This is a genomic window from Chryseobacterium shigense (genome assembly GCF_900156575.1).
In the GTDB taxonomy this organism is placed as follows: Bacteria; Bacteroidota; Bacteroidia; order Flavobacteriales; family Weeksellaceae; genus Chryseobacterium; species Chryseobacterium shigense.
Genome location: NZ_FTNY01000002.1, coordinates 749,731 through 807,401, shown reverse-complemented (window position 1 = coordinate 807,401; position 57,671 = coordinate 749,731). Strand labels below are relative to the sequence as shown.

Genomic DNA, 57,671 nt, shown 5'->3' with positions numbered 1-57,671 from the left:
AGAAAGGTGCGCCCCGGAAGAAGCTCCAAAAAATCCAATGTTATCAGGGTCAAAATGATAGGTTGCCGCATTTTTTCTTACCCATCTTACGGCATCTTTGGTATCTTCCAAAGGAACCGGAAAATGAATACTGTCATTCAGAAGCGTATTGTCTATGCTGATGACCGCATACTTTTTATCGAGAAGTTTAGCAATGAATGTTTCAATGTAGCTGCCATCTCTCACTGTTTTATCGCCTTTTACCCATGCGCCTCCATGAACATAGACTACGACGGGTATTTTTTCACCAGAAGTATTTTTCGGCGTATAAATATCCAGTAAAAGAGGGGTTCCCTTTTCATTGGTTTTATACGGTACATTTTCTGTTACGGTTGATATTTTTGGGAGAAGATTGCTTTTTCCTGTTTTGGGTTCGAGCTGATTTTGATCTTGCGAATAACTTAAATTAAATAGACTTAAAAATAAAACAAAAAACAGGTTTGTGAAAAACCTGTAGATTGATATATTGTTTGTAGATGATTTCATAGGATACTTTTTGTAGTGGAGTGTTATTTTACTAACTCTTCAAAAAGTTTACCAAAAGTTTGTTCCAGGTCTTTTGATTTTCCCGGATGAGGTCTTGATGTCTGAACGACAGAGCTTCTTACAGCGGTTAACCAGCGAAAACGTTCGGGGATATCCATCAAAGCGATAGGGCCTCCTTGTTTGTCGCCGTTTGCGATTTTTTGGAAGCTTTCCAGATTCTGGATAATGTCGTCGTAATCAATTTTGCTTTGCATCAGCTTGAATTTATCCGGACACAGGTAGAATTCCACACGGATAAACTTCTCTTTTTTGGAGAACATGACAAGTCCGATGTTGAAAAATTCTTCTCTTTCAACTTTCGGCACCAGGCGTATGACAGCGTATTCGTATATTTTATCCTCTTGCATTTTTCGCTTCGTTTACAAAGATTTGAGAATTTTCTAACCTGGTTTTCATAAACTGGAAGTAGATCTCACGGATCTCTTCTGGTGTTTCATCTGCATCCTTCCATTGAAGCCAGTCTTCAGGAATTAAATTGACAATATCCCTGAATAAGGTATCATTCAGTACTTCATGGGCAAATGTATCGGCCTCATCCAACATTTTTGCTTTTGGAAGCAGAACGTGATCTTTCACATATTTGAAAGGGGTCTTGGCTGCCGCATCAAAATTCTGCCACGAATGGTGGAAATAAAATGAGGCTCCATTGTCGATAACCCAAAGCTCTTTATGCCACATCAGAAGATTCGTATTCCTGAACGTACGGTCAATATTCGTAATAAATGCATCCAGCCATACAATCTTCGAGGCCAGAAGAGGATCAACTTTTACCCCCGGATCATAAGTGATGGAACCTGAAAGATAGTGCAGGCCCAGATTCAGTCCTTCTGAAAATTTCAGCAGTTCCTGAATTTCTTCATCAGCTTCCGTTCTTCCAAAGTCCACGTCTAGATTGACGAATACAAGCTCAGGAATCGGCAGGCCCAGAGCTTCTGTAATCTTACCTCCCAAAAGTTCAGAAATCAGCATTTTCACTCCGTGGCCTGCGCCACGAAATTTCAGTACATATTTAAAATCATCATCAGCTTCTGCCAAAGCAGGAAGAGATCCGCCTTCCCTCAGGGGCAGGATGTAACGCATGACGGTTACCGTTCTTAAATCCAGCATACCGCAAAATTAAGGTTATTTTTTTTAGTGTATTCTTATATTTAAAAAATTAAATTCCGGCTGAAGCTTCGTCGTCTTTCAGGATAGAAAAAATGATATTATCCATAAACCACTAACAAATTTTTCATATATTTAGGTTCATGTGAAATACCACAAACAGTACTTAAAACGTTTTTATGATATGAAATTGATAAAAGAGATCAATATAAGGCTTCAAAATCCTGAGACAAGAGATTTTCTGGCAGACGCATTTTATCCTGAAACTGATGAAAAATTACCGTTGGTGGTCTTTGTTCATGGTTATAAAGGGTATAAGGACTGGGGAGCCTGGAATCTGATGGCTGAAAAGTTGGCAGAAGCTGGCTTCTTCTTTGTGAAATTCAATGCTTCCCACAACGGAACCACTGTTGAAGATCCACACCACTTTACCGACCTGGAAGCTTTTGGAAATAACAATTACTCTAAAGAACTTTCTGATCTTGGCGCTGTGATTGATCATTTTGTGAAAGTACCCCAGGTAGATGATCAGAAAATAATTCTGATCGGACACAGCAGAGGTGGCGGAATTTCTATTATAAAGACTTACGAAGACGAAAGAATCAACGGTTTGATCACATTGGCCAGTGTAGATACTTTGGAACGTTTTCCAAAAGATGAAGCTCTGGAAAACTGGAAAAAAGAAGGGGTGTATTATGTACTTAACGGAAGAACCAAACAGGAAATGCCTCATTATTACCAGTTTTATGAAGATTTTGAGAATAATATTCACCGTTTTGACGTAGAAAGAGCGACAGAAATGGCCAAAGCTTACGTACTGGTCATCCACGGAACCCATGATGAAAGTGTCAATGTGAAAAATGCGGAACATCTTCACATCCTGAATCCGAATTCCGAATTGTTTTTAGTTGAAAAGGCAGATCATACTTTCGGTTCAAAAGAACCATGGACAGAAAAAGAACTTCCGGAACACCTCAATATCGTCACAGAAAAGTGCATCGATTTTCTAAATAAAAATTTGAAATAATTGTAATAGTGGAATAAAATTTGAATATCAACGTTCAAATATAAATGAATATATTAAAAATTATTATGAAAAAATTGATCCTAAGCGCATGTGCGTTTTCATTATTAGCTGTAGTTTCTTGTAAAAAAGAAGTAAAAACTGAAAGTTCTTCTACCGGTACGGATTCAATCACCGTCAGTGCATCAAATGATTCTGTGGCTGCACCAAAAGCCGACTCAGCAGCTTCACCGGCTACCGCTTCCTCAGATAATATTATAACTAAAAATGAGGGAAAATATCCCCGTAATATTAAATTATTTGAAGATAAAAGTTTTGCAGAAAGGGTTAAAAAACTTACCGGAGCACAATATGATGAAATGCTTAAAAATTTCAACGTAGAATCTCCTGTAGTATCTGAAAAGGGAATCTATAAAGTAACAGGATGTAAGCAGCATGATTGTTCTGGATATTCTACATCTATCTTTTATGATTCAAAGAATGACAACCTGAATGTGTCTATTGATAAAAATGGAAAAGTAACAGATTTTGCTGAAAAAGGAAAGATTACAGTTACTGAAACATTACAATCTAAATAAAATTTAAACTTTAAAAAATCTGTTTCATTATTTAAAATGGTAAAGAAATAGTGGTACAAATTAAAGAATAAGAATAAGTAAAAAACCAGCCTGATTTTAGGCTGGTTTTGTTTTTTTGAATTATACTATCGTTAAAAGCGTCCAGGCCTCATCGATCTTACTTTCTAACAGTAATTTCTGAGCGGCCCTATGGACATTCTCATCGGCATGGAAATCTCCTGCGGGAAGGATCTCTACATTGGCGAGCATTCCCAGATCATTTCCTGTAAATATTTTGCTGTATTTGATGAAGTCCGGAAGAAGATCAAAGCCGATTCCTTTGGTGACCAATGGCTTTGGAACCTCAAAAAGGCTGTTCTCATTGCTTCTTGAATAGAAGTTACCTCCTAAACGGGCAACCATATCCAGTTTTTGCTGATCCAGGTTTCCTGCTTCATTCAGATATTCTTCTCTGATATGAATTTTCTGAACTTCACATATCACAAGATTTCCAGCGCCTCCCTGATCTCCCAGAGATTTTACTTCCAGAACTTTGCATTCAAAGTTTACCGGGCATTCTTCAATCAGCTTAGGCCGTACCAGATCAGCTTCTTTCATGGTCAATCCGGATTTAATGAATTCATTGACTCCGGTTTCATATTCCGTGGAAGCTAAAGAAATCTGTTGTACGATAGGAAAATTTACAGTTCCAATGACTACTTCAGGAACTTCCAGAATGTTTTCCAGAGTATGCTTAGTTGTATTGTCACGTACTCTCCTCGATGGTGAAAAAATCAAAATCGGAGGAACCGTGCTGAACATATTAAAAAAACTGAATGGCGATAAATTATTGGTTCCGTTTTTATCTACCGTAGAAGCCAAAGCAATGGGACGTGGAGACACGGCGGTCTGCATGATGGTCTGAAGCTGTACGGGCGATAGTTCGGATGGGATGATTGTTTTCATTGTTTATTATTAACCACAAAAGTCACAAAAGTTTTTAAAGTAAAATCAATTGTTTTAAAGTTCAAAAAAGCATATTGTAATATTTATTTACAAAAGTTTCCTGTCCTTCATGATACAAGTTTTTTACATTAAAATTAATTAGAATTCCTTTGGGCTTCTTCATTAAATTAATATAATTTAAAATTTGAGATCGGTGAATATCATTGAGCTCAGTGACTGATTTTAATTCGACAACAATTAAGTCTTCAACTAAAAAATCACAAAAAAAGTCACATTTGATTTCCTTTCCTTTATAGACTACAGGAACTTTTAGCTCAGATTGAAAATTAATGTTTCTTAATCTGAACTCTTCTTCCAGACATTTATGATATACACTTTCTAATAATCCGGCGCCTAGAATTTTGTGAACTTCTATGCAGGCGCCGTTTATCTTGTATGTCAGATCAGTTAAATATGACTGTGTAATCATAAAAATCTTTTGTGACTTTTGTGGTTGAAAATATTAAGTAGTTGGAATAATTTTACCGGAAACTTCTCCGAAACCTACTCTTACACCGTCTTTTTCAGACCATGCTTTCATGGTAACGGTATCGTTATCTTCAATGAATTTTCTTTCTTTTCCGTCTTTCAGCTGTAAAGGGTTTTGACCTCTCCAGGTCAGTTCCAGCATAGATCCGAAAGATTTTGGATCACTTCCTGAAATGGTTCCGCTGGCGTATAGATCTCCAACTTCCACATTACATCCGTTGATGGTATGATGGGCCAATTGCTGCGTCATATTCCAGTACATGAATTTATAGTTACTTTCTGAAATCAGGTTTTCTTCACCGTTTTCAGGCTGTAAATATACTTCAAGATTGATATCGTAATTTTTATCACCTTCAAACTGTAAATAGTCTAAAACTGCAGGCTCCTGTTTTGGAGAAGCTGTTCTGAATGGCTCCAGTGCTTCCATAGTGACTACCCATGGAGAGATAGAAGACCCAAAGTTTTTACCAAGGAAAGGTCCCAGCGGAACATATTCCCAGGCCTGGATATCTCTTGCCGACCAGTCGTTGAATATCACCATTCCGAAGATGGCCTCTTCAGCATCCTTTGTGGAAATACTTTCGCCCATTTCTGAGTTTCTGTTAAGAATAAATGCCATTTCAAGTTCAAAATCCAACTGTTTGCTAGGTCCGAAAAGGGGCTGGTCTGCATCTGCAGGTTTCGTTTGCCCTTTAGGACGGTTGATATCAGTTCCTGAAACTACGATGGAGGAAGCTCTTCCATGGTATCCTACCGGAAGATGTTTCCAGTTCGGGAGTAAAGCGTTGTCCGGGTCGCGGAACATTTTTCCTACGTTGGTAGCGTGTTCAATGCTGCTGTAAAAATCCGTGTAATTTGCGATGTGTACAGGCATCATCATTTTTACTTTGTCCAGGTCATAGAATGCATCTGCAATCGTTTTTTCGTCTTTTGACAAAATGGAACCTTCCAGCAGAAGTTCCTGAATTCTGGTACGTGCCGCATTGGTAATGGGTTTTCCAAGTTCGATAAACTCGTTGAGAGTATAGGCTTCAAAAACATTATCTTCCAATCCTTTAATGTCTTCAAAATACCCAAGATCATGGAGAGTGGCAAGATCCACAATCTGATCTCCGATTCTCGTACAGCATCCGATATATTCTTTGTTAAAAACTGTTACTCCGAAAGGAATATTATGTATAGAAAAGTCTGAATCCGAAGAATATTCTACAAATGATTTCATAAAGTTTTAGAATTAAATTAAGTTTGTAAGATAACGAATCTACAGAGATTGGCTATCCCGATTTGATGTTCATGGGAATTTATTTCTTTTTGGAATAAGAAGCCTCATCTATCCATCGGTCTTTCGTATTGACATCAATAAGATACAGAATATCTTTCTGCTTGGTGAGCAGTAAAGTTTTGGTTACGGGCATCGGAACTTTTTTGTTTTCAAGTTTGTCTGCGCGTAGGGAAACAATGTTTTTTTTTCTGACAATATCCCCGGTAAAAACGTTTGAACTGCTTTCTCCGGTAGCTTTGTCATCAAAAACTTCTACATAGGTAGCCTGGTTTCCTTTAATAACGATAAAATCTCTTTCTGTATGGTCTTCTGCATCTTTGATAAAGACAAATTTCTTGTTGTCAATGTTTTCAGTTTCCAGATGTTGATTGATGCCTTTTCTTTCTTCCAGGCGATTAAGGATTTCATTTAGGGTTCCATATTGAGCACTAAGGCTTAATGTTCCGAAAAATAAAATCCCGATAAAAATTTTTCTCATATGATGTGTTTTTAAAAAAAGTTTTGTCAGGATGAAAAGTCCTGACAAAACTTGCAATGTATTATAAAATTAAAGATTTCCTCTTCTGTCTTGTTCTCTCTCCAGTGCTTCGAACAATGCCTTGAAGTTTCCGGCACCAAAACTTTGTGCACCATGTCTTTCAATAATTTCGAAGAAAAGGGTAGGACGGTCTTCTACAGGCTTGGTAAAGATCTGAAGTAAGTATCCTTCTTCATCATGATCAATAAGGATGCCTAAGTCCTGTAATTTTTTAAGATCTTCGTCAATATGACCCACTCTTTCAGGAACCATGTCATAATAAGCCTCTGGTGGAGCGGAAAGGAATTCTACACCACGTTTCTTCAATTCAGTGACGGTGTGGATGATATCCCTTGTAGCCACAGCGATATGCTGTACTCCTTCTCCTTCGTAGAAGTCAAGGTATTCTTCTACCTGAGATTTCTTTTTACCTTCTGCCGGTTCATTGATCGGGAATTTGGCAAATCCGTTTCCGTTTGACATTACTTTAGACATCAATGCAGAATATTCTGTATTGATCTGCTTATCGTCAAAAGAAAGGATGTTTACGAATCCCATTACTTTTTCGTACCATTCTACCGTGGGGATCATTCTATTCCAGTCTACGTTTCCTACGCAGTGGTCTACATATAATAAACCTGCGTCTTCAGGATTGTAGGCGCTTTCCCATTTTTCATATCCTGGCATGAAAGCTCCCTTGTAATTTTTTCTTTCGATAAACATGTGAATCGTCTCTCCGTAGGTATAAATTCCGGACATTCTTACTTCACCGTGCTCGTCTGTCAAAGTAACGGGCTCAAGATAAGGCTTTCCACCTCTTTTGGTTGTTTCTTCAAAAGCATCATACGCATCATCTACCCAAAGTGCCAAAATTTTCACTCCGTCACCATGTTTTTTTACGTGTTCGCTGATCGGTGAATCGGAATTAAGCCCCGTGGTTAGTACCAATCTTATTTTCCCTTGTTGAAGAACATAAGAAGCGCGGTCTCTTACTCCTGTTTCAGGACCAGCATATGCTACAGACTGAAAACCGAAAGCGGTTTTGTAATAATGGGCAGCCTGTTTAGCATTTCCTACATAAAACTCAATGTAATCTGTACCGTTGATCGGTAAAAAATTCTCAGCTTGAGCAATTTTTTCGGCAAATGTAAGTGTTGACATATTTCTATTTTTACTTTTATTTTAATGTATGCAAATTACAAAAATCTTATAAATAGCGAAAGGATTCAAAAGGATTCCTTGAATATACTTAACATAAAGTTAAAGAAGAGTTCATTTAAGTATATTTAAGTTTAATTATAATGGAAAGGGATGTCTACATTTGTTATACAAAGAACAAGTGAGAGAGAAATATTTTCGAAAAGGAAAGCCGTAGAATCTTCTACGGCTTTTTTTATTTATCAGTTTCTACTTTTCTGTTGAGTCTTCCGGCGTCAGGATTATAATTGTCCCATATCTTCCATACATTGTCTATTTTACGGATAAAATAAATCTGGGTATTAAGTTGATTGACAAAGTGTTCTTCTCCGGTTTCACCCACTTTAAACAGCAGATTCCAGAATTCCTGGGTTTCCAGTATTTTTTTGTCGGGTTCATCCGTCACAAGGTGAATGTCAAAAACTTCATAATTTGAACGGTTTTTTTTGGTTACCAGCTGGAAATCCCTATCACACAATTCCTTGCTAAACTGTGAGGTTCTTTCTAAAAACGGAGAATCATCAAATACCAGTTCTTTAAAAAAATCCGGTTTGTGTGCCGGGAAATGTTTGTAAAATTCAAATGCGGTTGCACAATAATTGTATACCATTTTTGTGAGAAATTCCAGATCATTTCCAAGCTCTTTTTCTTTGTTTTTGAGCTTTACCGACTGTATGTAGTCATTTAAGTCTCTGTATCCAAGGAAAATGCATATTTTATCGAGCGTTTTCAGAAACCTGAGATCATTGTGGGTTTTATCCTGATAATCATTTTCAAAAAAACGCTGCAAAGTGACGTGTGAGATCGTATTTCCTATTTCAAATTTTTTTCCACCTTTTAATTCTTCAGAGCCGGATAATTCATCTTTAATAATTTCGGAAAGAATAATATAGTGGCTTCGCTTCCATTCGCTCACATTTCCCAAAACAGAATTCCTTACTTTCAAATGCTTTTCAACTTCTTCTCTTATCGAATTATATATAGTCTTCAATTTCCTTATGTTTTGAATGAGTTTATCAAAAACACTGCCAAAATATTAAATTTTTTTTAAGATTAGTTTCGTTTTTGTTCACATTACGTTGATTTTACGATAAAAATCTGGAATAAAAAAAGCGATCCGTGAATATGATTATTGTTTAAAACGTTCATAAGCAGCCCTTTCCAGTGTTTCTCTGTCGTCAGGATGTGCAATACTGATGAGTTCCTGAGCCCTTTGGCGCAGATTTTTACCATATAGATAAGCCGTACCATATTCTGTCACGACATAATGAATATGTCCTCTTGTAGTTACAACCCCGGCTCCCTGTTTAAGATAAGGAACGATTCTGGAGACCCCTTTTTTAGTTCTGGAAGTAATTGCGATGATTGGTTTTCCATCTTCACTCAAAGCCGCTCCTCTCATAAAGTCCATTTGACCTCCAATTCCACTGTACTGCAATGTTCCGATGGAATCTGCACATACTTGTCCCGTAAGGTCGATTTCGATGGCAGAATTGATGGCTACCATCTTCTTGTTCCTCATAATATTGATCGGGAAGTTGACATCACTTACATCTTTAAAATCAAAAACAGTATTGTCATCTACATAATCATAGAGTTTTCGGGTTCCGAAACAAAAACTTGTGATGGTTTTATTATCGTTGTAGCCTTTGTATTTATTGTTAATAATATCATTTTGAATCAGATCAATGACTCCGTCACTCAGCATTTCAGTGTGTACACCCAGGTCTTTGTGATTCGTTAAGCACTTTAAAACAGCATCCGGAATAGTACCGATCCCCATTTGAAGAGTAGATCTGTCATCAATCAGTTCAGCTACATTTTTGCCAACAAGCATTTCAACTTCACCTACCTTTGAGCCATAGTCTACGGTAGGAAGTTCCTCTTCATGCCATACAAGCTTATGAATTCTGCTAATGTGGATCATTCCGTCTCCGTGCGTTCTCGGCATCAGAGGATTTACGATAGCTACAATAAGCTTGGCCGTGTCTACTGCGGCTCTTGCTACATCTACTGATGTTCCGAGGGTACAGAAACCATGTTTGTCCGGTGGAGAAACAGTTATTAAAGCCACATCCAGCGGCAGGATATTTTTTCTGAACAGAATAGGAATTTCACTTAGGAAAACAGGGACAAAATCTCCGCGCTCAGAATTTACTGCATCCCGTACAGGAGTTGAAACGAATAAAGAGTTGACAAAGAAATGATCCTTGTATTGGGGTTTTGCAATTTCCACATTTCCTTGCTGCGTAATGGAAACCATTTCTACATTTTCCAGACGGTGAGACTGTCTTGCCAGTTCATCAATAAGATAATTCGGAGTACATGCACTTCCGTGAAAAAATACGCGGTTTCCGCTTTTTACAGTATATATGGCTTCTTCTGCACTAATGTAATTGTACATAATGAAATTTTTTTTTGAGTGATTTTTTATTCCTGAGAACGGTCTTCCATGGTTTTGTCTGATTCTTCCAGCCATGAAGTTTTGTACGATGGATCTTCTACTTTTAAAGCTTCTTCCGTAATTTTTAACGGACGGAACGGATCGACCATTACCGCATATTCTTCCGTGAATTTTTTACCAATGCTTCTTTCCATAGCGCCAGGGTGAGGCCCATGTACGATTCCTCCCGGGTGTAGGGTAAAGTCCATCAGGTCAATGTGGTTACGGCTCATGAAGTCACCTTCTGTGTAGAATAAAACCTCATCAGAGTCAATATTGGAATGGTTGTAAGGTGCGGGAATAGCCATCGGATGGTAATCATACATTCTGGCACAGAACGAGCAGACTACGAAATTATGACCTTCAAAATTCTGGTGTACCGGTGGCGGTTGGTGAATTCTTCCTGTAATCGGCTCAAAATTTTTAATATTGAATTTGTAAGGATAAAAATATCCGTCCCATCCTACCACATCAAACGGGTGGGTGGCATAGATAAAATCCGTGATCTGGTTTTCTTTTTTGACTTTAATTAAAAATTCCCCTTTTTCATCTTTTGGCTCTTTGAAAACAGGGGCGATCATATCTCTTTCGCAGAACGGAGAATGTTCCAGAAGCTGCCCGAATTCGTTTCTGTAGCGTTTTGGAGTATAGATAGGAGAGTGGCTTTCAAGCACGAAAAATACAGTATCTTCTGAATTCAGCTCAACCTGATAGATGGTTCCTCTGGGAATAATAAGATAATCTCCTGTTACAAATTCCAGATCTCCTACAAAAGTTTTCAAAATTCCGGTTCCGTTGTGAACGTATAAAAGCTCATCGCATTCAGCATTTTTGTAGAAATAATCCATCGATTTTCTGGGTTTCGCCAGTCCCATTTTCAGGTCATTGTTCATCAGAAGGATCTTTCTGCTATCCATGAAATCATCTTCAGACGTTACATTCATTCCCTTAAACATTCTCGGAGCAATATTTTTTTCTACCGCAATCTTAGGCGTGACATCTTTAGGCACTCCGATGGATTTGATCTGTGTAGGGCGGTGGGTATGATACAGCAGCGATGAAATTCCATGAAAACCTTCCGTTCCGAAAAGCTGTTCATAGTAAAATTTATCTTCCGGTGATTTGAAAATCGTATGTCTTTTTTGTGGGATATTTCCCGCCTGATGATATCTCATAGTACTTTTATATCTAGTTTCTCAAATTTAATCATTTTTCGTGAATTCATTCTAACAACATTTGTCATGGTGTTTTGTAATTCAAAAATAATTGTTAGATTTGTCTAACAATTTCAATTTCATGAAGCGAATACTATTTTCTATAATTCTTTTATCCTCTTATTGTTTTTCTCAGGAGACCGATAGTCTGAGTGTGCAGCATCCTATGGAAAAGGATTCATCTGCGGTTTCTCAACCGAAAGTCAGGATGAGTACCCTTGATGATGTGGTTCTTACCGGAACGATAAAACCTTTCAGCAGATCAAAAAGCCCTGTAGCCGTAGAAGTTTACAGCCAGAAATTTTTCCAGAAAAATCCTACTCCCAGTATTTTTGAGGCTATTGCCATGGTGAATGGGGTAAAACCTCAGCTGAACTGCTCGGTATGCAACACCGGAGATATCCATATCAACGGTCTTGAAGGGCCTTATACGATGATTCTGATTGATGGAATGCCTATTGTAAGCTCATTGTCTACGGTCTACGGACTGAGTGGGATTCCGAACAGTCTTGTGGAGAGAATTGAAGTAGTCAAAGGTCCGGCCTCTTCCATCTATGGCTCTGAAGCAATGGGTGGAGTGATTAATATTATCACCAAAAATGCTTTGACAGCTCCAAAACTGAGTGTGGACATGATGACGAGCACGTGGAGTGAGAATAATCTTGATGTTTCAACAAAATTTAATATAGGAAAGAAAGCAGCTTCTTTATTAAGCGTAAATTATTTCAGCTTTAAGGAAAAGATAGATCAGAACAAGGACAACTTCACTGATGCTGCATTACAAAGCAGAGTATCAGTATTTAATAAATGGAATTTTCAGAGAAAGGAAAACCGTCAGGCTAGTTTTGCCATGAGGTATCTGTATGAAGACCGTTTTGGTGGAGAAATGCAGTGGGACAGATCTCATCGGGGAAGTAGTGAGGTCTATGGTGAAAGTATTTATACCAACAGAGCCGAAGTTTTTGGATTGTATCAATGGCCTTTAAAAGAATACATCGTTACCCAGTTCTCTTACAATTATCACGATCAGAATTCCTTTTATGGTAGTAATCCGTATAATGCGCTTCAAAAAGTAGCTTTTGCGCAAACGTATTGGAGCAAAAAACTGGGGAACCATGATTTGACCGGAGGACTTACTTTTAAACGGACTTTCTATGATGACAATACGCCCGGAACTTTATCGGGAGACGGAATTACCAACGCACCGATGAAATCTCCGATCTGGGGTGCATTTGTTCAGGATCAGTGGGAAATCAGTGAGAAACATACTGTATTGGCAGGCTACCGTTTTGATTATGATAAGATCCATCATGAAGTGCATTCGCCAAGGTTTGCCTGGAAATTTTCTCCAAATCCTTATCATACGCTGAGGTTTAATTTCGGAACCGGATTCAGAGTGGTGAATCTGTTTACGGAAGATCACGCAGCCTTAACGGGGTCACGGGAAGTTCTGATTAAATCTGACCTGAAACCTGAGAGATCGGTGAATGGAAATTTAAATTATATCTGGAAGATTCCTGTGGGAACCCGTTTGTTGCAGTTTGATGCTTCTGCGTTTTATACTTATTTCAGCAATAAAATCGTAGGAGATTTTGATACTGATCCGGATAAAATTATTTATGACAATCTTCATGGGTACGGAATATCCAGAGGAGCTTCCATGAATGTGGATTTCAGTTTTAGCTTCCCTTTGAGCGTCAATGTAGGAGTGACCTATCTCGATGTGTATCAGAAATTTGATGATGGCAATAAAAAATCACAGCAGCTGCATGCGCCGAAGTGGAGCGGGACTTATAATCTCTCTTACAAGTTTGCCAATAATCTGGCTGTAGATTTTACAGGACAATTCTACGGGCCGATGAGACTACCGGTATTGCCGAATGACTACCGCCCGGAATATTCACCGTTTTACTCTTTAGCCAATATTCAGGTTTCAAAAAGTTTTAAATCCGGTTTTGAGGTATATGGCGGAATTAAAAACCTCTTCAATTTTACACCGAAAGATCCTTTGATGAGACCTTTTGATCCCTTTGATAAATATGCAGACGATCCGATAAGTAATCCGAACCATTATACTTTTGACACTGCTTACGGCTATGCACCGATGCAGAGAATCAGAGGTTTTCTGGGGGTAAAATATACTTTGAAATGAAAACTTTTATTTTATTTTTAATGTTAGTGCCCTGTTTTTATCTGTCTCAGATGAAAGCAGGCACTTTTTCCGATCTTGAAGCATCTATGAAAAAAGAGCCGAAACCTGTAATCATCCATTTGTATACGGACTGGTGCTCAGTTTGCAAAATGGAAAAGCATACATTGAATAAAGACCAGGAAATTGTTGATCTGATCAATAAACATTTTTATATGGTCAATTTTGAAGCTGAAAAAACAAAGGAAAAGATCAATTTCCAGGGAAGAGAATTTGGATATTTGTCTAATGGAAGTGCAGGAATTCATGAGCTGGCTCTGGCTTTGTCTAAAAATAAGAACCAGCCCGTTTATCCATTGTGGATCGTTCTTGATAAGGATCAAAAACTGATATATTACCATGAAGGTCTGGTGTCACCTGCCATTATAAAGCAGAAACTTCTGGAGATTTCTGCTTTGTAGTTGATATCTGTATTGTTGCATGAATGCCGCTGATTTTTCTTCGTGAAATTTGTGGGTGAAAAATTTATTGTTGGTTTGCGCAATAACGCAAGGTTTTTTACTCTATCCTTGTCATTGCGAGGCCCAAAGGGACGAAGCAATCTTAGAAAACGAGTGAATTTGAGATTGCTTCACCTAAAGGTTCGCAATGACACAGGATTTCCCACAGATTATGCTGATGACAAAGATTTTTTCTTGTTGCAGACAATTCATACTGCGAAAAATCTTTCAATTCGTCAATCTAAATTTCTGCATCAATCAGCACAGCGAGCTGAATACAAGGCTCATCCGATCGGTTGCTCCAGGCATGATGGGTTCCTCTTTGAATGACAATATCTCCCGGTTTGAGAAGCGTTTCTCCTTCATCCATGATCAGATGAAGTTCTCCTGAAAGAATAATAATGTAATCCAGGGTTGGAGTCTGGTGCATCATGGGATGAGGTTCTCCGGCTTTGAATTCTACTCCGAGATCTCTATCTGGTGGAATAACCACGTAACGGAAATAAGTTCCGTTTTTAGGAGTTTGTGGAAATCCTGTATTGGGAATCCGGGTTTCAAGGTCCAGTCGGGCAGGCGTTTTTTGAGTATTCCAGAGATCTGAAATGATAAGTCCGGGAAGATGTTCCACGACATTCTCTGTCTGCTGATCTTCTATAATTGTTGATTTTCCGTTTTTAATTCCTGTGACGATACGTCTGGGTATTTTGTTCATAGTTTAATGTTTCATGATGAGTTTATGACCTTGGGTCTGATTATTTTTAAGAATAGAGTGTGCCTTTAAAACTGTATCCAGAGAAAGGGTTCCTATGGTTTTATAATGAGGCGGACTGATCGTTCCGTTCTCGATAAGTCTCGAAATTTCCTCTAAGCTTCCTTTGTAATAAGAATAGTCTTTATTCATGCTGTAGGAATAATTGGAAATATTCATGATCAAAGTTCCTTTGTTGAAAAGGGTTTCGTGGGCATCTTTTGTGACCAGTGCGGTTACATCTGCATATGTACCGTTGATTTTTAAAACATCTGCGGTAATTTCAGACATATAGTTTCCAACCAGATCAATTCCGAAGTCGAAAAGTTTACCGTTGTTGGCTTTTAAAAGATTTGCAGTAAGATTTTCATCTTTATAATTGATGATCTGGTCACTTTTTAATCCCAATCGAAGAAGGATTTGTCTGTTTTCTTCACTTCCGACAGTCGCTGTAATGTTCTTCAAATGATTCGCCATTAAAAATTTGATGACGAAAGAACCAACGCCACCTGTGGCCCCGGTGACCAAAACAGAATCATCAAGGTTCAGTTTTAAACGGTTAAAGATTTGTAATGCAGTAAGTCCGGCTGAGGGAATACCGGCGGCCTGTTCAAAAGAACTGTTTTTAGGTTTTAAGGCAACGATAGCTTCCGGAACAGCAACATATCCGGCATAGGAACCGTTGCTTCCCATAGATCCGCTTCCGCAATATACTTCGTCTCCGATATTGAACTGGTGGGCATCTGCTCCTTTTTCAACAATAATTCCGGATATTTCCCGGCCTAACACTGGTGATTTGAGAAGTTTCCGTTCCAGTTCGTTCTCAATCATTTGGTAATCGATAGGATTAAAGCCACTGGCTTTGATCTGGATTAAAACTTCATGACTTTTCGGCTCCGGTTTTTCTATCTCAGCTTCTTCAAGCTGGAAATTTTCATTTAATATAATGGCTTTCATATGAGTAATTTGATAGACAAATGTAAATAGAGAATAGTTTATATTTGCTACCAGTTAACTATTGGTAACTAGTTACCTTAATGAAACTATTATGGCAAAAATCATAGAAAACGGAGTAGAAAGAGAAGCCAACTGCACGGAAGAGCTATTTGCTATGCGTGACAGTCTGGATGTTTTGGGCGGAAAATGGAAGCTGATGATCATCCGGTATCTGACCAATAGAACGGACCAGCAAATTCATTTCAAAAAGCTGCAGCGAGGGATTACGGGAATCTCTGCTAAAATGCTCAGCAAAGAATTGAAAGAACTGGAAATGAATCTGCTTATCACAAGAACCATTCAGGATACCAAACCCATCACGGTAACTTATGCTGTGACAGAATACGGAAAGTCAGTTTTTCCGGTAACGGAAACGCTGGTGAATTGGGGGATTATTCATCGGGAGAAGATCAAGGAGTCGATGGGGTAGTATTTATAGATTAAAGATTTAAAGATTTTTCGCGGTATGAATTTTCCACAACGAGAAAAAATTTTTGTTATCCGGATATTCTGCGGGAAACGCGTGTCATTGCGAACCTTTAGTTGAAGCAATCTCAAATCTATCTTTCTTCTGAGATTGCTTCGTTCCTTCGCTTCTCGCAGTGAATATCAATATTCGATTTTATCACAGATAAAATCTTTGCGCTTTAAAGCAGTCGAATTGGAAAGAAAGTTGTGTTAACCAACACTATTATCTCTGCATAAGATGAGAAAAATTACTCAACACCACAACAATGATCGCTAATATCGCTGGCAATGCCTGTACGAAAAATATCTTCTTTGTCGCTGAAATAGCGCCATAAATTCCGGCAATAGCTACGCAACTCAGAAAAAAAAGAGCAACATTGGTTTGCCATTTGGGATCTTCAATCAGGAATGACCAGATCAGTCCGGCAGCGAGAAAACCATTATAAAGTCCCTGGTTGGCAGCAAGACCTTTGGTGGGTTTGAACATTTCTGCGGGCAATGCCGCCTTAAATACTTCTTTTCCTTTGGTTTCCCAGGCGAACATTTCCATCCATAAGATGTAGAGGTGTTCCAGTGCAACGATAGCAATCAGAATTTTAGCAATAAGTTCCATTATTTAATGTTTTTGAGATTGTAAAACTAAAAAAATAAAGTTAAGTTTGGTTACTCAATTGCAAAAATGGAAACTTTCAAAGCACATTTAGATAAATTTATTACCGTCACTGATGACGAATATGTTTCTATATTTTCTTTTTTCAAGGAAATAGAAGTGAAAAAAAAGCAGAGTCTGATGCTTGAAGGTGAGATTTGCAGATCCATGTTTTTTGTGTCTGTAGGCTGTCTGAGAAAGTTTTTTGTGAATGAAAAAGGAACGGAGCAGACCACAGAGTTTGCGATAGAAAACTGGTGGATCACGGATACTTTTGCTTATGAAAGGCAGATCCAATCAGATTTTTGTATCCAGGCCGTTGAGCGTTCTACGGTTCTTGTTATTGATCTTCCGCAGCAGGAACTTTTGTTGCAGAAACATCCGATCATGGAACGGTATTTCAGAATGATTTATCAAAGGGCTTATGCCGCTTCGGAAAGAAGGATCCGTTATCTTTATGAAATGTCCAGAGAGGAACTGTATGTTCATTTCAGTACTTTATATCCGTGGTTTATCCAGAGAATTCCCCAATATCTGATTGCGTCTTTTTTAAATCTCACGCCTGAATACCTGAGTGAAATCAGGGCAAAATTACGATCTTAAACCAGTTTAAGATTTTTACCAGCAATAAGTCGGAGATTTGTCATGTTATTAAAAGCCCATATCATGACAGACAAGAATATTTATTTTCCACAGTTATTTTTAAGACTTGCCATTGCTGTGACCATGCTTTCTGCGGTGGCAGACAGATTTGGTTTCTGGGGTGAAAATTCAGCCTGGGGAAACTGGGAGAACTTTGAAGCATACACCCGAAAACTTACTTTTTTTCTTCCGGAAGGATTAAGTGTATTTTCTGCTTATACCGCTACTTTTTTGGAAATACTTTTTCCATTGCTGCTGCTTGTAGGCTGGAAAACCAGGATTGGAGCTTATGGAGCGGGATTTCTTCTGCTGACCTTTGCTTTGTCGATGACTGTAGCATTAGGAATTAAGGCTCCTCTGGATTATTCTGTCTGGGTAGGAAGTGCCGGAGCATTTTTACTGGCCGTTCAGCCGAAATATTTTTTTAGTATAGATCATTTAACCAATAAATTATAATAGTATGAGCGCAAGATTAAATATGGCCACTGTAGATTCAGCTGCCTATAAAGCGATGATGGGATTAGAAGGATATCTTCAGACGATTTCATTAAACCCCATTCAAAAGGAATTGATTAAGATCAGAGCTTCACAGATCAACAAATGTGCTTTCTGCCTGGATATGCATACCAAGGATGCCCTTAAATACGGAGAGACAACGCAGAGAATTTTCATTCTTGAAGGATGGAGAGAAGCAAAAGAGCTGTTCACAGAAGAAGAACAGGTACTTTTAGCGATGACAGAAGAAATTACACTGATCAGCCATAACGGTCTTTCAGAAGAAACTTTCCAAAAGGCAAAACAGTATTTTGATGATGCACAGATTGCACAGATCATCATGTCTATTGTGACCATCAATGCATGGAACAGAATTGCAGTAAGTACGCACTTACCGATTGCCAAGTAGTTTTCTTTTAAAGGTATTGACTAAAAAAGAGCCTTCAGTTTGAAGGCTCTTTTGTTTATGGAGAAGGTTGTTGGTTGTTTCACCTCGTTTTCAATGGCGAATCATCTGATGTTAAAGTTGTGACAATTCAGCAGTAATGAAGTTCAATTCATCCTGAGAAAGATCAATATCCATTGCTTTGGCATTTTCAATTGCCTGCTTTGCATTTCTGGCTCCTGCTAAAACGACTGTAATCGCCGGCTGCAAAGTTGTCCATCTTAATACCAGCTGTGAAAGAGAAGCTCCTTTTTCCTTGGCAACAGGCTCTATTTTTTCTAAGAAATTTTTTACTTTATTTAAATCAAACCGGGAGAAATAACCGTTTCTGTGATCGTTTTCTTTTAATTGGTCTTCTTTGAAATATTTACCAGTTAAAAGACCTCTTTCCATAGGACTGTAAACGATAATTCCTGAATTGTTTTCCAAAGAATAAGGAACAAGATCAGCTTCAATACTACGATTCAGCATGCTGTAAGAAACCTGGTTGCTTGCTAAATGAAGGGTTCTGTTACCTTCCTGCATTTGTGGAACAGTATAATTGCTCACTCCGGCTGCAAGGACTTTCCCCTGCTGGATCAGAAGTTCCATGGCTTCCATTGTTTCACAGATAGGAGTGGTGCTGTCCGGCCAGTGCAGCTGTAAAAGATCGATATAATCGGTTCCCATTCTTTTTAAGCTTTCTTCCACTTCCTTGATGACATTAGCCTTTGAAGCGTATTTGTAGACCGGAATTTTTTTGCCTTCATCTTCTGCATCGAAAAAAAACTCTCCTTTTCCGTTATTGCTCCCGTCCCATACCAAACCGAATTTGGTTAATAGCTGAATTTTGGAACGGTCTTTTCCTTTAATGGCTTCTCCGATCATTTCCTCACTGAGTCCGAAACCATAAAAAGGTGCCGTATCAATGGAAGTTACCCCATGATCTAAAGAAGCATGAATAGAATTGATGGAATCCTTTTTTTCATTGCCACCCCACATATTTCCTCCGATAGCGAATGCCCCGTGAGTGATTGCAGAGAGTTCCAGTTCTGTATTTCCTAATTTTCTGTATTCCATTTTTTTATTTGTTTAAATTGTAATCTACAAAAGGTATTCTTGAACCACCCCGTCAAAAATTCTTTGAATTTTCGCCACCCCTCCACGGGAGGGGAATTCTGGGCCGACAAATTTTTGTCATTGTGAAAATCAAAGATTTTTATAGAACTCAGGAGGTCATTGTATACACAAACCTTTAAACTTGTGATACCCTAAGTGTTCAAAACTTTTGTGCCTTTTGTGGTTAAATCAATTTGATTATTGATTAAGTTCTTTTAAAATCGCTTCACCAACACTTTTTGCAGACTGAGGATTTTGTCCTGTGATCACTCTCTGATCAGCTACCACATGGTTCTGCCAAAGCCCTGATTTTTCAAATTTTGCTCCTCTTTCTTTCAATTTGTTTTCCAGAAGGAAAGGAACGACATTGGTTAATTTTACTTCAGCTTCTTCCTCATTGGTAAAGGCATTGATCTTTTTGCCGTCTACTAAATATTTTCCGTTGTTCAGTTTGATATTGACAAGACCAGCAGGGCCGTGGCATACTGCGGCTACAATGCCTCCGTTTTCATATACTTTGGAAGCGATGTCTGCTAATTCTGTATTGTCCGCGAAATCCCACATGGCGCCGTGACCTCCTGCGTAGAAGATAGCACTGTAATTGCCCGGTTTCACCTGAGAAGGTTGTAAAGAATGATCGATTTTATTTTTGTATTCCTTATTCTCCCAGAATTCTTTGTTCACGGGGTCTTTTAAATCAAATCCGTCTACTGGAGGAGTTCCCCCCTTAGGACTTACAAAGTCAATTTCATATCCTGCTTTGTGAAGAACTTCCCAAGGGTGGGAAACTTCGCCCAGGTAATATCCGGTATCTTCGCCCGTGTTTCCTTTTTTGTCATGACTGGTTACGACAAATAAAATTTTCTTTTTCATGCGTTGAGATTTTTGGTGTTGTGCCTGGATCAATCCTACGGTAAATAGGGTCAGAAATAAGAATGCTAATTTTTTCATATTAAAGAATGTGGGTGGTATAAATTTGTGGTTTTTCCTTTAATTTTTCGTCAACGATGGCTCCGAAAGCCTGAATGTAGGGCTGCTGATTGTGTTGTGCCAGTCCTTCATCACTTTTCCATATTTCGTAGAAGATAAACTGGTTTTTGTCTTCAATTCCCTGGTGAAGACTGTACCTTTCGTTTGCATCTTCTTTTTGCGTCTCTTTTACCATATTCTGAAGAACTTCAAGGACTTCAGCGCGGTACTCTTCTTTGGCTTTGATGATTGCTGTAAGATAGATTTTCATAATTAAATAAAATGTTCTATGGTTTGATATTGGGGATTCCAGCCTAATTCTTTTCTGGCTTTGTCAGCATTGCATACACTGTTTGAGGCAAATCCAAAATATCCGCCTGCGGGACCAAAGGTATTGACTGCTTCTTGTATGCTGACGGACTGGGCAGGCTGTAAGCTATATTGTTTGCTGATATTTTCTGCTAAATTTCTGATCGTTGACGATCCGTTTTCCGCATAGTAAAGTGAACCAGATTTTGCTTTTTCCAGTGCGAGTACATAGAGATCGGCCAGGTCCTCAATATGCAGATTGGACCAGACATTTTCACCTTTTCCAAAATAAACTCCAAAACCTTTTTCTTGGGAAAAGCGGATTAAAGCCGGAACCTGAATACTGTCTTTTTTCAGCCCTAAACCCTCACCATATATCATAGTAGGAACAATGACGATGCTTCTTATATTTTTTTTGGCAGATTGAAGGATATATTGATTAATCAGTACTCTGGAGGCCATTTCAAGTCTGGGACTGAGAGGGAAGTCTTCGGTATAAGCAAAATCATTTTTCTCTCCATTTTCTTTTCCTCCGAAAATAGCCGAGCCGGAAGTGAAAATAAGCGTTTTACCGGTTCCTTCCAATGCAGAGATAATGCTGTCTGCAGCATAGGCGTCATCCGCAGAATCGGCGGTGTGAATAATGGCATCCGTATCGGCAATCGCAGCTCTTAGGATCTCTTCATCATGGATGTTTCCTACTATAGCTTCTATGCCTAACGATTTCAGTTCTTTGATGCGGGTGTCATTTCGAACCAGTCCTGTTACTTTATAGTTTTTTTCAAGGAGCTTCTTGGCTACCGTTCCGCCAATGTATCCGGTGATTCCGGTGATCAATATGTTTTTCATCAGGCTAATTGTGGTTGAAGTTCTTTTTGTAAAACGTGTTCAAGGTGTTCTCTGTAACGTTTCATGTCACGCTCTATATTGGCGTTTTTCTCCACATCATGGAAGTGAAAACTTTCTATTTTTTCCAAAGAAACGAAGGCATTCATTCTATGAAAACCAAATAAAGGTCCATTATCTACACTTGTCTCGTTGAAGAATTCTCCGGGAAGGGTAAAGGCGGTTTCGGGAGCATTCCAGCTGGTGGTGACCATATATTTTCTTCCGCCCAACATTCCTCCGGTTCCGTAATTGATTTCAGGGTTTTCAGCATTTCTTCCGTCACTCATATAAATTCCCTTAGCATGACCGGCTGTGAAAACTTCATCAATATATTTTTTAAAACCGTTGGGAAGCTGAAACCACCAGATCGGTGTATGATAGATGATAAAATCTGCCCAGACAAACTTCTTTACCTCTTCATCTTTATCGAATCCTTCTGAAACCTGGGTGGTCTTTACTTCTATATTGCCGTATTTTTTAAGTACTTCTAATGTGTTTTCTGCAATGGTGGCGTTATATTTTCCTCCGGAATGTCCGAAATTTTGTCCTCCGTTGATGATCAATACTTTTTTCATTTTTATGATTGTTTATATTTTATGATGCAAAGTTACTTCGCGGCATTGTATAATAAAAATAGCATAAATCATAACTAACTATTAGAATAATGATAGTTTAAATTTTGCCATTCATGTGAAATGTCATACAGTTTGTTGATCCGTTCTTAAGCTTCTCTTGTAAATTTGTTCAGGTCAATTGAATGAATATGTTACAGATTGCAGTTTTTAGTGATGTGCACGGAAATCTTCCTGCGTTGGATGCGGTATTGGAGGATATAAAGAAAAGAGGAATTGAACAGAAGTTTTGCCTTGGAGATCTGGTAGATTTTGCACCCTGGGGAAATGAAGTCATCGGAAAAATCAGAGATTTGAATATTCCCTGTCTGATGGGAAACCATGATGAAAGGATTGCTTTTGATATTCCGGTGGTTCCGCTATCCAAGCATTCAGAAGAGGAAACGAATGCGAGATTCATAGCCATTAATCATTCCAGAAAGAATATCACAGAAGAAAATAAAAAGTTTTTATCGGCGCTTCCTTTTCACTTAAAACTAAACTATAAAATAGGGAAGAGGCATTGGAATATTCAACTTGTCCATTCCAGCTTGTCCAGCAATGATACGTACTTGTACGAGACTGAGAATGATGAGGTTTTTGTAGATATGCTGAAAGAATCCCAATCCGATATCGTTGTGATGGGACATACTCACTTATCATTCAAAAAATCTTTTGAAAATAAAAAATGGGTTGTCAATTGTGGCTCTGTAGGACGTTCCAAAGAAGAAAACCGTCTGGCTTCTTATTTGATCCTAAACCTGCACCGGGAAGAGATTATTCCTGAGATTGTACAGATCAGTTATCCTCTTGAACAAGTTGTTCATGGAATTGAAGAGAGTGAAATTCCAGACTATTATGCTGCTTTTTTGAGAAATAAAACGGTTTCCGTTATCTAATATCTTTTTATTACCTGATTTACAATAAACAGAATAAAAATTAATTTTATTGTAAATTATTGATTTACATTATTTTGTAATTACTCGTACGTCCATTTGTAAAAGGTCGAACCTATTTTATCCGTAAAATGCGTTCGACTTTTTTTATTGAGACTCTTTTGAAAATTCTCTGAAGGATATTTGCATCAGATAAATTAAACTCACATTAAAATTTAGAAATCATGAAAAAAGCAGTCCTTTTTATTTTTTTACTTTTGTCCGTATTTGGTGTAGCACAATTACAGAAAATAAAAATTGATACTATCATCACGGCGGAAATTGGCGGGATACAACAAGCTATAGAAATTAAAACAGATGATTCCCATCAACCGATACTTCTCTTCTTGTCCGGCGGTCCTGGAAGTTCCATGATGAAAAATGCGGACTCTTTTACCGGTATTTTAAAAAGTAAATTTACTATTGTTCAGTGGGATCAGAGAGATGCCGGAAAAACACTGGAATTAAATCCTTCACCAGTACCTCCATCCGTTGAGTTAATGGGTAGAGATACCTATGAAGTGATTCAGCTCCTTAGAAAGCAGTTGAAGCAGGAGAAAGTATACTTATTGGGCAGTTCATGGGGAAATGCTTTAGGATTTTATATCGTTAGAAATCATCCCGAGCTCTTATATGCTTATTTTGCTGTAAACCCTGTGATCAGTCAATTGACGAGTGAAAAAGAATTGCTCGAAATTTTGAAAACGCATTTTAAAGAAGATGCGGTTGCAAGCAAAGAACTGGCGAGTGTCCATATTCCTTTTACCAATGACGAAGACCTGTTTTATCTGAGAAAATGGCTTTTTTATAAAGATGGTAAAAAATATGTAACGGGTGATGATTTCAGAAAAGGTTTTCTTCAATGGTCTAAAACCTGGTCGCCGGCCTGGAACGAAGTCATGAAAATTGATCTGCCAAGGACTTTAAAGAAAATAGAGTGTCCGGTTTATTTTTTTGTTGGCAAAAATGATATTCAAACTTCTACTGCTATTACAAAAAGGTATTTTGAGCAAGTAAAAGCACCGAAGAAAGATCTGTTTTTGTTTGAAAATTCAGGACATCAGATCCATAAAGACGAACCGGAATTATTTCAAAAAACAATCATCAAAACATTAGATTATTAAATTCAGATCAAAATTTAGAAACCATGAAAAAAAACATCCTTTTTACGGTGTCATTACTGTCGGTCTTTTGCTTAGGGCAAAAAGCAGTAAACGAAAATAGTAACCTTCCATCTGTAGTGGATCATGCGGTTCAGAGAATGGTTGAAAAACCGGTAATTAATGCAGTATCCATCGGAATTGTTTATCAGGGAAAGGAATATATCGGGCATTATGGTGAGTTGGAAAAAGGAAAATCCAATACACCGGACAATCAAACCCTCTATGAAATCGGTTCGCTGAGTAAAACATTAACCGGAACATTAGTGGCGAAAGCAGTTTTGGATAAAAAATTAAAACTTGATGATCCTGTTCAAAAATATTTATCCGAAGATTATCCGAATCTGGCATTCAACGGTCATCCTCTTCGTATAAAGGATTTGGTGACTCACACAAGCGGTTTGCCTAAAATGTTGCCCCTTGAAGTAAATCCAATTTTGAATGATTTCACCAACGAGAAAACACCGGAAAATGTTAACCGTGTTTTAAAAAACTATAAGCAAAAAGATTTCTTACGAAATTTGCATACGGTGAAAATTGATACCATTCCCGGACATCAATTTTCCTATTCAAATGCAGGAATTGAACTTTTGGGTGCTGTTCTGGAAAAAGTATACCATAAAAATTTTGAAGCTCTGTTAAAAGAATATCTGACTGAACATCTTCAAATGAAGCACACCACCATCAATTTGTCCAAAAAAGAAGAAGCCAGTCTAGCTGTGGGATATCATTGTGATTATAATACTATAACCCCACAATTTACAGCTTTACCGTGGGGCTCATCAGGTAATGTAAAAACTACACTTCCTGATATGATAGAGTATATCAGATATCAGTTAAAAAGAAATGCTGAAATCACAGAATCTCATCAACCATTGGTTAAAGTAGATGACAGCTTCACTTCAGGTTACGCATGGAGAGTGATGACTGATGAAAAGCTCGGAACGTTTTATAAGCATCATGGCGGTGTTTTTCGTGCACAATGCTTTATTTACATCATCCCAAAATATGATCTGGGTGTTTTTATTATCACTAACCAGAGTGGTATTAATACAGCAAAGGACATGCAGGGTGTACTAGATGAAATTTTTGAAAAAACATCAGTATTATAATTATTTTGTAATTTTGTATCAGAATATTTATAATTAAAGTTATGGTCAATTTAGAATGGTACCGCACTTTTAAAGCGATATATAAAACAGGAACCCTGACAGGTGCTGCAGATTCTCTGTTTATCTCACAGCCCGGAGTAAGTCTTCACTTAAGCTCACTGGAAGCTTATGTAGGCTACAAATTATTTGACCGGACCGGCAGAAAAATGATGCCGACCGAAAGAGGAAAGGTTTTATTCAATGCTGTTTCTGAACCACTTTCCAAGCTGGAAGATGTGGAGAAAAACTTTCAGAAATCTACAGAAAAACTGACCCCGACGATCAGCGTAGGAATGTGCTTTGAAACATTTCAGACCACTTTGGAACAATATGTCTCTACTTTACCTTTTAATCTGATCATCAGCTTCGGGCAATATCCTGAAATGCTCGACCAATTGGATAAAGGCATTCTGGATTTGATTATTACTCCTAAAAAAGGAGTATCACCGAATATAGAACATGAAGCATTTTCTTCTGAGCAGATTATTCTGGTAGGGGGAAAAAATGTTGATACCGATAGTTTTCAAAAGATCGTTCAAACCAAAGGAGCAGAATCTATTGAGGACTGGCTGAAACAGGAAAAATGGTATGGGACTACGGGAGATATGGAACATCTGTTTCAGTTCTGGATCATGAATTTCGGACATAAACCGAATTTCCGTCCCAATTATATCGTTCCGAATCTAAACTCCATCATCCGTTGTCTGAAAGGCGGAACCGGACTCGCTGTCGTTCCTGATTTTCTCTGTAAAAATGAAATAGAGAACGGAGATCTGAAACTGATCTGGGAAGGTGAGAAAAAGCTTGGAAATACCCTTTATTTCGGTTGCAGAAAAAAAACAAACCATCAATCCGAAATTGATCATATCAAAGGATTATTCAGAAAGGTCATGAGCAAGAATGATCATGTCCCGCATCTGTAATCCGTTTTCATACATGGGGACTGCGTAATTTTCTATAAAAAAATTTTTACGCAATCCCTTTTTGATAAACCCGTTCTTTTCATAGAATTTAATTTGCTGGAATCCCGTATCCGAAGTTCCTACAACCAACATTGTATACCGTTTTTCTTTAGCTATTTCTTTAGCCTTATCCATCAGAATACTGCCGATTCCCTGGCTTCTGTAACTTTCAGCAACCGCCATGTTTTTAATCTCCAATTCTGTGCTGCTGTTTGAGTGGAGCGCCATGACGGCAATATCCTGAGCATCATGGTGTAAAAGATAAAGATCAGAATCAAAAATATACCGATCGATAGCCTCAACGGTTTCATCCGCAAGAAGCAAAAGCTCATAAGGAATATCCGAATCCTGACCGATTTTTTTTAAAGTAAATTTTTCCATTCTACAAACTCATATGAATAATAGGATAGTTTTTTCCAGAACCGTCTTTTTCTGATCTTCCGATCTGCCTGAATCCCATTTTCTCATAAAATCCAATGGCCTGCGGATTTTGTTCGTTGACTTCTACTTTTGTCAATCCTGTTTTATCCTTCATAAATTCAAATAAAATCCTTCCCAATCCTTTTCCGCGTGCCTCATTATGAATAAAAAGCATTTCCAGATTACCTTCAGCTACAGAAGCAAAACCTTCAGCGGTCTCATTTTCCGTTATTAAATGCACTTCCAGGTTGGGAAGATATTCTTGTGGAATGATTTTTTTGAAATACATGAAATCTTCTTCAGCGAGGAAATGATGAGTAGCCTGTACTGCCGATTCCCAGATCTCCATAATTCTTGGATAATCTTCGGCCTTTGCCAATCTGATTGAATATGACATTGTTTTGAGGTTTCTGCAAAAATAGGAAAAATAAGATTTTAGACATCAGAGGTTGGAGGTTAGAAAGATAGAGTTTTGGAGAAGTAGCCATTGGCTTTCTTTGAAGGGGGTATTTTTGCAAAGTAAAAAGACGGGGAAGTCCAAGAAACACCTACCAATATTCCCCAAATCCTTCAACAAACGGTAAAAATGGTAAGTAAGAATCCCATTTTTTTATTGCAAATTTGTTAGGCTATACATTAATATTAAAATTGAAATTAAAAAATTATGCAAAACAAAACATATACAGGACAACCTGTAGTGACATTAAATAACGGAGTGGATATTCCGGCTTTAGGATTTGGAGTCTGGCAGATGGAAAACCTGAATGAATGTGAAAGTGCAGTAATAAAAGCGATTCAGACAGGATATAGAATGATCGATACCGCGGCTATTTATCAGAATGAAACAGCAGTAGGTCAGGCCGTGAAAGACAGTGGAATCAGCCGAGATGAACTATTCATCACTTCAAAAGTATGGGTTCAGGACCATGGCTACGAACAGACCAAAAAAGCATTTCAGAAAACACTGGAAAGATTGCAGATGGAATATCTGGATATGTACCTTATCCATTGGCCTTACGGAGATTTTCTGGGCAGCTGGAAAGCTTTGGAAGAGCTGTACAATGAAGGGAAGATCAAAGCCATTGGAGTATGTAACTTTACAGTAGAAAAATTAGAAGAATTAAAAGCGAACTCAACGGTGCCTCCGGTGATCAACCAGATCGAATTACACCCGGTTTTCCAGCAGAAAGAATTGCAGGGGTATAATAAAGAGAATAACATCATCACCCAGCCTTGGAGTCCTCTTGGGAACGGAAATGCAGATCTTCTGAACAATGCCCAGCTAAAATCAATTGCTGAAAAATATAATAAAACAGTAGCTCAGGTCATTTTAAGATGGCACCTTCAGGAAGGATTTGTTGTGATTCCAAAATCGGTGACGCCTTCCAGAATTGAAGAAAATTTTAATGTTTTTGATTTTGAACTGGGTGACGAAGAAATGAATATCGTTCGATCTCTGGATACCGGAAAAAGACTGTTCTTTGATCCGAAAGACCCTGAATGGGAGGAGAAAATGCTGAAAGTTGTAGCAGATATTTAACCGTATATTTTTATACTTTTCTCCCGCAGATCAAACCGCCATCACAGATTTTTAAGATGATCATCTGCTGAATACGTTTAATCTGCGGGAGAATTTTTTTTAATTTTAAATAAAATAATTCTTATGTTTTGGCCGGACACCATCAGTAAAATTTTGCAGATAAAATATCCTGTAATTCAAGCACCCATGTCTGGAGTAAGTACCCCGCAGATGACTGCAGCTGCGGCAAATGCAGCATGTTTAGGATCGTTGGCATTAGCCGATCTTTCTGCAGATGAGTCTGTAAAACTCATCAGAGAAACCAGAAAACTGACAGATCAGCCCTTTGCCGTGAATATTTTTGTTCATCATATTCCTGAAATGACCCAAGCTTTGAAAGGGAAATTTGTTGAGGTCAAACAATTCATAACACAGTTAGCCAAAGAGAATAATATGGAGGTTACTCTTCCGGATCTTCAAGATATTAAGGTAAACAGCTACCATGAACAGGTAGATGCTATTATTAAGGAAGGGTGTAAAATACTCAGTTTTACTTTTGGAAATCTGGATGAAAATAGCATTCAAAAACTAAAAGAAAATGAAGTAATTCTCATCGGCACCTGTACTTCCGTGGAAGAGGCATTAGCTTTAGAGAAATCGGGAATTGATCTGATCTGTGTACAGGGAATTGAGGCTGGTGGGCACAGAGGAACTTTTGACACTGAAAATATTCCGCTTATCGGTGGAATGTCCCTGCTGTCAGAAGTTTATGAACAGGTAAGGGTTCCCCTCATCTATGCGGGAGGACTATATAACGGAAGAACTTTAAAAGCGGCCAGAGAACTTGGAGCTCAGGCATTCCAGGTGGGGAGCATTCTTTTGGCTTCACAGGAGAGTAATCTGCAGCCGTTTGAAAAGGAAAGGCTTAAAAATATATCAGAAAAAGATATTGTTCTTACAAAAAGTTTTTCAGGACGCTTTGCCAGAGGCCTTACCAATAAATACATCCAGACGCTGGAAGCTTCAGACTTTATTTTGCCTTATCCTTATCAAAATAAGCTCACCAATGAACTTAGACGTGTCTCTAAAACATTGAATAATACTGATTTTGTAAGTATCTGGCTCGGACAGTCCATTCATGACTACAGTCTTCTTTCGACAGGAGAGATTTTGAAAAAACTTATTCTTGATGTACAATAAATTTCTTTCTGTGGAGACATAGGAATTTTATTTGGTAGTATTAGACCATTATCAGAAAATTTGAAGAGTACGAACTGCTCTTATGATAGTATTCAATAGAAATAGGGAAAGCCTGCTAAGATAATACTTAGCAGGTTTCTTTTTGTATCCTTGTATATTACTTGTTTGTAATGAGGGTATTGCACTCGTGAGTATTGATGAGTGTATTTTTTATTTATACTTAAAGTCAAGAAGAATATCTTTGCCATCATTTTAAATCTTACTGGGAGAAAATAGAAATCGTACCATAAGTAGATCAGTGATCATCATTTACGATTTTTGAACAGGTAGGTATTAATGTTTTACACTATGTCTTTGAAAAAAAAAATTATTCCAAAAGTTTCTCAGCTGTTACATTGTATTTCTTTATGGGGGATTGATGAAAGTACCAATGAATTTGAAAAAAACTTTACAGTACTCATCAATCAGCATATGATATTATTATTCTTTATTTTCTTTTTTCACAGCATATCTGTCATCCTATTTTTAGAAATCACCACAGATAGTATTTTCTTAGGTATTATTTCTTTTTTTTGGTTACTGGGAATGCTTTTAAAGGAACACAGGAAAAATAAAAAAGTTTTGTTTTGTGCATTTATCTTTTTGTGTTTGCTTATTACGTACTATTCTTCATATTGCGGGCAGGAGAGCGGTGTTTTTTTGTTTTATTTCCCTTTGATATCTGCATTATCTTTTTTTTTCAAGGTCAAGACAGATAAGAAGATTATCTATTTTCTCGCTTTCTTCATTCTTGCGTGCTTATACATTACGATAGCCTATGATTTTCGATTGGTTGAACCTGGTCGATTGATCATTATCAATGGATATGAAAAAAAATTGATGACTTTAAACGTAACCTTTAGCATCCTGGTATTTGTCGTAGATTATTACTTTATAGAACGTAAAAGATCTATTATTTTTAGGCTTAGCTCTGAAAATCAAGTTAATATCAGTACTATAAAATCTTTGCAGACCGAAAATGAAAGGTTACTGAAAAACCAGTTTATAGTGAATAATCTCACAGAAGAAAATATCAATGAGATTATGAGACTCGCTCAAAAAGATGATCCCTTTTTCTTAGACAGGTTTCAGTTTTTTTTTCCGGATTTTTTTTCGAAACTGGATCATATCGGAGCGAAACTTATTTTGTCTGATCATCACTTGTGTGCCATGATGAGATTAAATCTGGATACGAAACAAATTGCCACCTATACCAATACAACGATCAAATCTGTAGAGAGTAAAAAATACAGATTAAGAAAAAAATTGAATATTCCTTCTGATGTGGAAATAACTCAGTGGATATTAAGTGTTTAGTTGTTTTTATGCAAGATGAATACATCTCTATTTTGTGAGTTTTTACACTTGCGAGTGTTGATGAGGGTGTTTTTAATTGTAAAAAATCTGAATTAGAAACAATTTTGCCATTGTAAAAAGCACACTTAACCTATGATTAATTTTCAAAACAAACCTAACATCTATTTTCATAAACTGACTCAGAATCTTAATAGAGGTAGAGGGTAAGTACTTACGAAGAGTACTTGATGTCTTTATCATCTCCACTAAGAAATTGAAGATAACAGTTCTCTCATTCGAAAAATTAATTTCAAAATAACCGAAATCTTTCCAGGCAATATATCTCCAGCATTTTTGAAAGGTTTTCCTATCTGACAATGACACACAAAGAAATAATGAAAATTTTTTACCAAAGGTACTTTTCTGTAACGGGAAAGTGTCTGAGTTTTTTTTGTTTATTTTTTTGTTTTACAGCATTTTCTACACCAACATTAATGGATACGGAAAGCTCACTGCACTTTAGTACGGAAACGTTGTTGTATATCGAAAGAGACTCTCTTTCACTAGCAGGTGATTATGCGGGTGCTGTTGTTTTTATTGCCAATAATGCAGAAATCTATGGTCTGAAATCTATTAATAATGCTCACTTTATCATACAGCAAAACAGGAAAATCGGTGATGAATCTAATGCCCATGAGAAGCCTGCAAAAAAACAACCTGTTCATACACTGAAATCATCTTCTCCGATCGATCCTGCTGATGAGAAGGTCTATTTATCTGAAAATAGCGTACACTCAAAATCCAGTGAGCACTTTACCGCAAGTACACATTTTAGTAATGCTGCCGTAATTCCATTAAGTAATATCAATCTAAAAACAGCCATGCCCGTTCCCTTATATTTTAACATTTCCAGGGGCTTTTTATTGGAATCATCTTTGGAGAAAGAATGCTTTTTCTTTTTGATTCATAGACTGTCATTTGATAATTATAAAGTAAGGCCACCTCCCTGCAATATCACGTAATACTGCTGAAACTTTACAAGAGAAATACAGAACTCAATATAATATAGGGAGTAATATACAGAGAAGTATACGTATTCACTCAGGAAATATGACAAGATCATCATGTCCGTATTGTAGAGATTCATAAATTTTAAAAAATCACAAAAACCTGTCTTGATCCTTAAAAAACTATAAGGATGCAGGTAACTCATATAATCAGAAAAAAAATAACATTATGATGAAATATTTTATTGCATTTTTTGCACTTATAACCAGTTCATTAATTTTTGGGCAGGTAGGTATAAATACGTCGAAACCGAATTCTAAATCGGGCTTGCACGTATCGGAAAGAAATGATCCCTCAAGCACTGCTGCACCGGATCGGTTTAATGGGGTTATCATCCAGCGATATACCACAGCCGAAAGAGCCACTATTGCACCGGGTGCTGCTGAAAATGGTTTAACGATCTACAACACCAGCACAAGCTGTTACAATGTCTGGAATTGGAATTCCGGAACTGGAACGGGAAGCTGGACTGCGCTTTGTGGTGAAAAGCAGGGACTTGTAGAATTTATTGACTGTAATTCTATAAAAGTAGTGGGTAAATACGTCACGGACAAACCTCTTAGTTCCCAGACCGTTCATATTGAGGTGCCGGTGAAGGTAACTCAACTGGGAAGTTATTCATATACCACCAATACGGTTAATGGTGTTACGTTTACAGCTCAGGGTACTTTTGTGAATCTGGGACCTCAAACGGTAAACCTTTATCCTACAGCGATCACGGCGACTCCTGCAGGTGGAGTTTTCAATTATTCGGTAACGGTAGCTCCTACAGCAGCCGGTTCGTCAGGAATTATCTGTAACAATGTTTCTGTTGGATTTATTAACAGGGCTGGTGCCACTATGAAAATTGTAAATGTGCCTGGTACTAACGGATCGTCATTAGTTGCAGGAACTAATTCATCAGGATTGGTGTATCAATGGTTAAACGGAATAAACACTATTGGGGCATCTAATTCAGCTCTCTCTTATTCCGGAACAGCAGACATTCAGATTGTAAATGTCAGCTTAAATAGTTTGGTAGCATTAGAGAATGCATTAGAAGGTGCATCAGGTATTATCGTTGGTGCGAATGATGGTATTAATGCTGGTTTTGCCAATGTTATTAAGGAATGGAATGAATCTACAGGGGGGTTTGTGATCAACTATGCAGACTCTGTAAGTGAATCAGGTCTAGCAGACATATTGAAATTTTATGTGGAAAATGGAAATACGGCAAATGCTATAGTCAATGCAAATGCAAGCAGTCTGCCGCAAATATTCGGTGCCGGACAACCATTCCTGATCTCTCCGGGTCTTAATATTGGCTCTGATGGAAGTAATGCAGGACAAATTTCTACAAGTAAGGGAACAAATTTTATCAATATTGAGGCAAGAAGGGGCGGAGTTATAGATCTTACCAGAAATATAGTATTATTTGGAGATAAATTTGGAAATGCTACTGCAACATCGGCAGGGCCAAAACAAAATTTCGCAAGAGTTTTGTGTGATGTCTTCGCCTATTTCATAAAAGATGCCCCGGTCTATTAAATCAATTACTTATCCATATTTCACAATAAAGTATGGAACGACGATAAACATATGGGCTATACTCCTATAAATTTTGAGCTGCCGATTTTGCAGGCAGCTCTTTTTACAAAAAAAATAAAATGAAAAAAATTTTAATATCGGCTCTATTTCTTCCTTTCGCGCTATCCGCGCAAAACACTCTTCAGATGGAGATTTCTGCACAAAATAACGATGCAGAAGTAAGAGCAAACAATACCGTAGATTTCGGAAGTTCCGATCTGGAACTTTCTGGGAAAGATGGAACGGTTTCTCAGGAAACCTATTTAAGATTTGAAGGTATTTCATTGCCATCAGATGCTGTCATCAATAATGCCTATCTTATACTCTATGGTGATGAAGCAAGCAGTTCGCCAACTGTTATAAAAATTACCGGGGAGACTGGAAACTCTTTAGCATATCCTGTATCTACTGCGGCCACAACGGGACTGAATATAAAATCGAGAAATTATACAACGGCTTTTGCCGAATGGGCAACCAATGGGTGTGTTGTCAATCAAAAATATCAGTCACCTGATTTGAAAAATATCCTTCATGAAATGTTTCCTAACGGAATCAATAATGCGAATCTTGCATTCCGGTTACAGGGAAATGAGCAAGGTGCCTTTACGGTAAGATCTTTTTCAAATACTGCTTACCGACCGAAGTTGGTCATTGATTACTGGTCTATGCAGGGCAGTTTATCAGCTGTAGTGACTGCTAATAATGATGACGGATGGGAAAATACATCAGGAGGGGTTAATTTAGGAACAGATTATCTTAGGCTTGGTGGCGTGGCAGATGTGAAAAAACATGCAGTCCGTTTTCAAAATGTTCAGATTCCTGCTGATGCACAAATTACAGATGCATATATTGAATTTTATTCATACGGAGCTAGTCAGGCAGGAAATATGGATATTTATTCCGAAATAGGAAATCCGGCGACTTATGCAGGCACTGCCAAGAATATAACCTTAAGAGAACGTTCTGTAAATAAAGTCAATTGGAGCACAACAGCCTGGACTACTGGAAACACTAAAAACCGTACCCCTAATCTTAAAAACATTATTGAAGAAAACCGTTTAAGTGGCTGGCAATCTGGCAACAGCCTTGCTTTTCAGTTTGATGGATTGGGGACGAATAACGGAGCAATCGCCCGCTCTTATGAAGGTGGTGCCAATTACCGTCCTAAGCTGGTTGTAGAATATCTAAATAACGGGCAGGGGGCATCTATTGAAGGCGCGGTCACTGATCCTGCTTTAATGAATGAGCTTTACATCAATGAAGTATCTTCTCAGGGAACCACAGTTCAAAGTGAAGATTGGATAGAATTATACAATAACAGCAATGATCATCTGCATATACAAGGAGGCGTTTACCTCTCCAATAAAAATTCAGACAAAACATTACATGAACTTAAAAATATTTTTATTCCGGCTCATGGATACGCTGTTTTTCTGGCAGATAAAAAATCGGCTGAGGGAAATCAACATCTGAATTTTGATCTTAAAAACTCCGGAGCGACCCTTTATCTTTCCAGAAAAGTGGCTGGAAACATTGTTTTACAAAATGAACTTACCTACGGAAATATTCCATTTAATCAATCCGTAGGAAGACTTCCGGATGGAGGAGGAAGCTTTTCCAACTTCATTGTTCCAACTTATAAGGAAACTAATTCTAATGGAAAGCAGAAGTTAGAGCTTACATTCAGTAAAGAGCGGGGAATCTATCCGTCAGGATTCGATTTGACAATTTCTGCACCTGCAGGGACTACCGTTAAATATACGCTTGATGGAAAATATCCTTCAGAAACGGTAGGCTCTCTTTATTCTGCACCAATTCCTGTAAGCAAATCATCTGTTGTTAAAGTATATGCTTATAATACTACAGGTAATTCGGGGGTTGTGGCGCATACTTATGTCCTGCAAAACAATTACGGGAATGAAAACACCAGTGTAGGATATAATCAATGGTTATATAAATCTACTATTACAGCAGAGGAATATGCTCAGGCGATTGCTCAGATACCTGTTGTTTCGGTTTCTACCAACGCAGAACCTAGTGCGAATTGGGTAGAAGGGTCATTCGAGTATATTGATAATAACATATACAGCGGAAGATCTAATTTTTTCAGTAATTCTATGACAAGGAAGTTCGGACAGGAAAGTTTAGGGTTCTACAATCCTAATCTTACCGTAAAATTTAATTCTGATGCGAAGGTGAAAAAAGCTAATTATCCTTTCTTCGACAATTATCCCGGTGATGCTTTTGAGGTGCCTGAAAAAATTCACAACATCGAATTAAAACAGGGCCAGGACAATGCAACAAGAAATGTATTCAACATTGGATATATGCGCTTCAGCGAAAAAATAACGATGAATCTTCAGAAGGAAATGGGAAAATATGCATTGGATACGCGCTATGTCAATCTTTTTATCAACGGTAGATACAGGGGGCTGAAAACCATGCGTAATGATTTTGGAACCAAAAATATTGAAGAACTATTCGGTGATGATGATAGTCATTATACTAAGATAACTTTACAGGATGGTTCTTTTACCAACGGTATTGTGGAAACAGGCGATGGGAGTACTGCGGTATGGAATGCTATAAAAAGTGCGGCCTCAACGAAAAACTTTCAGCAGTTTAAAAGTCTGGTAGATGTAGATGATTTCATCAAATTCCAGATCATGTTTATGTTTATCGATTGTGAGAACGAAGCAGAAGCAATTACCCATAATACAGATCCTAATATCATGAAAACTAAATTCATGATCAACGATACCGACGGAGCCTTTTTCGGAGGGTTGACCGCTTCATCATCTACCGTAGCACTGAATCCAATAGGATTTGCTGGCGGTGGCGGAAATTATAAATTTAAATGGCAGGGGACCATCAGCAGAAATGGTCCAGGTCAGCTTTTTAGCCAGTTTATGGGTTCGAATACCAATATTTCTATAGGAAACCTTGAATTTAAAACACTGGTTAAAGATGCTGTGTTGAGGTATATTGGTCCGGCTTCCGGTACTTTCTCCGGAGCGGACGGAGCGCCATTGTCTGTATTGAATGTGCAGAATAAAATAACGGCAACGGTGAACGAACTTGATAAAGTGTATAAACTGGATGCCGCCTATATGGGCTACACCGGTAATGTTTATCAGCAATGGAAAAATACAGATTATCCCCGTATTCTGGCTCAGGTTCCGGAAAGAGTAGGATTTACTTTGAAAAAGTGGCTTGAATTCAATATGGCGCATACACTTTCTTCATCTACAATTCTTGCCGCGAATGTTGTAAAGGATACGGATACCATTCAAATAGATAACCCCAATTCCGGAACAGAGCTTTATTATACCCTAAACGGAACAGATCCAATGGGTAACGATGGAGTCATTTCTTCTGAGGCCCATTTGTATAACGGAACATTTTCGCTCCCTGCAGGAAGCTATACCATTGCCACACGTGCCTTCGTAACCAACAACTGGGGACCGCTTGTTTCAAAAGCAGTAAGAGTGGAAGCACAACAGGCGGGTCAATTTGTAATTACAGGAATCAATTATAAACCATTATCCAACGGAGATGCCGAGTTTATACTCATTGCAAATCCAGGTCATGCCGATTTAGATGTTTCCGGCTATACTATTTCCGATGCTGTGAACTATACATTCCCTCAGGGAACTGTAATTCCGAAAAATAAGACCATCATGCTGGCGAAAAACCTGTCATTGATTTCAGGATTTGATGAATATACCAAATACCAGTGGACCAGCGGAAGTCTCAATAATTCCGGAGAAGCCATGACGTTTAAAGACAGTGCAGGAAGTACAATAGATCAAGTTTCTTACACGAATGTTTCACCGTGGCCGGTGGAAGCGAACGGACAGGGATATTACCTGAAACTTAAAGCTTCGGATCTGGATAATGCACTGCCTGAAAGTTGGGAAGCGAAATCACTGACTTTTTCACAGGCAAAAATGATTTCTTCAAAAGCAGCTGAAAAGGAGGGAGACATCATGGTAAAAAGTGTGAAAATATACCCTAATCCTGTAAAAGATATCTTGTTTATCAGTCTTAAGGAAAAATCCGTGATCAGAGTCTATACGAGCGGTGGACAACTGATTGAAACAAAGTCTCTGGATGAAGGAGAACATAGTGTGAATGTTTCATCCTGGAACAGAGGAACTTATTTGATCCGTGTTTCCGGACAGAAAGAAGTTAAGACCTATAAAATAATGAAAGAATAATCAAATAAACAGGCCCCCGGATTAAATAATATATATACAAATGATGGGAAAGAATTTCAAAGGGGGCTTGTTTTATATCAGCTGGAGGATAGGCAATTGATTAATATACATACCATTGATTTTAAAAATGAATTAGATTATGAAAATTAATTTTAAAAATATACATATTGGAAATATAATACAGCAAAAAGTAAAAGAAGATCAAATAGAAATGTCCCGTATATGCAATTTTCTAAAACGATCTGAAGCTGAAATAGCAGACATGTTTACATTGGAAAGTCTGGGCTCTGAAATTCTTTTGAGATGGAGTAAACTATTGAAATATGATTTATTCAGACTGTATTCCCAACATTTAATATTGTATGCACCTACTGCCAATATACCCCCAAAAAATCAGGAAAGCCTTCTTCCCGTATTTAGGAAACGGATCTACGCAAAAGAAATCATAGACTTTATTCTGGAATTAATTAATACCCGAGAAAAGACAAAACAGCAGATCATTGAAGAATATAATATTCCTAAAACGACTTTATACAAATGGATCGCAAAACAAGAACAAATCAATTCAAAATACTGATAACATCACCAATGCACCCAAAATAAATTGTACCATATGAATCAACCCAACTACACTAAAATTTATAATGATCTGATTGAAAGAAATTTTCCTGAAAAAAAAGAAGAATTTGAAGATTTACTTTCAAAAAAAATCAAGAACTCCCTTGACCTGATCAAGATCAATAATATGATTTTTAACCATCAAAATAAAGAAACCAATTTTTTTAATCAGAGATTGCGCTCTTATGACGAAGAAAGCATTAAAAAGATTTTAAAATATCAGATATCAAATCAACTTAATAATCGGCAGACCGCTAATCTATTTAAACTAAGTAGGAATACAGTGTCGAAATGGAAAAAGATATTTGCTTTGAAAAATAATTGAAAAGAATAAGCCTTTCAGAAAATCTGAAAGGCTTATTTTATTAATAGTTGTTATTTTGTTAGATCCAATCCACCAAAGTTACCCGAACTCATCATAAGGAATACTCCATGTGTCTTGTCCAGAGTTTCCCAATATGCATGAAGTTCTTCCGCGTTGGTAAATACTCTTAATCCTTCATTTTTAAATTTCTCTTTGATCAGTTCTGGGGAAATAGGATCCATTCTTTTGATCTTTAAAGCATCTTCAGAATAGAAAACTACGGCTTCGTCCAACCCATCCATAGCGTGATCATATTGTTCCAGAAAAACAGGGTTTAAACTTGAATAGGTATGAAGTTCCAGAAAACCATATTTCTTTTCCTTTTTAAACTGTTCACAGAAAGCTTTTACCGCCGCCTTTACTTTACTCGGTGCGTGAGCGAAATCTTTATACAGCGTTCCCTGATCTTCTCTTTCCACTTTTTCAAGACGTTTGGAAGCCCCTTTGAAACTCATAATAGCTTCATAGAAATCCTCATCCATAATTCCCAGCTGGCGGCAGATATGTCTTGCCCCTTCCATATTCAGCAGATTATGGGCTCCAAAAACAGAAAGAGGAACATCACCCATTTCGGTTTTCAGATAAACTTTTCCGTTGCTGATCTCATATTCAGGCGTTTTATAAGGGATTTTTCTGAAATAATTTTCAGCTGATTCCACTACTTTTACGACTTCTGCATCTTCTTCATTGTAGACCAGAACACCACCGGCGGTAATGCTCGCTACAAATTTTCTGAACTGCTCGATATAGTCATCGAAAGTTTTAAATACATTGATGTGGTCCCATGCGATACCACTCATTAAAGCGATATTCGGTTGGTACAAAAGAAACTTTGAACGCAGATCAATGGGAGAGGAAAGGTATTCATCCCCTTCCAATACCATGAAGTCATTGTCCTGGGTGAGTTTTACCATGCAGTCAAATCCTTCCAGCTGTGCCCCCACCATAAAATCTACATCTTTCTGGTGAAAGTTCAACACATGAAGAATCATTGAAGTAATCGTTGTTTTACCGTGTGATCCGGCGATGACTACCCTTGTTTTGTTTTTCGACTGTTCGTAAAGAAATTCAGGATATGAATAAATTTTTAAACCCAGTTCTTTTGCTCTTGCCAGCTCAGGATTGTCCTGGTGTGCATGCATTCCAAGGATAATAGCATCAATATCCGTTGTGATCTTCTCCGGAAACCAGCCCATTTCCTGAGGCAGAATTCCTTTCTTTTCCAATCTGGATTTTGAGGGCTCAAAAATAGCATCATCCGAACCTGTAACCTGATATCCTTTGTCTTTTAACGCAATAGCAAGATTATGCATGGCGCTTCCGCCGATAGCAATGAAGTGGGTTTTCAACTTTATTTATTGTTTTTTACATTGTTATTAATAATCTCCTGGAAAGTACCCAGAATGTTGGCCCAGTTTGTAGTAAAATTCGGCATGACCATGCTGGCATCTGTTTTACTTCCTTCATTGGGCCCCTTTTTTATATTGATAGAAGTGGTAACATTATCATACAGCTTTTTACGGTCTTCCTCGATCCTTCTGAAATTGTTTTGGGAAAGGGCCTGGTCCAGTTTCTTTAAATCTTCATTTGAGATTTTGAAATCCTGTTTGTGCTTTTTACCATGCCCTTCAAAAGAATAATGTGCATTGTTGCCTTTGATCAGCAGGTTTTCATATACGGGGCTAATACCTCCGTTTCTGGAATAGCTGATATCAAAATCTGAATATACTTTCTGGCTGTTGCACGAAACTAATACTATGACCGCGAATAAGATCCCTAATATTTTGTTCATAATTTTACTTACTTTAATGATTTGAATCTTTTTGTTCTAATTTTTTAGCTTTAAGTTCTTCATCATAATTGTGCAATACATTGAAATCTTCTGTCTGCTCAATGGCAGTCATAATCTTCAATAAAATTTCAGGCGCTTTTTCATTATCGTAATCGATATCCAGAGGGGGTTTGAACTCCATGGTAGGTTTTACGCCTGTTACCTTTACCCGGAGGCCTTTCTTGTCAAATGCCCTTCTGAAACCGTTGATCTTGATAGGGATTACGATAGGGCGTTGGTTCTTAACCAATTTGGCCGTTCCTCTTCGTCCTTGTGCAAAGGCAGAAGTAGTACCTTGAGGGAAAGTAGCTACCCAGCCGTTGTCTAAGGCTTTCATAATATTGTCTACTTCGGTAAGATCTACCATTCTGTTGACATTTTTACCTTCTGCTCTCCAGGTTCTCTTTACCGTTACAGCACCCGCGATCTTGAAGATCTTGGGAAGAATTCCTTTATTCATGGTTTCTTCTGCTGCTACATAATAAAAATCGATCTTGGGATTGAGCAGATAGATCGGATTTTTGATGGTGTCCAGATATCCGTTATTTACAGCACAGAATGCATGATACATGGCTGCTACATCTGCAAAGTAGGTCTGATGGTTACATACAAAAAGCACATTGGAATCGGGGAGATCCACAAGGTGTTCCGTACCGGTTATCTTCAGTTTATTAAAGCCGTTGAACCTTCTGTAGGATACAATTCCTAAAATAAAAATGATTAACCTTTTTAAAAAATAAGGTGTTCCGAATGCATCGGTGAAAATATTTTTCTTCGCCATTTCTCTATTAAACACGGTAGTGCAAAGTTACATTTTTTTCAACAACTGGCTAAACTCACTCAATATCATCGCTGTAGCACCCCAGATAATATATCCGTTGAAATTAATGACCGGGACTTCATGTCCGGCTGTACTTGGAAGTTCCATCATTTCAGGATTATCCGGAAGGCTGAGGAAAGAAGTAATAGGAAATTCTATAGTTTCTACGGCCTCGCTTTGTTGAAGAACGAAAAGTGGGTTCTTTTTAGTATACGAAATATAAGGGTATACATAAAAATTACTTGGCGGAACATAGATAGGAGACATTTCTCTGATCACTCTCATATAATGCTTATCTATCCCAATCTCTTCCGAAGTTTCACGAACAGCCGTTTCTGCAAAATCTCTGTCCATTTCTTCACGTTTGCCGCCTGGCAGGGAAATTTGTCCACTGTGTCTGTCATGTTCGTTAATGGTTCTCTGGATCAGTGGGAAATACCATTCATCGTCTTTTAAATACAATACGATATTTACCGCGGCAAATTTTGGATTTTTTGCCAGTACTTCGTCATACGTAAATACGGGGCGGGAAGGCGGTGAAAATACCCCATGAGCATCTACTCCGGGTAGTTCTACATTTGTAATTTTCCTCAATAAATCTTTTCCAAAACTTTCCATAGCTCAAATTTAGCAATATATACCGAAGAAAAGAATAGGCATTAACATTAATTAACCATTGAGAAAGATTTAAGATTCAAAAATTTAAAGATTTAAAAATTCAAGGTGGAGAAAATGAATATTATTTCTATTTACTAAAATTAGAGTTATTTAATATATTTATTTGTAAATCAAGGTGATGTTGTACCGTATTTTTACGTAACCGAAACACGTTACCCTGGCAAAACTGTAAACAGTTACATCCGGAACGGTAAACCGTGATTTTTAAAATTTACACTTTAGCCGTGGTTTCTCGCTTACGTTTAGCCTATACCTTTGTCATACTATTAACCAATTAATTTTTATCAAAATGAAAAACTTTATCACAGGTGTGTTTACACTAATGGCCATGAGTTTCAGCTTCGCACAATCAAATATTGATCTTACTGCCCAGATTGGAAACTTGAATGTTGCTACTGTTGATCAGACAGGTCTTTTGAATATCAATACTTTAATGCAGGATGGAAACCGTAATACGGCAGATATTGATCAGATCGGTATTCTGAATGTTAATACCGCCGAAAGTATCGGAAACAGAAACTCTATTGATGTAGACCAGACTGGTCTTGGGAATACAAATGAGGTAAGCCAGACAGGAAACAGAAATTCTGCAGTAACCTGGCAGCTTGGTGCCTTTAATTCTACAGAACAAACTCAGATCGGAAGAAGAAACGAAACCTCTTCTTTACAGTTGGGTGTAGGAAACGTAGTAGTACAATATCAGGATGGAAGAAGAAATGATGCTTCTGCAATTCAGTTAGGTAACGGTAACGATGCTTATCAGGTTCAGCTTGGAAGAAGAAATGAAGCAAGCGGTCTTCAGGTCGGTAATGACAACCTTTTGGTACAATATCAGGATGGTAATGACAACAATGCCACCCATGATCAGGCTGGTAACAACAATATTGCCGCTTCAGTTCAGATGGGTGATGATAATACAGCGATAGGAGCGCAGGTGGGAAATGGTAATCAGCTTTATCAACTTCAACTAGGAGACTCCAATACAGCAGTGGATGTTCAGATGGGAAATAATAACTTTACCTGGGTAGCTCAAAGCGGAGACTCTCACATTCATGTAGGAACCCAGATGGGTAACGGAAACTCAATGGTAGTCAACCAATCCAATTAATCAATGAACTGTAATCAACAATAAAAGGAGAAGCTGCGGTTTTCTCCTTTTTTAAGCTTTAGAATGATCAGCATACCCGGAAACCGTGATTTTACAGATGTACCTGCTGGGCGTGTTTTTCCAAATACTCTATTCATGTACCTTTATTAAAAATTAATGACCATGTTGAAATTGAGGTGGGGTGCCTTTACACTTTTCGCAGTACTGCTCGTACATGCACAACAGATAGACTGGGACCGGGTCAACAGCAGTACAGTTCTTGATCTTCTTTCAAAACAACAGACAGAGCAGGGACTTTATGGCTCCAATATTATTCAGATAGGCAATCAAAACAACGCGGAACTTTCTCTTAACGCGAAAACCAATATTGCCGTCCAACAACTAGGAGATTACAATACTCTTTATTTCATGAATTCATTTACGGATAAAGAATCCAAGACGACCATTAGTACACAGGGAAACAACAATATCATTGATATTACCGGAAGCAACACGGTCTCAGACGGAATGCAGATCAGTGTAAAGGGGGATAACAAAACGATTTTCATGAGAAATTATTAAAACACACGTGATGAAATTTTTATATTCTTTGAGCTTGTGCACTTTATTTGTCTTCCTGTCTGCAATGGTTAAAGGGCAGGAAGATAAAAAAGTGAATGCCAGAATAGAAAGAAGCATTCTCGAAAATCAGATCAGACTGAAAGCTGTGATCACCAACAATACCCAGGTTTATAAAGAACTGAATTATCTGTTGATTTCCATAAAAAAAGGAAAATCAGGAAATCTTTCCAACAACCAGCAAAGCGGGAAATTCTCTATGAATCCCAATGAAGTAAAGGTTTTATCTGAGATCAATGTCAATCTTGAACCTAAAGATGCCCTCAAAGTTTTTCTGTATGTAAGAGATGAAGAGACCCAGAAGATGATGGCTAAAGACAGCCTGGAAATCAACAACGATCTATTCAAAAAAAAAACAGCTAAGGTGGAAGAAGATGCTGTATTCGAGCTCAAAGGACTTACCATTGATGAGACTAAAACAAAAGTAGGAAAAGACTTTTATGACATTTTTTACATGCAGTACAGTCAGATGTCCGATAAAAGCAGTGGAGCAGTTACGATTTCCGAACTTCCTCTTCGTGGCACCAGCGGCCAGATCAGCATCCAGATGGATGACAAAGTAATTTACAGTTTTATGACCAATCCCAACGAAGATTACTTGAATGAACAGCTGGCAGCCAGCTTAAAATATATCAAAGAATTTAATGCAAAGAAAAACCTTATCAAAAATGAATTTATCTACTAAAAACGTCCGCCATGAAAACCTTTATCCTTATTTTAATCTTTATTGCGGGTATTTTCTCCGGAAAATCTCAGCAGCTCGTTTATAAGCCTGTCAATCCGGCATTCGGAGGTGATACCTTTAATTACCAGTGGCTTTTAAGTTCAGCAAATGCTCAGAATCAGTTTGATGAAAAAAATGATTACAGCAGTTTGCTCGATAATGTTAATTCGCTCGACAGTTTCAGCCAGAGTATCAATCGGCAGGTGCTGAGTGAGTTGTCCAGGAAACTGTTTGAAGATCAGTTCGGGGAGGGTAGTTTAAAGCCAGGAAATTATCTTTTCGGATCACTTTATCTCCAGATCACTACAACAGCTCAGGGACTTTTGATCAATATTTTGGATACCAGTTCAGGCGATCAGTCCGAGATCGTGATTCCAAAATAAAAAATAACTAAAAACCAAACTTACCATGAGAACTTATGCTTACACCAGAATTTTTTTCTGTACGTTTCTGCTGTGCTTCATGCAGGCCTGCAGTTCCATCCTGGGTCTTCCTTCTGATCCCGAAAGATCTACCATGGGAGAGCTCACACCCTCTACTGCGGAATTGAGGAACCTTCCTCTTCCCAAAGAAAAAATTGTCATCGGCGTGTACAAATTCAGGGATCAGACCGGCCAGTATAAACCGTCCGAAAACGGAAATAACTGGAGCACGGCAGTTCCACAAGGGACCACCACCATTTTGATTAAAGCACTCGAGGACAGCCGGTGGTTTATCCCTATTGAAAGGGAAAATATTGCCAATCTTTTAAACGAAAGACAGATCATCCGGTCCACAAGACAGGAATACATGAAAGACGCTGATAAAAACAGTCAGGCACTTCCACCTCTTCTCTATGCAGGAATTCTTCTGGAAGGTGGGGTGATCTCTTACGACAGCAATGTCATGACCGGAGGCCTGGGAGCAAGATACTTCGGAATAGGGGCTTCTACCCAATACCGCCAGGACAGAATCACTATTTATCTGCGTGCTGTATCTACTCTTAATGGTGAAATTCTCAAAACCGTCTATATCTCCAAAACAATTCTTTCCACCAGTGTGAACGGAAGCTTTTTCAGATATATCGATACAGAAAGACTGCTGGAAGCAGAAGTTGGGCTTACCCAAAATGAACCCGTTCAGCTTGCTGTCACTGAAGCGATCGAAAAAGCAGTAAGATCTCTGATTGTTGAAGGCATCAGAGATAAGATATGGGGAAAATCATCTGAAAACTTAACGGGTTACCAGAGTTTGATCAATGATTACAACAAAGAGCAGGAGGAAAATGTCGGAAGAACGGTGGGGAATAAATTTCCTGAGAACTACAGACAGAAAATGTCATTTTTTGCCAATATAGAAGCCCAGAAGATCAAAGATGATTATGTAAATCCTAAAATGAATGCCGGTGGAAAAGTAGGGGTAAAATATTTTATCAACCCAAATTTCAATATTGAAGCCAGCGGCAGCTATTTTACATTGGAGAATCAAAATATTATCAAAAAAAATTACATAGTTCCTGAACTCAATCTCGAATTTCTTTTGTTCCCGAAATACAGATTCAGTCCATACGTTTACGGTGGAATGGGAGCTATGTTTTCAAAATACAAACCACAGTACAAAGGACAGGTGGGGGGCGGACTTGAATATATGATCGGGAATAATACCGCAGTACGGGCTTCGTCACAATATGATATAGGCTTTAAAGATGATTGGGAAGGTCTGGTAAATGGCAAAAGAAAAGATCAGGCGCTCCGGTTTGCACTGGGAATCAATTTTTACCTTGGAAACAAATAAAAACATGAATTATGAAAACTTTAATCAAAATACTCAGCCTGTTGATCCTTACTTTTTGTCTGTTTTCGTGTAGCGAAGATCTTGTGGATCAGGCTCAGACAGGAACATTGAAAGGGAAGGTGGTAAAAAGAGGTACCAACGTGCCTATTTCTAATGTGAAAATTTTTACAGCACCTACTACACAGACGGTTTTCAGTGGTACAGACGGAACATTCGAAATCACTTCTATGCCGATAGGGAATTATTCTGTGAAGGCAGAACTCTCCGGTTATATCACCAATTTTCAGGGTGTCAATATACAGAGTCAAAACCAGGTGGTAACCGTGGTTTTTGAAATGAATGATGATGAATCTCTTAATTCTCCTCCTTCTGCACCGCAGCTGCTTAGTCCGGTAGACAATGCGGTGAACCAGCCCTTGAGTGTTGAACTCACATGGACCGCTACAGATCCAGATACGGCTGATGTTTTAAAATATAGTTTAGCAGTTAAAAATAACCTCGATACTCATGTGATTCAGGTTAATGATTTGACAGCGAAGCATTATTCGCTTTCAAATTTGAAGTTTGGTGTTAGTTACTTCTGGCAGGTGTCTGTTTCGGACGGCATTCACCCGCCAGTTTTAAGCTCCATCGGTAAATTTACCACCAACACAGTGCCCGCCAACCGGTATCATTATACACAGAAACAGAACGGTAACTTTGTAATTCTGTCGAGTGACGGACAGGGAAACAGTTTTCAGCTCACCAATTCATCGTATAACAGCTGGCGACCGCGAAAAAATAACAATGCCGGACTGATCGCATTTCTGCGAACTGAAGGCGGAAGTACTCATATCTACACTGCAAACCCTGATGGATCCAACCCTTTTAAAGTAACGACGGTTCCGGCAGCAGGCTTTAATAATTATGAAATGGATTTTGCATGGAGTACCAACGGGCAGGAAATTCTTTATTCTAATTTTAATAAATTATATAGGATTAATAAGGATGGAAGCGGCCTTACGCAGGTATTTACCACTCCGGATGGCAGCATGATCTCCGAGTGCGACTGGAGCTACGATGGCAGCAAGATCGCCTTAAAAACGAATGATTACAGCGGCTACCATACGAAGATCTATATTATTGATATGACAGGAAGTGTTTTGAAAACCATTCTGTCAGGATCTCAGGGAGCTTCAGGCGGACTGAATTTCTCTGTGGACGGGCAAATGCTTGTCTATACAAGAGATATGTCAGGATATCAGGACGGAAGTGGAAATTACCGGCAACTTGACTCTCATATTTTCATCTATAATCTGACCAATGATACGGTATCTGATATTTCTTCGGAAAGCGGAAAACCGCTGGGAACCAACGATCTTGACCCGAGATTTTCCCCGAATAATGCCCAGGTTATTTTTATGAATACGTCTAACGATAATATCTCTCAGAAAAATGTGATGGTTATTGATCTCAATACTACAATGACTGATCTTTCAAGAGCTTCTCTTTTCGCCAACGGAGAAATGCCGGATTACGAATAGAAGGAAGCGATGAATTTTAAATAGTGAATGGTCCATTGTCCAATGATGATTGACCATTTATTTGTTTGTGAGGTAAAGGTTTTGAGTTGCGGGGCTGTACTAGGGTTTAGATTGAATGAGTTGAGCGTTAAGTATGACCGTTCCTATTCTAAGCTCGTTAGGGAATTATTGAATCAGTCAATAAAAAGTCTCAAATCTCAAATCTGATGTCTGAAAAATCTTGTTTCTTAAACTCAAAAATTCACCATTCACTTGCCAAGCAAAATTACCTGTTGACTTCGATGACCTCCAAAAAGAATCCAAACCTAAGGTTTGGATTCTTTTTGGAGGTCATCGAAATTGGTTTTTCATCAATCAATAATGTGGTTTTCTAAGGCGTATTTGACTATTCCTACGGAATTTTTTGCATTTAATTTTAAAAGAATTCTTTTGCGGTGGGTTTCTACAGTATTAATGCTTATAAATAGCTTTTCACCAATATCTTTACTGCTTAAACCGTCGCATATCAGTCTGAGGATTTCCATCTCTCTTCGCGTTAGCGGTTCTTTGATGTGAGGATTGGGCTTGCCATCCTCACTGCTGATAAAGTTGATCATTCTTTCTTTGGCGTTGTCGCAGATGTAGATCTCATTCAGGAGCAGAACGTTTATCGATTTCAGGAATTCATCGTATCTGCTGTTTTTATCAAGATAGCTTTTAATGCCTTTGTTAAAAAGCTTCCGGATTTCAGTCATATCGTAACTATTGCCGATGACAATAATTTTGATTTTTTTGTTGGTGGAGGTAATGTCTTCTACAAGTCTGAAAATATCGGTAAGCATGAGCATATTGGAGCTTATAACCAGAATTTCAGGGGGATCTTCTTTTAATTGTTCAAATAAGGTTTCATAAGAATTACAAATGTCAATCGTGTTAAAAATTTTGCTTTGTGAGAGCAATTTTGATAAACCTTCTGTATAGAGTAGAGGCTCATCAAAAATGGTTAATCTTGGTTTCATCATGGTTAGTTTTGTTTATATAAAAATATAAAAAAAACTTTACATTTTACATAATAATAACAATTAATTGCGATTTTTTACATAATAAATGATTGTAAAATTTAAATTTTATTGATTATTTGATAAATAAATCTCTTTGTGTGGAGTTTTAGAGCTAAATTTTAGAGTTATCATGGTAAAACTGTATTATTAATAGGTATTTTGGAAGATTAAAGCTGCGCTTGAAATTATTTAACTACCACAGTAGGGATATGTTGTATAGGAAAATTGACCGACCGGGCTATAAAACAAAATTGGTTGGCTTTATGATGAAGTTCCATTGCTTTATCAATCATTGATTCTTTCGCAACAGCAACGGTGGGATGTAGACTGGCAGATGTAAAATGGCCGCTTCCATCTGCTGTTTCAATCATCACCCCGGTGGCTTCGTCTGTATAATCGGTGACAATGATCCCTTCTTCAGAACAAAAATGAAGATACCAGAGCATATGACAGGAAGAGAGCGAGGAAAGGAAGAGGTCTTCCGGATTGTGCTTGGTTTTATCTCCCCGGAATGCCGGGTCAGAAGAGCCTTCTATAACCGCTTTATTTTCAACATGGACGGTATAACTCCTTTCATAGTTTCTATAGCCGCTGGTACCCGTCCCTTTGTTTCCTGTCCAGTGGATGGCTGCTTTGTAGTGATGTTCTTTGCCCATTCTGTAATTTTTTGTTTAAGATTAAAAATAAAAAAGGTATTTACCAAAATTAAGTAAATACCTTTTCATAAGACCGAAGAGCATCCTAAAAACTATTTCTTTATAAGTTTTTTCACCGTTGTTTTACCATTTTCGAATGTAATTTTTGAGAGATAATTTCCTTTTAGTAATTCTGAAAGATCTGTATTGTTGTCTTTTAGTGTTTTTACGATTTTTCCATCGACGGAATAAATTTCTATTTTACTTACTTTTTCTTTTGTGCTAAAAATCAAGTTTTGTTTAACAGGATTCTCAAAAGAAATATCATGAGTAATTTTTGTAATATCTTTTGTTGATAATGTTGAGGTACTAAGCAGGTATCTTACAATATATCCGCTTCCGTTGGCAATAATGTTGTTATCATTAACGATCATATCTCCAACTGTTTTCAAATTGGGATCAGTTTCTATAAAATGATTGAAAACAGGCTCTTGTGTTCCGTTTTGGGTAAGTCTGGAGATGAAATATTCTCCATTGTTTTGCTCATAGCTCATACCGCCAAGGTAATAATATCCATTTTTTTCTACGATACTCAAAACGTCTATAAGAAAAGGAAAAGATGAGTTAAAATTAGTGACAAAAGAAGCGTCAAAAGTTCCATCCGAATTAATTTTATTGAGGCTTCCGGCAGCATTGGGATCAAATTTTGAAAAGATAATATGATTGTTACTGTCTAAAATAGAAGATTGTATATATCCGGGATTGAAGGCAAGATTTGACACACCGTTATTTCCAAAGTTTGTAAGAGGTTGTCCATTATTGTTATATTTTGCAATGGCCCCTACATATGTTTCATTTACAGTATCTATTTTATTGTAACCAAAACAGACCAGATTAGATTGGCTGTCTATATCTACTAATATAAAACTGCTGAAATTATTGATATAACCATTATTTCCAAAAGTGTTATCTATGCTTCCGTTTTCATTCAACCTGCATATTTTTCCGGAAGAATCCTGTAAAGGAATAATTGTTCTCTGTCCGTAAATAATTATTTTATTGTTCTGAAGGACCAATCCATACCCCCGCGCATCAAGATCAGGATTAAGATCAGGAATTTTTACAACTCCATTGATGCCAAAAGTGCCGTCCAATTGTCCGTTGGGAAGTATTCTGATGATAATTGCATAATTTGTACTTGCGTCAGAATCGAAACAGTATAGTAAGAGTTTACCATCGGGTTGTACTTTCATTTGGCTATCGTTAGAATAATAGACTATTGTAACGACTCCGGTATTTCCGAAAGAAGAGTCTGTGGTTCCATCAGGATTGAGTTTTGATAAAATAGTTTCGGAAAGTCCTGTTGCCGGGTTATTTTTCGCATAAGTAAAATAGATACTTCCATTTGAACTTTGAATCATTTTTGACCAGGCAATATTACCTGTTATGGAATGTATTCCGTTCGAAGCAAAAGTGTTGTCTTTAGAGATAATCTGTGCAGAGATAGTGTGGGCTACCAGAACAACCAGTAGTAAGAATTTTTTCATTTTTTGAGTTTTTAAATTGTGTTGAATGAACTGATCAAATTATAATTCTTTCAGAGCTATGCAAAATGACTGGTCCTGAATGATATAATTAAAACACCCGGTATTGAAAGAAAATATATAAATTAAAATTAATTCTTTATAAGCTTTTTTACAATTTTTGTTCGGTTTTCGAATGTGACTTTTGCCAGGTAAACTCCTTTTAGTAATTCTGAAAGATCTGTATTGTTGTCTTTTAGCGTTTTTACAATTTTTCCATCGACGGAATAAATTTCTATTTTACTTACTTTTTCTTTTGTGCTGAAAATCAAGTTTTGTTTAACAGGATTCTCAAAAGAAATATCATGAGTAATTTTTGTAATATCTTTTGTTGATAATGTGGAGCTGTTTAAAAGATATTTAACGATAATTCCTGTGTTTGTAATGATATTATCGCTATTGACAAACATCTCGGGATAGAATGAATCAGCAATATTGGCATCCAAATAATAGCCAAAACTGGAATCTACTACACCATTTTGGGATATTTTTGAAATAAAATATGAACCATTTGCTGTGATGACAGGGCTATATCCCACAATATAATAATATCCATTTTTTTCAATCATATTTGAAATGGAGGTACCTGTACCAAAGCTTGCATATAAGTTATTCGTAAAAGTATGATCAACCGTTCCATCCGGATTTATTTTTAAAACTCCGTTAGTATTCAAACTTTCTACGAAAATAAATTTATTATTACTGTCCATAAATACATGATCAGCGGTTCCGTACTGACCAAAACCGTTAGCATCTGCTAATGATACAACTCCATTATTTCCGTAACCGGGCATTGGTAGTCCGTTTGAATCAAATTTTTGAATGAAATCATTGTTGAAACAGTTGATATTAGATTGATTATCAATGAATAAATCCATTCTGGAGAAGGTGCTTCCCTGTGTAGATGCAACCCCGTTGGTTCCGAAAGTACTATCAATGCTTCCATTAGCGTTTAACCTGTAAATTATATGGCGGTTATAGTGTTCAGACATACTGTTACCATTGATCCCATGAATAATTATTTTATCATTCTGTAAAAGGAATCCAAAAGCGTTATAGTTCTGACCACTATTAATTTGGGGAATTACCGAAATGCCACCTGTTCCAAAAGTAGGGTCTAATTGTCCGTTGGGAAGCATTCTGTACACTGTTGCTCCTCCTGTCTCATTGAAGCCGAAAATCAGCAATTTACCATCTGTCAGTCTTTTTATCTTGTTTAGGTTGATATGGTGAGGTAATTGAATTCTTCCATTGGTTCCAAATGATTGATTTACCACTCCACCGGGGGTAAGTTTTAATACAAAAGACTCTCTAGGTACTGTCGTGAGAGATACATCACCGGTACTATAAGTCACATAAATACTGTTATCAGAGCTTTGGACCATTGACCAAGAGTCAGGATAGTTATAATAGCCGGTACTGCTAATGTTAAAAGGAATTAAATATTCTCCATTCGAAGCGAAAGAAAAATCTTTAGAAATAATTTGTGCAAAAGAAGTCTGTACTGCAAGAAGCAGCACCAGAAATAAATTTTTTATCATTTTTATGAGTGTTTTAAGACTGCAAATATAATAAAAAAACCTCCGGACAAGCCAGAGGTTTTAAAATTTTGTGTTAGTTAGAATATCCAATCAATTCTTCTTTTTTCGAATTGTAAATCTTGTATTCTAAATATTTGAAAGAATCCCGGGGAATAATGGTGACCCATTTTTTATACTTTATAAACCACTTCATCTGGATGCTTTTGATTCCTTTGGTAAGGTAAGCTTCCACGAAAGGGTGTACATGCAGATAAAGCTTTCCTTTATCCTTCTGTATAATATTTCTTATGGTTTCTTCCATTCTTTCCACAACAACAATAGGAGCTGTGATTTCTCCGTCCTTGTTCGGATTTTCTTCTTTGGTTTCGATCTGTTTTTCCGGTCGGTTTCTTTGTCTGGTAATCTGGATCAATCCAAATTTACTAGGAGGAAGAATTTTATGGCGTGCTTTGTCACGCTTCATTTCTTCTTTCAAATGTTCAAACAAATCTCTTCTGTGATCAGGGTTTTGCATGTCGATAAAATCAATAACGATAATGCCTCCCATATCACGAAGACGCAATTGCCTTGCGATTTCTGTGGCAGCCATTTTGTTCACGTTCATCGCGTGTTCCTTATTGGCTGAATTTCCGGTTGTGATATTGTTTCCGGAGTTAACATCTATTACATGAAGAGCTTCTGTGTGTTCGATAACTAGGTAAGCACCTTTTGAACTTGGAATATTCACGTGTTTTCCAAAACTCTGTTTGAGCTGTTTTTCAACGTTGTAATATTCGAGAAGAGGGATGTGGGAATTATAAAACTGAACAATATTCTTTTTTTCAGGAGCGATGACCTCCACATAGTTGGCCATTTCGTCTACCATCTGCTCATCATCGCAGATAATGCTCACGAAATCCTGATTGAAATTGTCCCTTAAAATAGCTGAAGCTTTGTCTTCTTCGCTTAAAACTCTGGCCGGAACCTTACTTTTCTGAATGTTTTTGAACGTGCTTTCCCATTTCTGGATCAGCTGATTCATGTCATTGTGAAGGTCTGCTACTTTCTTTCCTTCCGCAACCGTTCTTATGATCACTCCAAAACCTTCAGGCTTGATACTGTCAATAAGGGTTTTCAGTCTTTCTTTTTCCTCAGTGGTTCTGATTTTTTTGGAAATAGAGACTTTGTTGTCGAAAGGGATCAGGACCAGAAAACGGCCTGTCAAAGAAACCTGAGTAGAGATCCGGGGACCTTTTGTAGAAATGGGTTCTTTGGTGATCTGAAGCAGAACGAGATCATCTTTTACAATGACTTTGTCTACGGTTCCGTTTTTGTCTATTTCGGGTTGTATCTCGAAATTTTTTAAGCTTGAAGTGCTCTGTTTTTTGGAAATAGTATCTTTTAAAAACTTCTTATAGGTAAGATACTGTGGTCCCAGATCCTGATAATGCAGGAATGCATCCTTGTCATATCCTATATTAACGAATGCGGCATTCAGGTTCGGTGCCAGTTTTTTTACTCTTCCTACAAACAGATCTCCAACTATAAATTCGCTTTTGTCCTCTTGCTCATGAAGTTCACATAGTCTTCCGTCTTCCAGCAGTGCAATCTTTGTAAGATCATCTTCATGCGAAACTATTAGTTCTTTCTTCATTTTGTTATAAGATAAAAATTATTAAGATCATAGGGAACTGGCGTATTTTTTAGCAGATAAATAATATTAAATATAAGAATTTAGAATGAAATTGATACATCTTTTTAAAAAATATCTGCAAAAGCCCTTGTTTTCCACCGGGATCTTATACTTGCAAACAAAAATATAGTCGGTGAACTTTAAAAAATTAAAACCACCAACTATATTATTATATTGTAAATCTCGAGAAAAAGAGATTATTTTTTCTTATGTCTGTTCGCTCTTCTTCTTTTCTTTCTCTTGTGAGTTGCAACCTTGTGTCTTTTTCTTTTCTTTCCGCTTGGCATAATTTTAATTTTTTAGTAACTAGTTAATATTCAGTTAATGTTTTATTTTACTGCGACTTTAGTTTTTACTTTCTCAACAAAAGATTTTGAAGGTTTGAAAGCAGGAATGTTATGAGCAGGAATCTCAATTGCAGTGTTCTTAGAAATATTTCTTCCTGTTTTAGCAGCTCTTGTTTTAATGATAAAAGATCCAAAACCTCTCAGATAAACGTTATCCCCATTATACATAGAAGTCCTGATCTCCTGCATAAAAGCTTCTACAACTTTCTGTGTTTCATTCTTTTCTGTTCCCAACTTATTTGAGATGGTGTTTACCAATTCTGCCTTTGTCATTTCCTTTTTTAATTTTAAATTTTAGGTGTGCAAATTTAGTTAAAAAAATTGAATACTAGCAAATTAGTGGCAAAATATTTTTGTTTAAAGAGTTGGAGTTTTCATGTTGAGTCTATATTAATATTACATTAAATCTCCCTACATGCTGGAATTGTAGTAGCCATTCTCCACGCAGAAACGGATGAGATGCAGTTTTGTCTTCAGTCCAAGCTTTTCCGTAAGTCTGTTGATATAGGTATCAATGGTACGTGTGCTTAAGTTTAATTTTTCTGCAATTTCTTTGTTGCTGTAGCCTTCATAGCAGAATTTCATCAGCTGAATTTCAGTAGGAGACAGCTCTTCCTGTCCTTTTTTCTGCCTTTCCATGTAGTTCTGTACGGCAAGCGGTTGCTGTTCCCATTCTTTAGAATACTGTCCATAGTCGAAGCCTTCAGAAGCAATACTGCCTTTGATGATATCTTTGATAATGGTACTCTTTTTCTGGCAGTAGTACACATTAGGGATTTTGGAAAGAATCTCAGCCATATCTTCCTGGTAGGTGTTGGAATAAGTGACAATAGGCGTTTCCTCGTTATTCTTCCGGATGTATTTAATGGCTTCTATACCGCTTAATACCGGCATAAAGAGTTCTATGATAAACACGTCTTCCTGTCTCCTGTAAATCCTGTTCACAAGCTCATGCCCGTTATTACAGTCATTCAGAAGCATATAGAAAGGATTTTCCATAAGCGTTTTGATCATGATCTTTTTAAAATAAAAGTCACTGTCTGCTATAGAAAACCGCACGGTGTTGGATAATAGTTTACTCACTTTTAATATCGATTTGGTATAAGATATTTAAAATTCAGAGGCCTAATTTATGAAAAACTTATGAAAGTGGAAATTAAACTTAGGTTAATTAGGGTTTTCCCCAAAATGCCTTAGGGAAAATACGTATTGTACATAAATTTTTTTTTTTATATTTTCACAGGCCAAACAAATCGCAAACATATGTCTACTAACAGGGAAAAAAAATTAAACAAATCTGATGTCCGAATAGGCATTTGGAGGTTTATCCTATCTTTCGCCGTTCTATCGGTGGTATCTTTTGTGTGCTTATTCCTCTTTTTCAAAAGCTACAGTATTCAGAGGGAAGGGATCACCAGAGAAGCAGATGCATATAGAGATCTGATGGCCCGTGGCGACGTCCTGAAAACGCAGGTTGATAATATCTACGAGCATATGAATCAACTTAATATTAACAAGGTGCAGAATGATGTTTTCCTCAAAACCAGAATTATGGATGAGGTGAGAGAAGTGAAAAATATCATGGGTAAAGACAGTGTTGATAACTTTAAGCATTATGCCGTTCTGATGAAGCAGGTAGAACCAATGATAAATTTAAAGGGCGATATTATCAAAGTAGAGTACAACAAAAAGACCGTCTTGAGAGATCTTGAAGAATGTATGGGAAAAGTAGGAAGAGCCAATGATCAGCTTAAAAAAGATCCTACAAGAAATTTTACAGGTAAAAGAAGATAAAAAAGAAAACATATGCAGGGACACATTACACTATCCAAAAAAGAAAGGCATTATCAGTTTCTTTATTTAATACTGATGCTTGTCGCAGCGTTGATATTCCTTGGAATTATCTTTTTAAAAGGCTACGAATCCCCATTTTCAGATGAAGATGTGCGAGGACTTCAGAGCCTTGAGCAGAAAGCCGCATTTGAACGTCAGCAAAAGATTATACAGCCTGAAATGGACAGTACCTATGTCATGATCAGCAAGATTACAGATAAATCTCCGGAACCTTTCCTGGAAAATAATATCTATAATGGCATTAATGGGCTGGCGAGCTATTTTCATGGTAACGATGTTATGGATATTCGCAAGGATGCCTATCCGCAGATTGCCAAATTCTATAAAATGTATTTTGAAGACAAGAAAGTGATTTCTACGACTACAGAAGATGTGAAAAAATTCGAAAAAGATGTAGAAGACTGCAGGATCGGGTTTAAGAATACACAGGATCGTCTTTATGAGAGAAACAATGCAATGAGGGAAAGAACTCAGTAATCAAAGAAATAAACATTAAAGGAATAAACACATCACAATCACTTAACTATGAACTATTTTCAAAAAAACAAAAAGAACATTATTATTGGTGTTATCGCGACGCTGCTTATTGCGGCCCTCGTCGCGCTGTGGCTGCAGAAAAAAGTCATTCATTCTGCCGATGATATTGTAGGAGTAGTCTATCCTTCCTCACTATCTGTGGGAGATACCCTTTTATTTGAGGATAAAACCCAGTTTGCAAAAACCAAAAGATGGAATTTTGGGGACGGAAAAACTTCTGACCAAAACAGAGGGATCCACTTTTATGATAAACCGGGATATTATTCGGTGAGTTTGATCATTGATAACAAGTACACCAAAACTTTTCCTGTCATGGTTTCGGCCAGATATGTGAAGCCAAAAGATAGCGCCAGGATTGCAACGATCATAGAAGCTCCTGCTCAGGCTATGCAGAATGAAAATGTACAGTTTCGTGCAGTTTCAGATGCGACTCAGTTTGCATGGAAGTTTGGGGAAACGGGAAATACAGATGCCAAAGAGAAAAT

The 57,671-nt window shown here is 37.6% G+C and carries 60 protein-coding genes (2 of these 60 only partly in view); 28 read left to right on the top strand and 32 right to left on the bottom strand.

Going from position 1 to position 57,671, the window contains the following annotated elements; genetic code table 11:
• The 3 genes in view from BW964_RS09105 to BW964_RS09095 are tightly spaced (at most 23 nt apart) and all read right to left on the bottom strand, a layout consistent with a single transcriptional unit that may run on beyond the window.
• Positions 1-525 carry the 5' portion of an alpha/beta hydrolase gene (locus BW964_RS09105; RefSeq protein WP_076506543.1) on the bottom strand. The gene continues 504 nt to the left of window position 1, outside the view, so the window shows 525 of its 1,029 coding nt (coding positions 1-525); it begins with the start codon at positions 523-525; the stop codon falls past the left edge of the window.
• 23 nt (positions 526-548) lie between these two features.
• Positions 549-932, bottom strand: coding sequence for a DUF3037 domain-containing protein (locus tag BW964_RS09100; protein WP_076506541.1), 384 nt, complete (start codon positions 930-932; stop codon positions 549-551).
• Positions 919-1,692 (bottom strand): HipA family kinase, encoded by a 774-nt coding sequence (locus tag BW964_RS09095; protein ID WP_073333524.1) that lies wholly within the window; start codon positions 1,690-1,692, stop codon positions 919-921. The genes BW964_RS09100 and BW964_RS09095 overlap by 14 nt, the downstream gene beginning before the upstream one ends.
• A 181-nt stretch (positions 1,693-1,873) precedes the next feature.
• Here BW964_RS09095 and BW964_RS09090 point away from each other — a divergent pair, with 181 nt between their 5' ends.
• Both BW964_RS09090 and BW964_RS09085 read left to right on the top strand, forming a co-directional pair.
• Entirely contained in the window at positions 1,874-2,716 is an 843-nt protein-coding gene (locus BW964_RS09090) for an alpha/beta hydrolase family protein (RefSeq protein ID WP_076506540.1), read from the top strand.
• A gap of 44 nt (positions 2,717-2,760) precedes the next feature.
• Positions 2,761-3,291 (top strand): hypothetical protein, encoded by a 531-nt coding sequence (locus BW964_RS09085; RefSeq protein WP_084175739.1) that lies wholly within the window; start codon positions 2,761-2,763, stop codon positions 3,289-3,291.
• Positions 3,292-3,411: 120 nt separating this feature from the next.
• On the opposite strand, the gene BW964_RS09080 is transcribed toward BW964_RS09085, so the two are convergent.
• From BW964_RS09080 to BW964_RS09045, 8 genes are all read right to left on the bottom strand, one after another.
• Positions 3,412-4,236: a flavin reductase family protein gene (locus tag BW964_RS09080; protein WP_076506538.1), complete on the bottom strand. Its 825-nt coding sequence runs from the start codon at positions 4,234-4,236 to the stop codon at positions 3,412-3,414.
• Between the two features lie 61 nt (positions 4,237-4,297).
• Positions 4,298-4,705 carry a GxxExxY protein gene (locus BW964_RS09075; RefSeq protein WP_076506537.1) on the bottom strand — a complete coding sequence of 136 codons (408 nt, stop codon included), beginning with the start codon at positions 4,703-4,705 and terminating at the stop codon, positions 4,298-4,300.
• A gap of 33 nt (positions 4,706-4,738) precedes the next feature.
• Positions 4,739-5,986 carry a fumarylacetoacetase gene (gene fahA / locus BW964_RS09070; protein WP_076506535.1) on the bottom strand — a complete coding sequence of 416 codons (1,248 nt, stop codon included), beginning with the start codon at positions 5,984-5,986 and terminating at the stop codon, positions 4,739-4,741.
• 79 nt (positions 5,987-6,065) lie between these two features.
• Positions 6,066-6,524, bottom strand: a complete 459-nt coding sequence (locus BW964_RS09065) for a hypothetical protein (protein WP_076506770.1) — start codon at positions 6,522-6,524, stop codon at positions 6,066-6,068.
• A gap of 69 nt (positions 6,525-6,593) precedes the next feature.
• The gene (gene hppD / locus BW964_RS09060) at positions 6,594-7,724 is read right to left on the bottom strand and encodes a 4-hydroxyphenylpyruvate dioxygenase (protein WP_076506534.1); all 1,131 of its coding nucleotides are present in this window, start codon (positions 7,722-7,724) and stop codon (positions 6,594-6,596) included.
• A 232-nt stretch (positions 7,725-7,956) separates the two neighbouring features.
• Entirely contained in the window at positions 7,957-8,751 is a 795-nt protein-coding gene (locus tag BW964_RS09055) for a hypothetical protein (protein ID WP_076506532.1), read from the bottom strand.
• Between the two features lie 138 nt (positions 8,752-8,889).
• Positions 8,890-10,164, bottom strand: a complete 1,275-nt coding sequence (locus tag BW964_RS09050; protein WP_076506769.1) for an acetyl-CoA hydrolase/transferase family protein — start codon at positions 10,162-10,164, stop codon at positions 8,890-8,892.
• Between the two features lie 26 nt (positions 10,165-10,190).
• Positions 10,191-11,378, bottom strand: a complete 1,188-nt coding sequence (locus BW964_RS09045) for a homogentisate 1,2-dioxygenase (protein WP_076506531.1) — start codon at positions 11,376-11,378, stop codon at positions 10,191-10,193.
• A gap of 121 nt (positions 11,379-11,499) precedes the next feature.
• Here BW964_RS09045 and BW964_RS09040 point away from each other — a divergent pair, with 121 nt between their 5' ends.
• Both BW964_RS09040 and BW964_RS09035 read left to right on the top strand, forming a co-directional pair.
• Positions 11,500-13,569: a TonB-dependent receptor plug domain-containing protein gene (locus tag BW964_RS09040; RefSeq protein WP_076506529.1), complete on the top strand. Its 2,070-nt coding sequence runs from the start codon at positions 11,500-11,502 to the stop codon at positions 13,567-13,569.
• Positions 13,566-14,027 (top strand): thioredoxin family protein, encoded by a 462-nt coding sequence (locus BW964_RS09035; protein WP_076506528.1) that lies wholly within the window; start codon positions 13,566-13,568, stop codon positions 14,025-14,027. The genes BW964_RS09040 and BW964_RS09035 overlap by 4 nt, the downstream gene beginning before the upstream one ends.
• Positions 14,028-14,307: 280 nt before the next feature.
• On the opposite strand, the gene BW964_RS09030 is transcribed toward BW964_RS09035, so the two are convergent.
• A complete protein-coding gene (locus BW964_RS09030; RefSeq protein WP_076506526.1) occupies positions 14,308-14,778 on the bottom strand; it encodes a cupin domain-containing protein in 471 nt (156 codons plus the stop codon).
• Positions 14,779-14,781: 3 nt separating this feature from the next.
• Entirely contained in the window at positions 14,782-15,771 is a 990-nt protein-coding gene (locus BW964_RS09025) for an NADP-dependent oxidoreductase (RefSeq protein WP_076506524.1), read from the bottom strand.
• A gap of 91 nt (positions 15,772-15,862) precedes the next feature.
• On the opposite strand from BW964_RS09025, the gene BW964_RS09020 reads away from it, so the two are divergent.
• Positions 15,863-16,240: a winged helix-turn-helix transcriptional regulator gene (locus BW964_RS09020; RefSeq protein WP_076506523.1), complete on the top strand. Its 378-nt coding sequence runs from the start codon at positions 15,863-15,865 to the stop codon at positions 16,238-16,240.
• A 261-nt stretch (positions 16,241-16,501) separates the two neighbouring features.
• Here the strand turns inward: BW964_RS09020 and BW964_RS09015 are convergent, their stop codons facing one another.
• Positions 16,502-16,891, bottom strand: a complete 390-nt coding sequence (locus BW964_RS09015; RefSeq protein WP_076506521.1) for a DUF1304 domain-containing protein — start codon at positions 16,889-16,891, stop codon at positions 16,502-16,504.
• A gap of 66 nt (positions 16,892-16,957) precedes the next feature.
• On the opposite strand from BW964_RS09015, the gene BW964_RS09010 reads away from it, so the two are divergent.
• From BW964_RS09010 to BW964_RS09000, 3 genes are all read left to right on the top strand, one after another.
• The gene (locus BW964_RS09010) at positions 16,958-17,530 is read left to right on the top strand and encodes a Crp/Fnr family transcriptional regulator (protein ID WP_076506520.1); all 573 of its coding nucleotides are present in this window, start codon (positions 16,958-16,960) and stop codon (positions 17,528-17,530) included.
• Between the two features lie 63 nt (positions 17,531-17,593).
• Entirely contained in the window at positions 17,594-18,025 is a 432-nt protein-coding gene (locus BW964_RS09005) for a DoxX family membrane protein (protein ID WP_076506767.1), read from the top strand.
• Between the two features lie 4 nt (positions 18,026-18,029).
• Positions 18,030-18,473 carry a carboxymuconolactone decarboxylase family protein gene (locus BW964_RS09000; RefSeq protein ID WP_076506518.1) on the top strand — a complete coding sequence of 148 codons (444 nt, stop codon included), beginning with the start codon at positions 18,030-18,032 and terminating at the stop codon, positions 18,471-18,473.
• 111 nt (positions 18,474-18,584) lie between these two features.
• Here BW964_RS09000 and BW964_RS08995 read toward each other — a convergent pair whose 3' ends face one another.
• The 5 genes from BW964_RS08995 to BW964_RS08975 form a co-directional block, all read right to left on the bottom strand.
• Positions 18,585-19,568, bottom strand: a complete 984-nt coding sequence (locus BW964_RS08995; RefSeq protein ID WP_076506517.1) for an aldo/keto reductase — start codon at positions 19,566-19,568, stop codon at positions 18,585-18,587.
• Between the two features lie 237 nt (positions 19,569-19,805).
• A complete protein-coding gene (locus BW964_RS08990) occupies positions 19,806-20,480 on the bottom strand; it encodes a type 1 glutamine amidotransferase domain-containing protein (protein WP_076506766.1) in 675 nt (224 codons plus the stop codon).
• 79 nt (positions 20,481-20,559) lie between these two features.
• Complete coding sequence (locus tag BW964_RS08985) at positions 20,560-20,847, bottom strand: putative quinol monooxygenase (protein ID WP_076506515.1); 288 nt, start codon at positions 20,845-20,847, stop codon at positions 20,560-20,562.
• Positions 20,848-20,849: 2 nt separating this feature from the next.
• Positions 20,850-21,734 carry an NAD-dependent epimerase/dehydratase family protein gene (locus tag BW964_RS08980; RefSeq protein WP_076506514.1) on the bottom strand — a complete coding sequence of 295 codons (885 nt, stop codon included), beginning with the start codon at positions 21,732-21,734 and terminating at the stop codon, positions 20,850-20,852.
• Positions 21,734-22,348 carry an NAD(P)H-dependent oxidoreductase gene (locus BW964_RS08975; protein WP_076506512.1) on the bottom strand — a complete coding sequence of 205 codons (615 nt, stop codon included), beginning with the start codon at positions 22,346-22,348 and terminating at the stop codon, positions 21,734-21,736. The genes BW964_RS08980 and BW964_RS08975 overlap by 1 nt, the downstream gene beginning before the upstream one ends.
• 188 nt (positions 22,349-22,536) lie before the next feature.
• On the opposite strand from BW964_RS08975, the gene BW964_RS08970 reads away from it, so the two are divergent.
• The 4 genes from BW964_RS08970 (at position 22,537) to BW964_RS08955 (ending at position 26,553) form a co-directional block, all read left to right on the top strand.
• Complete coding sequence (locus tag BW964_RS08970; RefSeq protein WP_076506511.1) at positions 22,537-23,283, top strand: metallophosphoesterase family protein; 747 nt, start codon at positions 22,537-22,539, stop codon at positions 23,281-23,283.
• A 221-nt stretch (positions 23,284-23,504) separates the two neighbouring features.
• The gene (locus tag BW964_RS08965) at positions 23,505-24,443 is read left to right on the top strand and encodes an alpha/beta fold hydrolase (RefSeq protein WP_084175734.1); all 939 of its coding nucleotides are present in this window, start codon (positions 23,505-23,507) and stop codon (positions 24,441-24,443) included.
• Between the two features lie 23 nt (positions 24,444-24,466).
• A complete protein-coding gene (locus tag BW964_RS08960) occupies positions 24,467-25,591 on the top strand; it encodes a serine hydrolase domain-containing protein (RefSeq protein WP_076506508.1) in 1,125 nt (374 codons plus the stop codon).
• 41 nt (positions 25,592-25,632) lie between these two features.
• Positions 25,633-26,553, top strand: coding sequence for a LysR family transcriptional regulator (locus BW964_RS08955; protein ID WP_076506506.1), 921 nt, complete (start codon positions 25,633-25,635; stop codon positions 26,551-26,553).
• Here the strand turns inward: BW964_RS08955 and BW964_RS08950 are convergent.
• Positions 26,506-26,973: a GNAT family N-acetyltransferase gene (locus BW964_RS08950; protein ID WP_076506505.1), complete on the bottom strand. Its 468-nt coding sequence runs from the start codon at positions 26,971-26,973 to the stop codon at positions 26,506-26,508. The two genes, BW964_RS08955 and BW964_RS08950, sit on opposite strands and share 48 nt — an antisense overlap.
• A 1-nt stretch (position 26,974) precedes the next feature.
• Positions 26,975-27,409, bottom strand: a complete 435-nt coding sequence (locus tag BW964_RS08945; protein ID WP_076506503.1) for a GNAT family N-acetyltransferase — start codon at positions 27,407-27,409, stop codon at positions 26,975-26,977.
• 267 nt (positions 27,410-27,676) lie between these two features.
• Between BW964_RS08945 and BW964_RS08940 the strand changes: the two genes are divergently transcribed.
• The 7 genes from BW964_RS08940 (at position 27,677) to BW964_RS08905 (ending at position 38,497) form a co-directional block, all read left to right on the top strand.
• The gene (locus tag BW964_RS08940; RefSeq protein ID WP_076506502.1) at positions 27,677-28,552 is read left to right on the top strand and encodes an aldo/keto reductase; all 876 of its coding nucleotides are present in this window, start codon (positions 27,677-27,679) and stop codon (positions 28,550-28,552) included.
• Positions 28,553-28,675: 123 nt separating this feature from the next.
• Complete coding sequence (locus tag BW964_RS08935) at positions 28,676-29,731, top strand: NAD(P)H-dependent flavin oxidoreductase (protein ID WP_076506500.1); 1,056 nt, start codon at positions 28,676-28,678, stop codon at positions 29,729-29,731.
• 879 nt (positions 29,732-30,610) lie between these two features.
• A complete protein-coding gene (locus BW964_RS22520; protein WP_165789166.1) occupies positions 30,611-31,087 on the top strand; it encodes a helix-turn-helix transcriptional regulator in 477 nt (158 codons plus the stop codon).
• Positions 31,088-31,560: 473 nt separating this feature from the next.
• Positions 31,561-32,088 (top strand): hypothetical protein, encoded by a 528-nt coding sequence (locus BW964_RS08920; protein ID WP_076506496.1) that lies wholly within the window; start codon positions 31,561-31,563, stop codon positions 32,086-32,088.
• A 214-nt stretch (positions 32,089-32,302) separates the two neighbouring features.
• Complete coding sequence (locus BW964_RS08915; protein ID WP_123911922.1) at positions 32,303-33,661, top strand: hypothetical protein; 1,359 nt, start codon at positions 32,303-32,305, stop codon at positions 33,659-33,661.
• 119 nt (positions 33,662-33,780) lie between these two features.
• Complete coding sequence (locus BW964_RS08910; protein ID WP_076506492.1) at positions 33,781-37,920, top strand: lamin tail domain-containing protein; 4,140 nt, start codon at positions 33,781-33,783, stop codon at positions 37,918-37,920.
• 139 nt (positions 37,921-38,059) lie between these two features.
• On the top strand, positions 38,060-38,497 hold the full coding sequence (locus BW964_RS08905; protein WP_317044336.1) for a transposase: 438 nt from the start codon (positions 38,060-38,062) through the stop codon (positions 38,495-38,497).
• A gap of 416 nt (positions 38,498-38,913) precedes the next feature.
• On the opposite strand, the gene BW964_RS08895 is transcribed toward BW964_RS08905, so the two are convergent.
• The 4 genes from BW964_RS08895 to BW964_RS08880 are packed head-to-tail and all read right to left on the bottom strand — an operon-like array spanning position 38,914 to position 42,171.
• Positions 38,914-40,251 (bottom strand): UDP-N-acetylmuramate--L-alanine ligase, encoded by a 1,338-nt coding sequence (locus BW964_RS08895; RefSeq protein ID WP_076506489.1) that lies wholly within the window; start codon positions 40,249-40,251, stop codon positions 38,914-38,916.
• Positions 40,252-40,253: 2 nt separating this feature from the next.
• On the bottom strand, positions 40,254-40,694 hold the full coding sequence (locus BW964_RS08890; protein WP_076506488.1) for a hypothetical protein: 441 nt from the start codon (positions 40,692-40,694) through the stop codon (positions 40,254-40,256).
• 13 nt (positions 40,695-40,707) lie between these two features.
• Positions 40,708-41,514: a lysophospholipid acyltransferase family protein gene (locus BW964_RS08885; protein ID WP_076506486.1), complete on the bottom strand. Its 807-nt coding sequence runs from the start codon at positions 41,512-41,514 to the stop codon at positions 40,708-40,710.
• A gap of 27 nt (positions 41,515-41,541) precedes the next feature.
• Positions 41,542-42,171 carry an NUDIX hydrolase gene (locus tag BW964_RS08880; protein WP_076506485.1) on the bottom strand — a complete coding sequence of 210 codons (630 nt, stop codon included), beginning with the start codon at positions 42,169-42,171 and terminating at the stop codon, positions 41,542-41,544.
• 349 nt (positions 42,172-42,520) lie between these two features.
• On the opposite strand from BW964_RS08880, the gene BW964_RS08875 reads away from it, so the two are divergent.
• The 6 genes from BW964_RS08875 to BW964_RS08850 all read left to right on the top strand — a co-directional run bounded on the left by BW964_RS08875 (position 42,521) and on the right by BW964_RS08850 (position 47,977).
• Complete coding sequence (locus BW964_RS08875) at positions 42,521-43,339, top strand: hypothetical protein (protein ID WP_076506483.1); 819 nt, start codon at positions 42,521-42,523, stop codon at positions 43,337-43,339.
• Positions 43,340-43,501: 162 nt separating this feature from the next.
• Positions 43,502-43,900, top strand: a complete 399-nt coding sequence (locus tag BW964_RS08870) for a hypothetical protein (protein ID WP_076506481.1) — start codon at positions 43,502-43,504, stop codon at positions 43,898-43,900.
• 10 nt (positions 43,901-43,910) lie between these two features.
• Complete coding sequence (locus BW964_RS08865) at positions 43,911-44,642, top strand: CsgE family curli-type amyloid fiber assembly protein (protein ID WP_076506479.1); 732 nt, start codon at positions 43,911-43,913, stop codon at positions 44,640-44,642.
• Between the two features lie 11 nt (positions 44,643-44,653).
• Positions 44,654-45,064: a curli production assembly/transport component CsgF gene (locus BW964_RS08860; RefSeq protein WP_076506477.1), complete on the top strand. Its 411-nt coding sequence runs from the start codon at positions 44,654-44,656 to the stop codon at positions 45,062-45,064.
• Between the two features lie 25 nt (positions 45,065-45,089).
• Entirely contained in the window at positions 45,090-46,454 is a 1,365-nt protein-coding gene (locus BW964_RS08855) for a CsgG/HfaB family protein (protein ID WP_076506474.1), read from the top strand.
• A gap of 11 nt (positions 46,455-46,465) precedes the next feature.
• Positions 46,466-47,977: a carboxypeptidase-like regulatory domain-containing protein gene (locus tag BW964_RS08850; protein ID WP_076506472.1), complete on the top strand. Its 1,512-nt coding sequence runs from the start codon at positions 46,466-46,468 to the stop codon at positions 47,975-47,977.
• 350 nt (positions 47,978-48,327) lie between these two features.
• On the opposite strand, the gene BW964_RS08845 is transcribed toward BW964_RS08850, so the two are convergent.
• The 7 genes from BW964_RS08845 to BW964_RS08815 all read right to left on the bottom strand — a co-directional run bounded on the left by BW964_RS08845 (position 48,328) and on the right by BW964_RS08815 (position 55,878).
• A complete protein-coding gene (locus BW964_RS08845; protein WP_076506763.1) occupies positions 48,328-48,975 on the bottom strand; it encodes a response regulator transcription factor in 648 nt (215 codons plus the stop codon).
• A 227-nt stretch (positions 48,976-49,202) separates the two neighbouring features.
• Entirely contained in the window at positions 49,203-49,673 is a 471-nt protein-coding gene (locus BW964_RS08840) for an OsmC family protein (protein ID WP_076506470.1), read from the bottom strand.
• Positions 49,674-49,765: 92 nt separating this feature from the next.
• The gene (locus BW964_RS08835) at positions 49,766-51,199 is read right to left on the bottom strand and encodes a T9SS type A sorting domain-containing protein (protein ID WP_076506468.1); all 1,434 of its coding nucleotides are present in this window, start codon (positions 51,197-51,199) and stop codon (positions 49,766-49,768) included.
• 128 nt (positions 51,200-51,327) lie between these two features.
• Complete coding sequence (locus BW964_RS08830) at positions 51,328-52,776, bottom strand: T9SS type A sorting domain-containing protein (RefSeq protein WP_076506467.1); 1,449 nt, start codon at positions 52,774-52,776, stop codon at positions 51,328-51,330.
• A gap of 73 nt (positions 52,777-52,849) precedes the next feature.
• A complete protein-coding gene (locus BW964_RS08825) occupies positions 52,850-54,409 on the bottom strand; it encodes an Rne/Rng family ribonuclease (RefSeq protein ID WP_076506465.1) in 1,560 nt (519 codons plus the stop codon).
• A gap of 368 nt (positions 54,410-54,777) precedes the next feature.
• Complete coding sequence (locus BW964_RS08820; RefSeq protein ID WP_002984212.1) at positions 54,778-55,068, bottom strand: HU family DNA-binding protein; 291 nt, start codon at positions 55,066-55,068, stop codon at positions 54,778-54,780.
• Positions 55,069-55,206: 138 nt separating this feature from the next.
• A complete protein-coding gene (locus BW964_RS08815; RefSeq protein WP_076506463.1) occupies positions 55,207-55,878 on the bottom strand; it encodes a response regulator transcription factor in 672 nt (223 codons plus the stop codon).
• A 180-nt stretch (positions 55,879-56,058) separates the two neighbouring features.
• On the opposite strand from BW964_RS08815, the gene tssO reads away from it, so the two are divergent.
• The 3 genes in view from tssO to BW964_RS08800 are tightly spaced (at most 48 nt apart) and all read left to right on the top strand, a layout consistent with a single transcriptional unit that may run on beyond the window.
• Complete coding sequence (gene tssO, locus BW964_RS08810) at positions 56,059-56,589, top strand: type VI secretion system TssO (protein ID WP_076506462.1); 531 nt, start codon at positions 56,059-56,061, stop codon at positions 56,587-56,589.
• 12 nt (positions 56,590-56,601) lie between these two features.
• Positions 56,602-57,126 (top strand): type VI secretion system transmembrane protein TssO, encoded by a 525-nt coding sequence (locus BW964_RS08805; protein WP_076506460.1) that lies wholly within the window; start codon positions 56,602-56,604, stop codon positions 57,124-57,126.
• Between the two features lie 48 nt (positions 57,127-57,174).
• Positions 57,175-57,671: the 5' portion of a PKD domain-containing protein gene (locus BW964_RS08800; protein ID WP_076506458.1), read on the top strand. Its footprint extends 412 nt past the window's final position; the window shows 497 of its 909 coding nt (coding positions 1-497); its start codon is at positions 57,175-57,177; its stop codon lies off the right edge, out of view.

Bases quoted from the DNA above. Each gene is read 5' to 3' on its own strand.
- BW964_RS09100 (WP_076506541.1), bottom strand. From the start codon at position 932: ATGCAAGAGGATAAAATATACGAATACGCTGTCATACGCCTGGTGCCG.
- BW964_RS09095 (WP_073333524.1), bottom strand. From the start codon at position 1,692: ATGCTGGATTTAAGAACGGTAACCGTCATGCGTTACATCCTGCCCCTG.
- BW964_RS09090 (WP_076506540.1), top strand. From the start codon at position 1,874: ATGAAATTGATAAAAGAGATCAATATAAGGCTTCAAAATCCTGAGACA.
- BW964_RS09085 (WP_084175739.1), top strand. From the start codon at position 2,761: ATGAATATATTAAAAATTATTATGAAAAAATTGATCCTAAGCGCATGT.
- BW964_RS09080 (WP_076506538.1), bottom strand. From the start codon at position 4,236: ATGAAAACAATCATCCCATCCGAACTATCGCCCGTACAGCTTCAGACC.
- BW964_RS09075 (WP_076506537.1), bottom strand. From the start codon at position 4,705: ATGATTACACAGTCATATTTAACTGATCTGACATACAAGATAAACGGC.
- fahA (WP_076506535.1), bottom strand. From the start codon at position 5,986: ATGAAATCATTTGTAGAATATTCTTCGGATTCAGACTTTTCTATACAT.
- BW964_RS09065 (WP_076506770.1), bottom strand. From the start codon at position 6,524: ATGAGAAAAATTTTTATCGGGATTTTATTTTTCGGAACATTAAGCCTT.
- hppD (WP_076506534.1), bottom strand. From the start codon at position 7,724: ATGTCAACACTTACATTTGCCGAAAAAATTGCTCAAGCTGAGAATTTT.
- BW964_RS09050 (WP_076506769.1), bottom strand. From the start codon at position 10,164: ATGTACAATTACATTAGTGCAGAAGAAGCCATATATACTGTAAAAAGC.
- BW964_RS09045 (WP_076506531.1), bottom strand. From the start codon at position 11,378: ATGAGATATCATCAGGCGGGAAATATCCCACAAAAAAGACATACGATT.
- BW964_RS09040 (WP_076506529.1), top strand. From the start codon at position 11,500: ATGAAGCGAATACTATTTTCTATAATTCTTTTATCCTCTTATTGTTTT.
- BW964_RS09035 (WP_076506528.1), top strand. From the start codon at position 13,566: ATGAAAACTTTTATTTTATTTTTAATGTTAGTGCCCTGTTTTTATCTG.
- BW964_RS09030 (WP_076506526.1), bottom strand. From the start codon at position 14,778: ATGAACAAAATACCCAGACGTATCGTCACAGGAATTAAAAACGGAAAA.
- BW964_RS09025 (WP_076506524.1), bottom strand. From the start codon at position 15,771: ATGAAAGCCATTATATTAAATGAAAATTTCCAGCTTGAAGAAGCTGAG.
- BW964_RS09020 (WP_076506523.1), top strand. From the start codon at position 15,863: ATGGCAAAAATCATAGAAAACGGAGTAGAAAGAGAAGCCAACTGCACG.
- BW964_RS09015 (WP_076506521.1), bottom strand. From the start codon at position 16,891: ATGGAACTTATTGCTAAAATTCTGATTGCTATCGTTGCACTGGAACAC.
- BW964_RS09010 (WP_076506520.1), top strand. From the start codon at position 16,958: ATGGAAACTTTCAAAGCACATTTAGATAAATTTATTACCGTCACTGAT.
- BW964_RS09005 (WP_076506767.1), top strand. From the start codon at position 17,594: ATGACAGACAAGAATATTTATTTTCCACAGTTATTTTTAAGACTTGCC.
- BW964_RS09000 (WP_076506518.1), top strand. From the start codon at position 18,030: ATGAGCGCAAGATTAAATATGGCCACTGTAGATTCAGCTGCCTATAAA.
- BW964_RS08995 (WP_076506517.1), bottom strand. From the start codon at position 19,568: ATGGAATACAGAAAATTAGGAAATACAGAACTGGAACTCTCTGCAATC.
- BW964_RS08990 (WP_076506766.1), bottom strand. From the start codon at position 20,480: ATGAAAAAGAAAATTTTATTTGTCGTAACCAGTCATGACAAAAAAGGA.
- BW964_RS08985 (WP_076506515.1), bottom strand. From the start codon at position 20,847: ATGAAAATCTATCTTACAGCAATCATCAAAGCCAAAGAAGAGTACCGC.
- BW964_RS08980 (WP_076506514.1), bottom strand. From the start codon at position 21,734: ATGAAAAACATATTGATCACCGGAATCACCGGATACATTGGCGGAACG.
- BW964_RS08975 (WP_076506512.1), bottom strand. From the start codon at position 22,348: ATGAAAAAAGTATTGATCATCAACGGAGGACAAAATTTCGGACATTCC.
- BW964_RS08970 (WP_076506511.1), top strand. From the start codon at position 22,537: ATGTTACAGATTGCAGTTTTTAGTGATGTGCACGGAAATCTTCCTGCG.
- BW964_RS08965 (WP_084175734.1), top strand. From the start codon at position 23,505: ATGAAAAAAGCAGTCCTTTTTATTTTTTTACTTTTGTCCGTATTTGGT.
- BW964_RS08960 (WP_076506508.1), top strand. From the start codon at position 24,467: ATGAAAAAAAACATCCTTTTTACGGTGTCATTACTGTCGGTCTTTTGC.
- BW964_RS08955 (WP_076506506.1), top strand. From the start codon at position 25,633: ATGGTCAATTTAGAATGGTACCGCACTTTTAAAGCGATATATAAAACA.
- BW964_RS08950 (WP_076506505.1), bottom strand. From the start codon at position 26,973: ATGGAAAAATTTACTTTAAAAAAAATCGGTCAGGATTCGGATATTCCT.
- BW964_RS08945 (WP_076506503.1), bottom strand. From the start codon at position 27,409: ATGTCATATTCAATCAGATTGGCAAAGGCCGAAGATTATCCAAGAATT.
- BW964_RS08940 (WP_076506502.1), top strand. From the start codon at position 27,677: ATGCAAAACAAAACATATACAGGACAACCTGTAGTGACATTAAATAAC.
- BW964_RS08935 (WP_076506500.1), top strand. From the start codon at position 28,676: ATGTTTTGGCCGGACACCATCAGTAAAATTTTGCAGATAAAATATCCT.
- BW964_RS22520 (WP_165789166.1), top strand. From the start codon at position 30,611: ATGACTTTAAACGTAACCTTTAGCATCCTGGTATTTGTCGTAGATTAT.
- BW964_RS08920 (WP_076506496.1), top strand. From the start codon at position 31,561: ATGGATACGGAAAGCTCACTGCACTTTAGTACGGAAACGTTGTTGTAT.
- BW964_RS08915 (WP_123911922.1), top strand. From the start codon at position 32,303: ATGATGAAATATTTTATTGCATTTTTTGCACTTATAACCAGTTCATTA.
- BW964_RS08910 (WP_076506492.1), top strand. From the start codon at position 33,781: ATGAAAAAAATTTTAATATCGGCTCTATTTCTTCCTTTCGCGCTATCC.
- BW964_RS08905 (WP_317044336.1), top strand. From the start codon at position 38,060: ATGAAAATTAATTTTAAAAATATACATATTGGAAATATAATACAGCAA.
- BW964_RS08890 (WP_076506488.1), bottom strand. From the start codon at position 40,694: ATGAACAAAATATTAGGGATCTTATTCGCGGTCATAGTATTAGTTTCG.
- BW964_RS08885 (WP_076506486.1), bottom strand. From the start codon at position 41,514: ATGGCGAAGAAAAATATTTTCACCGATGCATTCGGAACACCTTATTTT.
- BW964_RS08880 (WP_076506485.1), bottom strand. From the start codon at position 42,171: ATGGAAAGTTTTGGAAAAGATTTATTGAGGAAAATTACAAATGTAGAA.
- BW964_RS08875 (WP_076506483.1), top strand. From the start codon at position 42,521: ATGAAAAACTTTATCACAGGTGTGTTTACACTAATGGCCATGAGTTTC.
- BW964_RS08870 (WP_076506481.1), top strand. From the start codon at position 43,502: ATGTTGAAATTGAGGTGGGGTGCCTTTACACTTTTCGCAGTACTGCTC.
- BW964_RS08865 (WP_076506479.1), top strand. From the start codon at position 43,911: ATGAAATTTTTATATTCTTTGAGCTTGTGCACTTTATTTGTCTTCCTG.
- BW964_RS08860 (WP_076506477.1), top strand. From the start codon at position 44,654: ATGAAAACCTTTATCCTTATTTTAATCTTTATTGCGGGTATTTTCTCC.
- BW964_RS08855 (WP_076506474.1), top strand. From the start codon at position 45,090: ATGAGAACTTATGCTTACACCAGAATTTTTTTCTGTACGTTTCTGCTG.
- BW964_RS08850 (WP_076506472.1), top strand. From the start codon at position 46,466: ATGAAAACTTTAATCAAAATACTCAGCCTGTTGATCCTTACTTTTTGT.
- BW964_RS08845 (WP_076506763.1), bottom strand. From the start codon at position 48,975: ATGAAACCAAGATTAACCATTTTTGATGAGCCTCTACTCTATACAGAA.
- BW964_RS08840 (WP_076506470.1), bottom strand. From the start codon at position 49,673: ATGGGCAAAGAACATCACTACAAAGCAGCCATCCACTGGACAGGAAAC.
- BW964_RS08835 (WP_076506468.1), bottom strand. From the start codon at position 51,199: ATGAAAAAATTCTTACTACTGGTTGTTCTGGTAGCCCACACTATCTCT.
- BW964_RS08830 (WP_076506467.1), bottom strand. From the start codon at position 52,776: ATGATAAAAAATTTATTTCTGGTGCTGCTTCTTGCAGTACAGACTTCT.
- BW964_RS08825 (WP_076506465.1), bottom strand. From the start codon at position 54,409: ATGAAGAAAGAACTAATAGTTTCGCATGAAGATGATCTTACAAAGATT.
- BW964_RS08820 (WP_002984212.1), bottom strand. From the start codon at position 55,068: ATGACAAAGGCAGAATTGGTAAACACCATCTCAAATAAGTTGGGAACA.
- tssO (WP_076506462.1), top strand. From the start codon at position 56,059: ATGTCTACTAACAGGGAAAAAAAATTAAACAAATCTGATGTCCGAATA.
- BW964_RS08805 (WP_076506460.1), top strand. From the start codon at position 56,602: ATGCAGGGACACATTACACTATCCAAAAAAGAAAGGCATTATCAGTTT.